This is a genomic window from Aquabacterium sp. (assembly GCF_050725395.1).
Classification (GTDB): Bacteria; Pseudomonadota; Gammaproteobacteria; order Burkholderiales; family Burkholderiaceae_C; genus Aquabacterium.
The window spans coordinates 1-49,471 of the sequence record NZ_JBOHHL010000035.1 but is presented as its reverse complement, the minus strand read 5'-3'; the positions used below and the strand labels follow the sequence as shown (position 1 = coordinate 49,471).

General features: G+C 64.9%; 43 protein-coding genes. 14 read left to right on the top strand and 29 right to left on the bottom strand.

What is annotated here, in order from left to right:
* The 4 genes from ACREB4_RS17715 to ACREB4_RS17700 form a co-directional block, all read right to left on the bottom strand.
* Nucleotides 1-1,490: CusA/CzcA family heavy metal efflux RND transporter (locus ACREB4_RS17715; protein ID WP_431589565.1), on the bottom strand; the 1,490-nt coding region annotated here is incomplete at its 3' end.
* Nucleotides 1,480-2,970 (bottom strand): efflux RND transporter periplasmic adaptor subunit, encoded by a 1,491-nt coding sequence (locus tag ACREB4_RS17710; protein ID WP_431589564.1) that lies wholly within the window; start codon nt 2,968-2,970, stop codon nt 1,480-1,482. The genes ACREB4_RS17715 and ACREB4_RS17710, both read right to left, overlap by 11 nt.
* An 11-nt stretch (nt 2,971-2,981) precedes the next feature.
* Nucleotides 2,982-4,214 carry a TolC family protein gene (locus ACREB4_RS17705; RefSeq protein ID WP_431589563.1) on the bottom strand — a complete coding sequence of 411 codons (1,233 nt, stop codon included), beginning with the start codon at nt 4,212-4,214 and terminating at the stop codon, nt 2,982-2,984.
* Between the two features lie 138 nt (nt 4,215-4,352).
* Nucleotides 4,353-4,694, bottom strand: a complete 342-nt coding sequence (locus ACREB4_RS17700; RefSeq protein WP_431589562.1) for a DUF2946 family protein — start codon at nt 4,692-4,694, stop codon at nt 4,353-4,355.
* Between ACREB4_RS17700 and ACREB4_RS17695 the strand changes: the two genes are divergently transcribed.
* The 4 genes from ACREB4_RS17695 to ACREB4_RS17680 are packed head-to-tail and all read left to right on the top strand — an operon-like array spanning nt 4,693 to nt 8,450.
* A complete protein-coding gene (locus ACREB4_RS17695) occupies nt 4,693-5,520 on the top strand; it encodes a pilin (protein ID WP_431589561.1) in 828 nt (275 codons plus the stop codon). The genes ACREB4_RS17700 and ACREB4_RS17695 overlap by 2 nt on opposite strands.
* Nucleotides 5,517-6,554, top strand: coding sequence for an amino acid ABC transporter substrate-binding protein (locus ACREB4_RS17690; protein WP_431589560.1), 1,038 nt, complete (start codon nt 5,517-5,519; stop codon nt 6,552-6,554). The genes ACREB4_RS17695 and ACREB4_RS17690 overlap by 4 nt, the downstream gene beginning before the upstream one ends.
* 4 nt (nt 6,555-6,558) lie before the next feature.
* Nucleotides 6,559-7,413 carry an ABC transporter permease subunit gene (locus tag ACREB4_RS17685; protein ID WP_431589559.1) on the top strand — a complete coding sequence of 285 codons (855 nt, stop codon included), beginning with the start codon at nt 6,559-6,561 and terminating at the stop codon, nt 7,411-7,413.
* Nucleotides 7,410-8,450 (top strand): amino acid ABC transporter permease, encoded by a 1,041-nt coding sequence (locus ACREB4_RS17680; protein WP_431589558.1) that lies wholly within the window; start codon nt 7,410-7,412, stop codon nt 8,448-8,450. Before ACREB4_RS17685 ends, ACREB4_RS17680 begins: the two co-directional genes overlap by 4 nt.
* A 7-nt stretch (nt 8,451-8,457) precedes the next feature.
* On the opposite strand, the gene ACREB4_RS17675 is transcribed toward ACREB4_RS17680, so the two are convergent.
* From ACREB4_RS17675 to mltG, 6 genes are all read right to left on the bottom strand, one after another.
* Nucleotides 8,458-8,682: a hypothetical protein gene (locus tag ACREB4_RS17675; RefSeq protein WP_431589557.1), complete on the bottom strand. Its 225-nt coding sequence runs from the start codon at nt 8,680-8,682 to the stop codon at nt 8,458-8,460.
* A 123-nt stretch (nt 8,683-8,805) separates the two neighbouring features.
* Nucleotides 8,806-9,603 (bottom strand): TatD family hydrolase, encoded by a 798-nt coding sequence (locus tag ACREB4_RS17670; protein ID WP_431589556.1) that lies wholly within the window; start codon nt 9,601-9,603, stop codon nt 8,806-8,808.
* Nucleotides 9,604-9,657: 54 nt separating this feature from the next.
* Entirely contained in the window at nt 9,658-10,110 is a 453-nt protein-coding gene (locus ACREB4_RS17665) for a PilZ domain-containing protein (protein ID WP_431589555.1), read from the bottom strand.
* Nucleotides 10,111-10,175: 65 nt separating this feature from the next.
* The gene (gene holB, locus ACREB4_RS17660) at nt 10,176-11,204 is read right to left on the bottom strand and encodes a DNA polymerase III subunit delta' (RefSeq protein WP_431589554.1); all 1,029 of its coding nucleotides are present in this window, start codon (nt 11,202-11,204) and stop codon (nt 10,176-10,178) included.
* Nucleotides 11,201-11,839 (bottom strand): dTMP kinase, encoded by a 639-nt coding sequence (gene tmk, locus ACREB4_RS17655; protein ID WP_431589553.1) that lies wholly within the window; start codon nt 11,837-11,839, stop codon nt 11,201-11,203. Before tmk ends, holB begins: the two co-directional genes overlap by 4 nt.
* Nucleotides 11,836-12,828: an endolytic transglycosylase MltG gene (gene mltG, locus ACREB4_RS17650; protein ID WP_431589552.1), complete on the bottom strand. Its 993-nt coding sequence runs from the start codon at nt 12,826-12,828 to the stop codon at nt 11,836-11,838. The genes tmk and mltG overlap by 4 nt, the downstream gene beginning before the upstream one ends.
* 105 nt (nt 12,829-12,933) lie before the next feature.
* On the opposite strand from mltG, the gene ACREB4_RS17645 reads away from it, so the two are divergent.
* The 3 genes from ACREB4_RS17645 (at nt 12,934) to ACREB4_RS17635 (ending at nt 15,352) form a co-directional block, all read left to right on the top strand.
* Nucleotides 12,934-13,908 carry a YgfZ/GcvT domain-containing protein gene (locus tag ACREB4_RS17645; protein WP_431589551.1) on the top strand — a complete coding sequence of 325 codons (975 nt, stop codon included), beginning with the start codon at nt 12,934-12,936 and terminating at the stop codon, nt 13,906-13,908.
* A gap of 118 nt (nt 13,909-14,026) precedes the next feature.
* A complete protein-coding gene (locus tag ACREB4_RS17640) occupies nt 14,027-14,338 on the top strand; it encodes a DUF4936 family protein (RefSeq protein WP_431589550.1) in 312 nt (103 codons plus the stop codon).
* A 15-nt stretch (nt 14,339-14,353) separates the two neighbouring features.
* Nucleotides 14,354-15,352 carry an NRDE family protein gene (locus tag ACREB4_RS17635; protein ID WP_431589549.1) on the top strand — a complete coding sequence of 333 codons (999 nt, stop codon included), beginning with the start codon at nt 14,354-14,356 and terminating at the stop codon, nt 15,350-15,352.
* Here ACREB4_RS17635 and ACREB4_RS17630 read toward each other — a convergent pair.
* The 6 genes from ACREB4_RS17630 to ACREB4_RS17605 all read right to left on the bottom strand — a co-directional run bounded on the left by ACREB4_RS17630 (nt 15,342) and on the right by ACREB4_RS17605 (nt 22,726).
* The gene (locus ACREB4_RS17630; RefSeq protein WP_431589548.1) at nt 15,342-16,202 is read right to left on the bottom strand and encodes a YbgC/FadM family acyl-CoA thioesterase; all 861 of its coding nucleotides are present in this window, start codon (nt 16,200-16,202) and stop codon (nt 15,342-15,344) included. The two genes, ACREB4_RS17635 and ACREB4_RS17630, sit on opposite strands and share 11 nt — an antisense overlap.
* Before the next feature lie 77 nt (nt 16,203-16,279).
* On the bottom strand, nt 16,280-18,037 hold the full coding sequence (locus ACREB4_RS17625; protein WP_431589547.1) for an AMP-binding protein: 1,758 nt from the start codon (nt 18,035-18,037) through the stop codon (nt 16,280-16,282).
* A gap of 156 nt (nt 18,038-18,193) precedes the next feature.
* Entirely contained in the window at nt 18,194-19,483 is a 1,290-nt protein-coding gene (locus ACREB4_RS17620; RefSeq protein WP_431589546.1) for an acetyl-CoA C-acetyltransferase, read from the bottom strand.
* Between the two features lie 51 nt (nt 19,484-19,534).
* Nucleotides 19,535-20,395, bottom strand: a complete 861-nt coding sequence (locus ACREB4_RS17615; RefSeq protein ID WP_431589545.1) for a MaoC family dehydratase — start codon at nt 20,393-20,395, stop codon at nt 19,535-19,537.
* 12 nt (nt 20,396-20,407) lie between these two features.
* A complete protein-coding gene (locus ACREB4_RS17610) occupies nt 20,408-21,817 on the bottom strand; it encodes a 3-oxoacyl-ACP reductase (protein WP_431589544.1) in 1,410 nt (469 codons plus the stop codon).
* A gap of 135 nt (nt 21,818-21,952) precedes the next feature.
* The gene (locus ACREB4_RS17605; protein ID WP_431589543.1) at nt 21,953-22,726 is read right to left on the bottom strand and encodes a TetR/AcrR family transcriptional regulator; all 774 of its coding nucleotides are present in this window, start codon (nt 22,724-22,726) and stop codon (nt 21,953-21,955) included.
* A gap of 197 nt (nt 22,727-22,923) precedes the next feature.
* On the opposite strand from ACREB4_RS17605, the gene ACREB4_RS17600 reads away from it, so the two are divergent.
* Nucleotides 22,924-24,060 carry an iron-containing alcohol dehydrogenase gene (locus ACREB4_RS17600; protein WP_431589542.1) on the top strand — a complete coding sequence of 379 codons (1,137 nt, stop codon included), beginning with the start codon at nt 22,924-22,926 and terminating at the stop codon, nt 24,058-24,060.
* Here the strand turns inward: ACREB4_RS17600 and ACREB4_RS17595 are convergent.
* The 3 genes from ACREB4_RS17595 to ACREB4_RS17585 are packed head-to-tail and all read right to left on the bottom strand — an operon-like array spanning nt 24,030 to nt 27,279.
* Nucleotides 24,030-25,376, bottom strand: a complete 1,347-nt coding sequence (locus ACREB4_RS17595) for a hemolysin family protein (protein WP_431589541.1) — start codon at nt 25,374-25,376, stop codon at nt 24,030-24,032. The two genes, ACREB4_RS17600 and ACREB4_RS17595, sit on opposite strands and share 31 nt — an antisense overlap.
* A gap of 16 nt (nt 25,377-25,392) precedes the next feature.
* Complete coding sequence (locus ACREB4_RS17590; protein WP_431589540.1) at nt 25,393-26,463, bottom strand: phospholipase; 1,071 nt, start codon at nt 26,461-26,463, stop codon at nt 25,393-25,395.
* Nucleotides 26,464-26,478: 15 nt separating this feature from the next.
* Nucleotides 26,479-27,279 carry a glutathione S-transferase family protein gene (locus ACREB4_RS17585; protein WP_431589539.1) on the bottom strand — a complete coding sequence of 267 codons (801 nt, stop codon included), beginning with the start codon at nt 27,277-27,279 and terminating at the stop codon, nt 26,479-26,481.
* A gap of 103 nt (nt 27,280-27,382) precedes the next feature.
* On the opposite strand from ACREB4_RS17585, the gene ACREB4_RS17580 reads away from it, so the two are divergent.
* Nucleotides 27,383-28,174 carry a PEP-CTERM sorting domain-containing protein gene (locus ACREB4_RS17580; RefSeq protein ID WP_431589538.1) on the top strand — a complete coding sequence of 264 codons (792 nt, stop codon included), beginning with the start codon at nt 27,383-27,385 and terminating at the stop codon, nt 28,172-28,174.
* A gap of 80 nt (nt 28,175-28,254) precedes the next feature.
* On the opposite strand, the gene ACREB4_RS17575 is transcribed toward ACREB4_RS17580, so the two are convergent.
* On the bottom strand, nt 28,255-30,603 hold the full coding sequence (locus tag ACREB4_RS17575; protein ID WP_431589537.1) for a Tex family protein: 2,349 nt from the start codon (nt 30,601-30,603) through the stop codon (nt 28,255-28,257).
* A 154-nt stretch (nt 30,604-30,757) separates the two neighbouring features.
* Here ACREB4_RS17575 and ACREB4_RS17570 point away from each other — a divergent pair, with 154 nt between their 5' ends.
* Nucleotides 30,758-31,792, top strand: coding sequence for a quinone-dependent dihydroorotate dehydrogenase (locus ACREB4_RS17570; RefSeq protein WP_431589536.1), 1,035 nt, complete (start codon nt 30,758-30,760; stop codon nt 31,790-31,792).
* A gap of 24 nt (nt 31,793-31,816) precedes the next feature.
* Here the strand turns inward: ACREB4_RS17570 and ACREB4_RS17565 are convergent, their stop codons facing one another.
* From ACREB4_RS17565 to ACREB4_RS17555, 3 genes are all read right to left on the bottom strand, one after another.
* Nucleotides 31,817-33,580 carry a serine/threonine protein kinase gene (locus ACREB4_RS17565; RefSeq protein ID WP_431589535.1) on the bottom strand — a complete coding sequence of 588 codons (1,764 nt, stop codon included), beginning with the start codon at nt 33,578-33,580 and terminating at the stop codon, nt 31,817-31,819.
* Between the two features lie 111 nt (nt 33,581-33,691).
* On the bottom strand, nt 33,692-37,000 hold the full coding sequence (locus ACREB4_RS17560; RefSeq protein ID WP_431589534.1) for a UvrD-helicase domain-containing protein: 3,309 nt from the start codon (nt 36,998-37,000) through the stop codon (nt 33,692-33,694).
* Nucleotides 36,997-39,918 (bottom strand): PD-(D/E)XK nuclease family protein, encoded by a 2,922-nt coding sequence (locus ACREB4_RS17555; RefSeq protein WP_431589533.1) that lies wholly within the window; start codon nt 39,916-39,918, stop codon nt 36,997-36,999. Before ACREB4_RS17555 ends, ACREB4_RS17560 begins: the two co-directional genes overlap by 4 nt.
* A gap of 119 nt (nt 39,919-40,037) precedes the next feature.
* Here ACREB4_RS17555 and trxA point away from each other — a divergent pair, with 119 nt between their 5' ends.
* From trxA to ACREB4_RS17535, 4 genes are all read left to right on the top strand, one after another.
* Nucleotides 40,038-40,367 (top strand): thioredoxin family protein, encoded by a 330-nt coding sequence (gene trxA, locus ACREB4_RS17550; protein ID WP_431589532.1) that lies wholly within the window; start codon nt 40,038-40,040, stop codon nt 40,365-40,367.
* Between the two features lie 288 nt (nt 40,368-40,655).
* Nucleotides 40,656-41,918 (top strand): transcription termination factor Rho, encoded by a 1,263-nt coding sequence (gene rho / locus ACREB4_RS17545; RefSeq protein ID WP_431589531.1) that lies wholly within the window; start codon nt 40,656-40,658, stop codon nt 41,916-41,918.
* A gap of 91 nt (nt 41,919-42,009) precedes the next feature.
* Nucleotides 42,010-42,264, top strand: coding sequence for a type B 50S ribosomal protein L31 (locus ACREB4_RS17540; RefSeq protein WP_230181053.1), 255 nt, complete (start codon nt 42,010-42,012; stop codon nt 42,262-42,264).
* A 127-nt stretch (nt 42,265-42,391) separates the two neighbouring features.
* On the top strand, nt 42,392-44,086 hold the full coding sequence (locus tag ACREB4_RS17535; protein ID WP_431589530.1) for a hypothetical protein: 1,695 nt from the start codon (nt 42,392-42,394) through the stop codon (nt 44,084-44,086).
* A 2-nt stretch (nt 44,087-44,088) separates the two neighbouring features.
* On the opposite strand, the gene phoR is transcribed toward ACREB4_RS17535, so the two are convergent.
* The 6 genes from phoR to pstC all read right to left on the bottom strand — a co-directional run.
* Nucleotides 44,089-45,435, bottom strand: a complete 1,347-nt coding sequence (gene phoR / locus ACREB4_RS17530) for a phosphate regulon sensor histidine kinase PhoR (RefSeq protein ID WP_431589529.1) — start codon at nt 45,433-45,435, stop codon at nt 44,089-44,091.
* Nucleotides 45,435-46,133, bottom strand: a complete 699-nt coding sequence (gene phoB, locus ACREB4_RS17525; RefSeq protein WP_431589528.1) for a phosphate regulon transcriptional regulator PhoB — start codon at nt 46,131-46,133, stop codon at nt 45,435-45,437. Before phoB ends, phoR begins: the two co-directional genes overlap by 1 nt.
* Nucleotides 46,134-46,151: 18 nt before the next feature.
* On the bottom strand, nt 46,152-46,859 hold the full coding sequence (gene phoU, locus ACREB4_RS17520; RefSeq protein ID WP_431589527.1) for a phosphate signaling complex protein PhoU: 708 nt from the start codon (nt 46,857-46,859) through the stop codon (nt 46,152-46,154).
* Between the two features lie 18 nt (nt 46,860-46,877).
* On the bottom strand, nt 46,878-47,663 hold the full coding sequence (gene pstB / locus ACREB4_RS17515) for a phosphate ABC transporter ATP-binding protein PstB (RefSeq protein WP_431589526.1): 786 nt from the start codon (nt 47,661-47,663) through the stop codon (nt 46,878-46,880).
* 50 nt (nt 47,664-47,713) lie between these two features.
* Complete coding sequence (gene pstA, locus ACREB4_RS17510; protein ID WP_431589525.1) at nt 47,714-48,577, bottom strand: phosphate ABC transporter permease PstA; 864 nt, start codon at nt 48,575-48,577, stop codon at nt 47,714-47,716.
* A partial coding sequence (pstC, locus tag ACREB4_RS17505; RefSeq protein WP_431589524.1) for a phosphate ABC transporter permease subunit PstC occupies nt 48,574-49,471 on the bottom strand: 898 nt, incomplete at its 5' end. The genes pstA and pstC, both read right to left, overlap by 4 nt.

Below are 49,471 nucleotides of genomic sequence, written 5' to 3'. Positions count from 1 at the left end.
CCCAGCAAGGCCGCGACCACGGTGAAAGCCATGGGGTGGAACATCTTCCCTTCCACCCCGGTCAAGGCAAAGATGGGCAGGTAGACCACCATGATGATGAGCTGCCCGAACAGCAACGGTCGGCGCGCTTCCTGGGCCGCGGCGAACACCTCGTGGAAGCGCTCGGCCTGGGTCAAAAGCCGGCCGCGTTGGGCTTGCGCATGGGCCAGGCGACGCACGCAGTTTTCCACGATCACCACGGCGCCATCGATGATGATGCCGAAGTCCAGCGCCCCCAGGCTCATCAGGTTGGCGCTGACCTGCTGGGCCACCATGCCGGTGAAGGTGAAAAGCATGGCCAGTGGAATCACCATGGCCGTGATCAAGGCTGCGCGGACATTGCCCAGGAAGGCGAACAGGATCACGATGACCAGCACCGCGCCTTCCAGCAGGTTTTGCTTGACGGTGGCAATGGCCTTGTCGACCAGCACCGTGCGGTCGTAGACCGTTTTCGCGATCACCCCGGCCGGCAAGCTGGTGTTGACCTGCCTGAGTCGCTCATCCACGGCCCGAGACACTGCACGGCTGTTCTCGCCCACGAGCATGAAGGCGGTGCCCAGCACCACTTCCTGGCCATTCTCGGTGGCCGCGCCGGTTCGCAGATCCTGGCCCAGCAAGACCTCGGCCACGTCCCGGATGCGCAAGGTCGCCCCTTGCGTGTGCCTGACCACGATGCGGCCGATGTCGTCCAGGCCTTGCACCTGCCCTGGTGCCCGGATCAGGTATTGCTCGCCGTGACGCTCGATGTATGCGGCACCCACATTGGCGTTGTTGCGCTTCAGCGCCAAGACGAGGTCTTCCAGGCTCAGGCCATGGGCCACCAGCTTGGCGGGGTCTGGGGCCACCTGGAATTCCTTGGCATGACCGCCGATGGTGTTGATCTCGGTCACGCCGGGCACGTTGCGGAGTTGCGGCTTGATGATCCAGTCCTGGACCTCACGCAAATCCATGGGCGTGTAAGGCTGACCATTGGCTTTGAGCGCGCCGGGCTGGGCCTCCACGGTCCACATGTGAATCTCGCCCAGGCCCGTGGCGATGGGCCCCAGCGAGGGCGCCAGGCCCGTGGGGAGCTTGCCGCGCGCCTCTTGAATCCGCTCGCTGACCAGTTGCCGGGCGAAGTACAAGTCGGTGCCATCCTTGAACACCACGGTCACTTGCGACAGGCCATAGCGTGACAGCGAGCGAACCTCCTGCAGCCCCGGCAACCCGGCCACACTGCCCTCGAGGGGCAAGGACACGCGCTGCTCGGCCTCAAGCGGTGAATAGCCCGACGCCTCGGTGTTGATCTGCACCTGCACATTGGTGATGTCCGGCACGGCGTCGATGGGCAGTTGCTGGTAACTGAACACACCCAGGGCGGCCATGGCCAGCGTGGCCAGCAGCACCAGCCAGCGCTGGTCGATGACCCCTTGCAATGTGCGTTCGAACAGGGATGGGCGTTCAATGGTCATGGCTGGCCCCCGCCTTGCCGAGCTCGGCCTTGATCACGAAGCTGTTGCCAGCCGCGTAATGTTCGCCAGCATTCAGCCCGCTCAGCACTTCGACGAATCGGTCGTCGCGGCGGCCCAGTTCCAGCGGTCGGGCTTCCAGGTGCTGGCTGTAGCGGCCGAACACGACCTGCCAGTCTCGCAAGGTCTGAATCGCATCAAGCCGCACGGCCACCGGCACCTCGGCCTGGCCCGCGGTCACGTCCACCTGCACGGGCAAGCCGGGCCGCCACAGCCCATCCGGGTTCTTCAACACGATCCTGGCCGTGGCCGTGCGGGTCTGCTCGCCCAGCAGAGCGCTCACATGGGTGATGACACCGGCAGCCTGGGCGTCGAAAGCCGAAGCCTTCACCCGCACCGTTTGCCCTGTGCGCACCGCCGCGAGGTCCTGGGCGGCCACGGGCACATCGACCCACACCGTGGACAGGTCCGACACCGTGAACACCGTGTCGGCCTCGCCCAGCGATTGGCCCACCGAAATGCGCTTGTCGGTCACGACACCGTCGATCGGGGATCGAAGTTCAAAGCCTGTCAAGTTGCCGCCCCCGGCCAAGGCGATGCCCAGGTGGGCCAGCTTCTGGCGAAGGCGTTGCTCGGCGATCTCGGCCTCTTGCCAAGCCACGCGCGCCTGCAGGTAGTCCTGTTCGGCCGAGATCTTTTCTTCCCACAATTTTTTCTCGCGCTCGTGCGTGGACCGGGCCAGCGCCAAGCGCCTTTGCGCGGCCAAGCCTTCGGCGCGCAGGTCGGCCAGGGATGGGCTGGACATCACAGCCAGCACCTGCCCCTTGCGCACCAGGTCACCCGCGTTGACCGACACGCTCTCGACCAGACCCGCCAGGCGTGGGACCACCTGCACGGTCCGGTCGCCGTTGTAGTGGACCTGCCCGAGCAAGGCCAGCTGGCTGTCGATGCGCGCTGGCCCGGCCACCGCCAGGCCGATGCCCGCCTCTTTCAATTGCGCATCACTCATGGTGACCCGGGCTTCTATTTGTTCGTACGCGAAGCGGTGGGTTTTGCCGTCGTGCAAGGCTTCGATGGTCACCTTGAAGGAGTGCGGTTCGGACACGGCGGCGTCGCCCAGCAAGTGGTCGCCTTGTGGCTTGAAACGGATCAGTTGGGCAGGCCGGCCCAGGCGCTCCAAGGTGACTTGCACGGTGCTGGCCGTGGGCGGCAGTGGCTTGCCATCCAAGAAGGCATACAGCCTGAATTCGGGAGGGACGCCATCCTCGAAGATCGTGATCTCCAGGCCATAGCTGCCAGCCTTGAACAGCCGACCGCCATGCGGACCTTTGGGCGGGGCGTGTTCCGACGCGGCTTCATGCTCGCCGTGCCCGTGTTCGTCGCGCTCCGCCGCGGGCTTGCCTTTTTGCAGAATGGCCCAGGCCAGGGCCACGCCCAGGATGACCACGGCCAGGATCGCCAGCCAGGAGGGGTGTTTTTTCATGGAAGTCTTCATCATGGTGTGGTGACGACATCGCCCAACAATTCGAGCAGGCGCGCGTCGGCGCGGAACGCTTGTGCGGTGGCAGCCAGGGCCTGTGTTTCGGCATCGAACAAGGTGCGCTGGGCATCGAGCATGTCCATGAACCCGAACTTGCCCATGTCGTAGCCCTTGGTGGCGGCCTCCAAGGCCTGGCGAGCCCCAGGCAGCACTTCCTCGCGCAAAGCTTGGACCAGCGCCAGCGCGGTGCTCAACTGCTCGAAGGCTTCGGTGGCCTGTGCGGTCAACTTGGCTTGCAAGGCGTCTTGCTCGGCGCGGGCTTTGTCTTCCAGGCGGCTGGCTTCCAGCAAGGCACCCTGCCGCCGGTCGAACAGGGGCAAGGCCAGGCTGACACCCAGCAATGGTTGCGTGTGCCCGACTTGCTGGTCGCGCTTGACGCCGAGGCTCACGGTCACATCCGGGGTGCCTTTGGCCCGCTCGACCTCGGTCAGGGCTTCACGGCGCTGGATTTCCTGCCGGGCCCTGGACAAAGCGGGCGATGCCGCGATGCGGGCATCGATCCCCGCCCAGGCCAGCAAAGAGGGGAGTTGTTCAAGGTGGCCATCGATCTTGTCGAACGAGAGGGTGGGATCCCCCAAGGCCATGACCAGTTGTTGCCTGGCCACCCGCCATTCGCCATGAACGCCAGCCAGGGCCGAACGCGACTGTGCTTCGGCGACCTTGGCCTTGACCTCTTCCACCGGCGACACCTTGCCCGATGCCACCCGCTTGGAGACCACCTCCCTGGCCCGCGAGGCCAGGCGGCCCAATTCATCCGCCAACCGGCGTTTTTCCTGCGCCACGGCCAGCCCCCTGAACGCCACCAGCAGCTGGGCCTTGACCTGAGCTTGGCGGGCCAACAGGTCCGACTCCGCCTGTTGCTGAGCCGAGTGAGCCACCCTGGCCCGCGCGGCGCGTTTGCCGCCCAACTCGATGGGTTGGCTCACCTGCCAGGTGGTGGTGCGGGTCTCGCGCCGGGTGTCTTCCAGCAAGGCCGACAACTCGGGGTTGGGCCAGGCGCCCGCCTGACGGGTCGCGCCTTCTGCCGCCTCGCGTTCGAGCGCCGAGGCTCGCAAATCAGGGTGGCTCCGCAAGGCCAGGTCCCAGGCTGACTCGAAGGTCAGGACGGCGTTTGCCTCCTGGGCCCCGACCCATGACCATGAACCCGCCAACCACAAGGCCGCGCAGCATGAACGCGCTGTCGCCATGACATCAATCCGTCGCATCGAACTCTCCAGCAAACCGCAGGGATGAATTCGGCGAACAGGCCTGCTGAAAACCTTTGACGGTTTTCAGCGAGCAAATTGCTCAAACAAAAATGGGCAGTGGCGGCCTGTCTCGCCGGGTCAGAGCGAGCTTGGCCACTGAGGGCGTTCGATGCGCGAGGCCAAGCCACGCGCATAAATGGCCAGTGGCGAGGCCACGAGGTCCGCGGGCGGCAAGGCGCCCATCATGGGTAGGCTGGACGGCAGCAGGCTCAGCGACGCACAGCAATGGTGGTCGTGGTCCTGCCATGGCGAACCCTTGGCAGGATCCTTTGCGCCATCGTCGTCATGGTGATCGTGGACATGGTGGCCCACGTGGTGCGCAGCCGCGCCATGTTCATGCTGGCAATAAGGCTCAGCCGCCGCCCAGATGGCCTGGAGCGGCAAAAGCATCAGCAGGAAAAGGGCGATCCAACGGCGCATGGTGCGCAGTATATCTGCGGCCACCAGACCACGGATTTCGGGCCGTGGCTTCGAGTTCCTGCGGCAGGCGCGAGAGATCCAGCCTCACGTGGTGCGCATGGTTTTGAGTGCCGCGTCCTTCCGGTATCTGGTCAAGCCCTGGACGGAAGAAGACATCGTCGAGCAGATCGGGCATGCGCTGGAGCGCGCCGAGCATGACCGGACCGAACGCGAACTGGCCGACGCATCATGGAAGATGCGCCGAAAGGTCAGCCAGGTAAAGCGTGAGTGCCCCGAGGCTTGGCACAATGGCCGGACCAGCAACGCACGGAACAGCATCCCCACCATGACCCAGGCACAGCGCGGCTTCACCCTGATCGAAGTGTTGGTCGTCATCGCGATCATCGCCATCCTGGCCCTGATCGCCATGCCCAGCTACCAGGGCAAGGTCATCCGTGAGCAAATTGCCGAAGGTGTCGCGCTGGCGGCCGTGGCCAAGCCTCCGGTGGCCAGCGCCTGGGCCACCACTAAGGCGCTCCCCGCCGACAACGCCGCCGCCGGCCTGCCCAGTGCCGACAAGATCGTCAACAACATGGTCAGCGCCATTGCCGTCGCCGATGGCGCCATCCACATCACCTTTGGCAACCGTGTCAACACCACCATCAAGGGCAAGGTGCTGACCCTGCGCCCGGCGGTGATCGAAGACGCACAGATCGTGCCCGTCACCTGGGTGTGCGGGCACGCCGAAGCCCCCGACAAAATGACCCTCAAGGGCTTGGACAAGACCGACATTCCCGAGGCCTTCCTGCCGGTCAACTGCAAGGCGAAGGCGAAGGCGAAGAAATGAGTCTGCTGCGCCACACAAGCCTGCGCCAGCGCGTCATCCTGGCCGCCCTGGGGCTGACCTTGGCCCTGCCCGCCTGGGCGGGCAAGACCCTGGACGCCATCCGAGAACGCGGCAAGGTGCAATGCGGCGTCAGCACCGGCGTGGCCGGGTTCTCAGCGCCTGACAGCCAAGGGCGCTGGACCGGCCTGGACGTGGATGTTTGCCGGGCTTTGGCCGCCGCCGTGCTGGGCGATGGCGACAAGGTCAACTTCGTGCCGCTCAATTCGCAGCAGCGCTTCACCTCGCTGCAATCGGGGCAGGTGGATCTTCTGTCGCGCAACACATCCTGGACCTTGACCCGCGATGCTTCACTGGGGTTCCACTTCGCGGCGGTCACCTACTACGACGGGCAGGGTTTCCTGGTGCCCAAGAAACTCAAGGTCAGCAGCGCCCGGCAGCTGCGCAACGCTCAGGTGTGCATCCAGTCGGGCACCACCACCGAGAAGAACCTCTCGGACTTCTCACGGTCGCAAGGCGTGCCTTTCAAGCCCGTGGTCTACGATTCCTTCGAGGCCGCCTTCAAGGCCTTTTTCTCGGGCCGTTGCCAGGCGTACACCACCGACGCCTCGGGCCTGGCCATCCTGCTGAACAAGGAAGCGTCTCACCCGGAGGACTACATGATCCTGCCCGAGTTGATCTCGAAGGAGCCTCTGGGGCCCCTGGTCAGGCGCGGCGACGACGAATGGTTCGCCATCGTCAAGTGGACCGTGTTCGCCTTGCTTGAGGCGGAGGAGCTGGGCTTGACCCAAGGCAACATCGACAGTTTCCGCACCAGCAACTCGCCGTCGATCCAGCGCTTCGTGGGCACGGGCGAGGACATGGGCAAGCTGCTGGGCCTGGACAAGGCCTGGTCCTACCGCATCGTCAAAACCGTGGGCAACTATGGCGAGGTCTACGAGCGCAACGTCGGCGCCAAGTCGCTGCTGAAGCTGCCGCGCGGACCGAACAGGCTTTGGAGCCAGGGCGGCCTGATGTACGTGCCCCCCATCCGCTGACGGCATGTTCGACTTCCTGAACCAGCCGGCGGGCTTCGGCATTGGCGAGACGGGTTTACTGGCCTATGACGCCAGCCAGCCCCTGTGGCGCGCCCTGGCCGTGGGCTTGGGCAACACCTTGCGCGTGTCTTTGCCGGCCCTGGTGTTCGCGACCCTCCTGGGCACCTTGGTGGCTTTGGCCCGGCGTTCATCGCACCGGGGCTTGAAGACTGCGGGCACCCTTTACATCGACACGGTCCGCAATGTGCCTTTGCTGGTGCAACTGTTGATGTGGTACTTCCTGCTGCTGGACTGGCTGCCGGATTCGACCCTGGCCTTGTCCTGGTTGCCGGGCCTGATGCTGAGCAAAGGCGGTTTCAGCTTTCCGTGGTGGGTGTCGGACCATGGCGCCTGGTCCTGGAGCCTGCCGGCGCAAGATGGCTTCAGCATCAGCGGCGGCGCCACGGTCACCCCCGAATACTTGGCCGTGTTCCTGGCGCTGGTCACCTACGCCGCGGCTTTCATCGCCGAGGTCGTCCGCGCCGGGCTGGAGTCGGTGCCCAGCTCACTGAGCGAGGCCGCGCAAACCCTGGGCGCCCGCCCGTACCAGGTCTTGTGGCGCGTGGTGCTGCCGCAGGCCTTGCGCACCATGGTCCCGGCCATGACCAACCAGTATCTGAACCTGATCAAGAACTCATCCCTGGCGGTGGCAGTGGGCTACCCGGACCTGGTCTCCGTCGGCAACACCGCCGTGAACCAGACCGGCCGCGCGGTTGAATGCATCCTGGTCATGATGGCCGTGTACCTCAGCTTGTCACTGCTGACCGCGGCTTTGATGAACTGGTTCAACGCACGCCAAGCACTCAGGGGCAGCGCATGAAACAGCCGTCGCGCCCAGTCCTGTCGGTGGCCATGTCGGCCGTGTTCTGGCTGGTTTTGGCCTATGTAGCCTGGCGGCTGCTGGACTGGTCGGTGCTGAAGGCGGTGTTCCGTCCAGATGAAGCAGCTTGCCATGCGCTGGAGCGTTCAGGCGCCTGCTGGGGTGTCATCGCCGAAAAGATCCGGCCGCTTTTGTTCGGGCGCTACGTGCACGATGAGCAGTGGCGGCCCTTGTTGGCGATGTTGCTGATGTTGCTCGGCGCGGCGGCTTTGCTGTGGCGCCCCTGGGCTTTGTCCTTGCCATGGCTGGCGGGCGGCAGCGCCCTTCTGACCGTGGCCGTGGGCGTGCTGATGCATGGCGGCTGGGCCGGCTTGGTGGTCGTGCCATCCGATCAGTGGGGCGGTCTGCCCTTGACCCTGATCATCGCCGGCTTGACCATGGCACTGTCCCTGCCATTGGGCATCGCCTTGGCGCTCGGGCGCCAGTCCCGCTGGGCATGGCTGCGGATTTTGTGCACGGTCTTCATTGAGGTCACGCGTGGCGTGCCTCTCGTGATGGTCTTGTTCATGGCGGCCTTCATGCTGCCCGCCCTCATCCCCGACCGTTTCCAGGTGAGTTTGCTTTGGCGTGTGATGGGCGCGCTGACGCTGTTCTCGGCGGCCTACTTGGCCGAGATCGTCCGGGGTGGACTTCAAACCGTGGGATCGGACCAGTTCGACGCCGCCAAGGTGATGGGACTGTCGAATTGGCAAACACAAAGGCTGGTGATACTGCCCCAGGCCTTGCGCGCGGTGCTGCCCGCCTTGGTCAGCCACGCCATCGGCCTGCTCAAGGACACCTCACTGGTGATGGTGGTGAGCCTGCATGAGCTCACTGGTGCCTTGTCGCTCAGCCTGGGAGGTGATCCGCAGTGGCGGCCCTACTACCTCGAAGGCTATTTGTTCGTGGCGGCCATTTACGCCGCCATGTGCTTGAGCCTGTCCCGGGCCGGGCGCCGCGTCGAGCAGCACTGGGTGGCCACGGGCGGCCAGCAGTAGAACTTGCTCAGTCGGCGCCGCTGATGTCGTTTTCGATGTCGGGCGCGCTGTCGACTTCCTGGTCGAAGGCGTTGGTGTCGCCATTGATGTGGGGAATCAGCGGCTTGTCCAGCGGACGGCAGATGCGGCTTTGCAGGTGGTTCAGGCGCTCCGAACGCTCCATGGCTTCGATCACCGCTTGGGGATCCATCATCAGGGCGAAGGGGTTGGCGTAAAGACCTGTGTTTTGCATACTAGCTCCGTGAAGAAGTGCCGTTTCGATGGGTGAACTTTAGGCTTCACGGTCGGGTGGCGGTAGTCGCCGCAAATCCAAACCGTCTGTCAGAAATTGTCTGACAAGGGTTTGAACACAGGGTCAATTCACGGAGGCGGTAGCAGGCGGTATTGCGAACAATTGCTCGAAATTGGTCGTGGTGGCGTGGCCTAAGACTTCGGGTTCAACCCCCTTAAGTTCGGCCAGGAAACGGCCGACCAGGGCCACGTAGGCGGGCGAGTTGGTCTTGCCGCGGTGGGGCATGGGGGCCAGGTAGGGGCTGTCGGTTTCGATCAGGCAGCGGTCCAGGGGCACGAACTTGGCCACCTCACGCAGGTCGGCGGCGTTCTTGAAGGTCAGGATGCCCGAGAACGAGATGTAGAACCCCAGGTCGAGCGCGGCACGTGCCACGGCCTGGCTTTCGGTGAAGCAATGGAACACACCACGGGCGCGATGCTGGCCTGATTCCTTCAGGATGGCGATGGTGTCGTCGCTGGCTTGGCGGGTGTGGATGACCAGGGGCAAAGCAGTGTCCAGGCCAGCCTGGATGTGGGTGCGGAAGCGGTCGCGCTGCCAGGCCATGTCGGCCACGGTGCGCTCACCCAGGCGGTAATAGTCCAGGCCCGTTTCGCCGATGCCGACCACGCGCGGCAAGGCGGCGCGTTCCACCAAATCGCCCAGGGTGGGTTCCTGCACGTCTTCGTTGTCGGGGTGCACGCCCACGGTCGCCCAGAAGTTGTCGAAGCGCGTGGCCAGGGCATGCACCTGCGGGAACTCTTCCAGCGTGGTGCTGATGCACAGGGCCCGCTTCACGCCGGCCTGCGCCATGTCGGCGCGCACCTGGTCCAGCGTGTCAGCGTAGTCGGGGAAATTGAGGTGGCAGTGCGAGTCGACGAACATGGGACAGCGGGCAAAGGGTGGGCGAGTTTGCAGAAAGCAAACCCGAATCTTGCCTCAAAGTGTCTGGGTCGGCTTGTTCGAGGACAGCGAGGTGCCCAGGATCTGTTCGATCTTGATGCGCAGCAGGCGGGTTTTCTCGTCGGACGGGAAACGCACGCCCACGCCCTGCGTGCGGCCACCCGAGGCATTGGCCGGGGTGATCCAGGCGATCTTGCCCGCCACGGGGTAGCGCTGGGCTTCGTCGGGCAAGGACAGCAGCAGGTAGATGTCATCGCCCAGCTTGTAATCGCGGGTGGTCGGCACGAACAGGCCACCATCGGCGAAGGCCGGGATGTAGGCGGCGTAGAGCGCGCCTTTTTCGCGGAAAACGAGCTGGATGACGCTCGGGCGGGCCACACCCGCGCTGGGCACACCAACCGCCGCGGCTGTGGCGGTGTTCGCGCTGGTCTTGCCCGGGCCTGAATTGGCGAAGGCAGACGGCAGGGCTGTGGTGTGGAATTCGCTCATCGTGGGTGAAAGTGTAAGGTCTCCAATCAACGCCAAACGTGTATTTAAGCGCGGAAGAGGGCCCTTTACCTATTGAAACGCAGGGCTTGGCGGGCTTGTTGCAACAATGACTCCACCCGGAGGTTGAGGTTCCAGGGATGTTCCGCATGGCGGCTGGCTTTGCGCAACTCCCCCGCCCAGGCAGTGAGGCGGCTCAGATCACCATCACGGTGCAGGCTTTTCGAGGGAAAGTAACGGGGCTCGGCGCCCGTGGCCATGCAGGCCAGGTCGTGGCACAGCTTCTGAAGCGTTTCCACCACCAGCGGCAGGGGCCAGCCTGCCATGGCCAGGCCCTGTCCCTGGGCGACCTCGCGTGGAATCTGCGGCCAACGGACGGCATCCAGCCCCATGGCATGGCGATCACGCGCCGTCAGTGGCTGGCCGCCAGCGGCTTGCAGCAGGATTTCGGCATCGGCTTCACCAAGACCGTTGATCTGCTCGCGCAGCCAGGCGACCGACGCTGCCTTGTCCGGCAAAGGAAGCCGCCAGGCCTGGCAGCGGCTGCGCACGGTGGGCAACAGGTCGTCCAGCGATCCCGCGCTGACCACGAAGCGCACCATGCCGGGCGGTTCTTCCAGGGTCTTGAGCAAGGTGTTGCTGGACACCATGTTCATGCGTTCGGCCGGGTGCACCACCACGACCTTGGCACGTCCGCGGGAGGCGGTGTTCTGCGAAAACTGCACCACGGCGCGGATGGCCTCGACCTTGATGTCCTGGCTGGGCTTCTTGGCCTTGCCTGATTTTTCGGAGGCGCCTTCGTCGTCGTCACCCGAGCCGCTCCAGCCCAGGGCGGCCTGAAGGGCTTCGGGGATGACCACCACCAGGTCGGGGTGCGAGCGCGATTGGATCAGGCGGCAACTGCCGCAGCTGCCGCAAGCGGGTTGGTAGGCGCTGCCGGTCGGCAGGGCTTCGCACAGCCAGGACTGCGCCAGGGCCATGGAGAACTCGAACTGGCCGACACCCTCGGGGCCATGCACCAGCGTGGCGTGGCCGTTCGCCTGGGCCAGGGCCTGGGTCAACGGCGCATGCAGCCAGGGCAACAAGGCGGTGCTCACAACCAGCCCTTGATCTGCAGGGCCGCGTTCACCTGACGCGCGACGTCGGTCGGGCTGGCACTGGCGTCGATCAGGGCGAAACGTTGGACGTCCGCCTGCTGCCGGGCCTGGTAACCCGCCCTCACCCGCTCGAAGAACGCGGTGTCCTGGGCTTCGAACCGATCGGGTTGGCGGGCGGCCGAGAGGCGCGCCGCCGCGACTTCAGGCGGCAGGTCGAACAGGAAGGTCAGGTCAGGCTGGCGCTGGCCTTGCACCCAGGTTTCCAGGGTGCGCAAGGTGGCCAGGTCGAAGCCCCGACCGGCGCCCTGGTAGGCGAAGGTGGCGTCGGTGAATCGGTCGGAGAGGACCCAGGCGCCACGGGCCAAAGCCGGCTCGATGACCTGGACGAGGTGGTCGCGGCGTGCGGCGAACACCAGCAGGGACTCGGTCAGCGCGTCCATGGGGTCGTGCAGCACGCTCTCGCGGAGCTTCTCGGCCAGCGGCGTGCCACCAGGCTCGCGGGTGCGCACCACGTCATGGCCGGCCTGGCGCAACTGGGTTTCCAGGGCACCCAGGTGGCTGGTCTTGCCGGCCCCGTCGATGCCCTCGAAAGAAATGAACCGACCGGCGGTGGCGGGGTGGATCGGTGGGCTCATGGGCGTTTTCTCTGGTACTGGTTCACCGCGCGATTATGTTCGGCCAAGGTGCTGCTGAAGGCGCTGCTGCCATCGCCGCGCGACACAAAGTACAGGGCATTGGTTTCCGCGGGGTGCACGGCGGCCAGCAAGGCGGCCTTGCCCGGCATGGCGATGGGCGACGGTGGCAGGCCGGTGCGCAGGTAGGTGTTGTAAGGCGTGTCGGTCTGCAGGTGGCTGCGCTTGAGGTTGCCATCGAACAGTTCGCCCATGCCGTAGATGACCGTGGGATCGGTTTGCAAGGGCATGCCCACGCGGAGGCGGTTGCAGAACACACCGGCGATCATCGGGCGGTCAGCCTCCTGGCCGGTTTCCTTTTCCACGATGGAGGCCAGGATCAGCATTTCTTGCGGCGAATTGAGGGGACAGCTGTTGGTGGCGCCGCGCAAGGTCCAGGCATCGCTCAGGTGCTTTTTCATGGCCCGGTGCGCGCGCTGGAGCACGGCCAGATCGGTGCTGCCCTTGGCGTACGAGTAGGTGTCCGGGAAGAACTGGCCCTCTGGCGGCACACCGGGGCTGCCCAATCTGTCCATGAGTTGCGCATCGCTCAGGCCCGTGATCGCCGGTTTCAGGCCATCGGCCTGCGCGAGTTCGGCCCGGAAACGCTTGAAGGTCCAGCCATCGATGAGCTTGACCACGGCCAGCCGCTCATCACCGCGCACCATCATGCGCAACAAGGACAGGGGCGTCGCGCCCGGCTCCAGCATGTAGCTGCCAGCCCGGATCTGGCGGGCTTGTCCCGACCAGCGGAACCACTGGTACAGCATCACCGGTGAAGCGTCCACGCCGGCATCCACCCAGCCACGCGCGATTTCGCGCGGCGTGGTGCCGGACTCGATGGCCAGCTCGATGTCGCTGCCATGCACCCGGAGCGGCTGGTGCAACCACCAGAACACGGCGCCCGCGAAAGCCAGCGCGGCCAGCAGCAACAGCCCGAGCAGAACGCCCATGGCACCGCCATGCTGCGGCCTGGCTTTTGGTGGGTTCGAGGACAGGAATTTCGGGATCATCCGTGGACCAATGAAGGAATTGACGACCGTGATGATAATGACCCCATGCAAGACTTTCATTTTCCCGACCCCAAGGCGCTTGATGGCGCCGCCGTCCTGTCCCATCTGGGCATCATTTCAGCCGAGGGCGCGGACACCGCCAGCTTCCTGCACGGGCAGCTGAGCCAGGACACGAACCAGCAGCCGGCGGACCAAGCCAGGCTGGCCGCCTTCTGCTCGCCCAAGGGCCGCATGCTGGCCAGCTTCATCGTCGCCAGGCCCCAGACCGACACCTTCTGGCTGCTCACGGATGCGCAAGTGCTGCCCACGGTGCTCAAGCGGCTGTCCATGTTCGTGATGCGGGCCAAGGCGCGTTTGAGCGATGCCTCTGGCGCCTTGTCGGCCATCGGTGTGGTCGGCGCGTCGGCCGAGCGTCTGCTGGGTGAGGCGGCGTTGAGCCAGCCGTGGCAGTTGGCGCCGCACGCCGCCAGCGGTGGTCACTTGGTGCGCTTGCCCGATGTGCTGGGCGCGCCGCGCAGCCTGTGGATCGGCCCTGCGGAACAAGCCCAGGCCTTGATCGCGAATCTGCCCGCCCTGCCCCTCGCCACCTGGCAATGGCTGGACGTGATGAGCGGCGTGGTCCGCATCGAGGCCGCCACGGTCGACCAGTTCGTGCCGCAAATGGTGAACTACGAACTGGTGGGGGGCGTGCATTTCCAGAAGGGTTGCTACCCGGGTCAGGAAATCGTGGCGCGCAGCCAGTACCGGGGCACGCTCAAGCGGCGCACCTTCCTGCTGCATGGACAGGCGCCCATTCAAGCCGGGCAAGAGGTGTTTTCAGCCGCCGATCCATCGCAACCCGCTGGCATGGTGGCCAACGCGGCGCCCATCCCGGGCCCCGGTGACATGGCCTTCAGCGCCTTGGTCGAGTTGAAGTGGCAGGCCCTGGACACGGGCTGGCACCTGGGCGCCGCCGACGGTCCGGCCCTGACCCTGGGCACCATGCCCTACGAAGTCCCCCTGGGCACCTCGGACGACTGATTTGGCAATTTCTTAACGGCAATCAGCCTCGGTTTTGGGCGCGTGCTTGCCGCGTGCCGGCTTCTGGGCTCGGTCCGCGGGTTAACCTCCAACACACTTGACCGTCATCAAGGAACTCATGGCCACGGCAAATGCAGCCCCGGCGATGGCGCTGTTCATCTACTACAAGGTGGACCCGGCCCATGCCTCGGTGTTTGAAGAAGCGGTTCGACAGATGCAGGCGGCTTTGCGCCTAGCCCATGAAGACCTGACGGCCAGGTTGTGGATTCGCACCGATGCGCAGGCATCGGCGCAAACCTGGATGGAAACCTATGAGCATCCGAATGGCGTCAGTGCGCTGACCGCCACCTTGATCGAACTGGCGGCGCAAGACCTGCCCGCCGGCCAGATCGGCCAGCGCCATGTCGAGATGTTCAGCAACGCAGATTGAGAAGGACACAGCCCGATGTGCTTGGTGGCCCTGGCGCTGGATCAAAGCAGCCGTTTTCCCTTCGTGATGGCGGGCAACCGCGAGGAGTTCTTCGACCGCCCGGCCGCCCGCCTGGGCTGGTGGGAGCCTGGTGGCGGTGCGCCCGCCATCCTTGGTGGCCGCGACCTGCAGGCCGGAGGCACCTGGCTGGGGCTGACCGCGCATGGCCGGCTGGGCGTGGTCACCAATGTGCGCGACCCCTCTCAAGTGGACCCGACCGCGCCCTCGCGCGGAGAAATCGTGCCCTTGTGGCTGCAGGGTGACATCCCCATGAACCGACTGTGGCCGCGGCTGGCCATGTCGGGTTACAACGGCTTCAACCTGCTGACGGTGGATTTCGCCGAGGGCGAGGCCTATTGGGTGAACAACACCCAGCTTTACCCGCAACGCCTGGAACGGGGCCTGCATGGCGTGTCGAATGCCGGGCTGAACACCCCCTGGCCCAAGGTGCAGACCCTCAAGGCACGCCTGAAAGCCGCCCTGAGCAGCGCCGCCGACGTGGAAGGCCTGGTGGTGCGCTTGTTCGAAGCCCTGACCGATGCCAGCATCGCCCCGGACGACAAGCTGCCCTTCACCGGTGTGCCCCTGGAATGGGAGCGCCTGCTGTCCGCCGCTTTCGTGCGCTCGCCCGACGGGCATTACGGCACACGCTGCTCCACCCTGGTCATCACCGAACGTGTCAACAAGCGCCTGGTGACGCACGTGCTGGAGCGCACCTACTCCAACCAGTCCAGCATGGCCTTGCTGCGCCGCGTGACGCTGAAGAACTGGCCGCCACGCCACACCTCCGCCGCGGCCGAACTGGCCAAGCTGGATGCGACCTTGCCGCCCCCGGCCCTGCGCCTTGACGACACATTTGAAAGCAGCGACGTGTCCGAGAACGACAACCACGCCCTGCCCCCCACGCCCGTGGCCCGCAAGACCCGCGCGCGCAGCCTGATCAAGTCGCCCGGAACGCGCCCGGTCAAAGCCTGAGCGTCATGACGATGTGGGGGATGCCCACCTCGTCGAATTCCGGGCCTTCGGGCTTGAAGCCAGCGCGCTGGTAGAAGGCCTGGGCGCTGACCTGGGCGTGCAGGGTGATGCGCTGAATGCCTCGGGCACGTGCCGCGTCGATCAAGGCTTGCAAAACCTGCTCACCCAGGCCCAGGGCCCGGCTGCCGTTCAGCACGGCCATGCGGCCGATCTTGGCCTCGCCTGTGGGCATTCCCGCGGTGATCAGGCGGCCGGTGGCCACGGGCAAGCCGGCCAGGTTGCCGACCACGACATGCCAGGCCTGGGCATCGTCGTCGTCCCATTCTTCGGACTCCGGGATGCCCTGCTCTTCGATGAACACGGCGGTGCGCACAGTTCGGGCCGGGGCGGCCAGGCTGGCCCAGTCGCCGCTGCGCAGTTCATGCACCGGGGCGCCCTGTTTTTGCCGGTCAAGCTGCAGGCGCAAGGACTCGGGCACCGGCGCCGGTCGGCTGGTCGCCAGGCTGACGAACACGTAGACCGTCTCGCCGGTGACCAGCAGTCGCCCACTGGTCCGGATCTCCCACACGAACACCAGGGACGAAGTGCCAATGCGTTCGCAGCGCACCCCGATGGACAGCCAGTCGCCGAAGCGCGCCGGCGCGTGGTACTGCAGCGCATTGCTGCGCGCGAACACATCGCCTTTCAGATGGCCGAAGCCTTCCGGATAAGGCAAGCCCGAGGCGCGCCAGTATTCGGACATGGCCGTGTCCAGGTAATTCAGGTAGTGGCCATTGAAGACCACCTTCTGGGCGTCGACCTCGGACCAGCGCACGCGCAAATGGTGGTGAAACGAAAATTCAGTCGTCATGAATGAAAAAGCCCGCATGGGTAAGCATGCGGGCCATTGTCTGGCACTTGGGCCAGGTCAGCGAGCAGAGGGCTTACTTACTTCTTGTCGCGCAATTCGCGGCGCAGGATCTTGCCCACGGGCGACTTCGGCAACTCTTCGGTGCGGAACTCGACGATGCGGGGGATCTTGTAGCCGGTCAGGTTCTTGCGGCAGTGTTCGATCACCGATTCCTTGGTCAGGCCCGGGTTGCGCGGCACGATGATGACCTTGACGCGTTCGCCGGCCACGTCGTCCGGCACGCCGATGGCGGCCACTTCCTTGACGTCGGGGTGGCTCGCGACCACGTCCTCGATCTCGTTCGGGTACACGTTGAAGCCTGACACCAGGATCATGTCCTTCTTGCGGTCCACGATCTTGCAGAAGCCCTTGTCATCGATGATGCCGATGTCGCCGGTGGCCAGCCAGCCGTCCTTGTCCAGGACTTCGGCGGTGGCTTCGGGGCGGTTCCAGTAGCCCTTCATGACCTGCGGGCCGCGCACGCACAGCTCGCCCGGCTCGCCGATGTCGGCCCAGGTGCCGTCTTCACGTCGCATGCGCACTTCCGTGGAAGGCACGGGCACGCCGATCGAACCCGTGAAGGTGGGGCCGGGCTTGGAGATGTCGACCGGGGCCTGCGTCACGATGGGCGAGCACTCGGTCAGGCCGTAGCCTTCGACCACGGCGTTGCCGGTGACTTCCTTCCAGCGTTCGGCCACGTTGCGTTGCAGGGCCATGCCGCCAGCGATGGACAGCTTCAGCTTCGAGAAATCCAGCTTGCGGAATGCGGGGTCTTCCAGGAAGGAGGCGAACAGCGTGTTCACGCCGGTGATGCCCGAGAACTTCTCGTTCTTCAGGATCATCATCACGCGTTTGGTGTCGCGCGGGTTGGCGATCAGGATGTTGCGACCACCCAGCGCCATGAAGATCAGGCCGTTCACCGTCAGCGAGAAGATGTGGTACATCGGGATCAGGGTGACCACGGTTTCGGTCTCGCCGGTCAATTGGCCTTCGGCGAACGCCAAAGCCTGCTGGCAGTTGGTCAGCACATTGCGGTGCGTCAGCATGGCGCCCTTGGCCACGCCGGTGGTGCCGCCGGTGTATTGCAAAAAGGCCAGGTCGTCGGGCTTGACGGACACGGGCTTGACCTTCACCTGCGCGCCCTGCTTCAGCGCGTCGCGCATCCAGATGGCGGTGGGCAGGCTGTAGGCCGGCACCATCTTCTGCACCTTGCGCAGGATGAAATTCAGCGCCCAGCCTTTGGGATTGAAGAAGCCGTCGGCCAACAGATCGCCGATCTGCGTCAGCACGATGTTCTTGACCTGGGTGCCGGCTTGCGCGTCTTGCAAAGTCTTGGCGAAGGTTTCCATCACGATGATGGTTTCGGCGCCGGAATCCTTGAGCTGGTGGTTCAGTTCACGCGCCGTGTACAGCGGGTTCACGTTGACCACCACCGCGCCAATGCGCAGCACGGCGAACAGCACGATCGGGTACTGGAAGATGTTGGGCAGCATGATCGCCACGCGATCGCCCTGCTTGATGCCCTTGCTCTGCAGGTAGCCCGCGAACTCCTTGACCAGGCGGTCCAGGCGGTCGTTGCTCATCTCGGTGCCAATGCTGACAAAGCCGGGACGGTCGCGGAACTTGTTGATGCACTCGTCGAAATACTCGGTCAGCGACTGGTATTTGTTGACGTCGATGTCGTGGGCGACACCCTTGACATACGAGGACAACCAGATGCGGTTGGTGCTGCCGTCGGGATTGACGATGGACTGGCCGGGCACGGGTGTGGCGGCCGCGGTGGCGGATTGGCTCATTCGATGTCTCCTCGTATGGCTGCAGCCAAGAACCTGCAGCCAGGGCTTTCGCGAGGCTAGGGTTGCCTCGACTTGCCTGTTTAAGTGACCAAGTGTATCAACCCGCGCGGGTGCTTCAAAGCCTTAAAGCATTTACCGCGCGAATTGCCTCGAGTTTTACCGCTCGAGGATGGCCACGACGCCCTGTCCGCCCGCTGCGCAGATCGAGATCAGGCCGCGGCCCGAACCCTTTTGTGCCAGCATCTTGGCCAGCGTGGCCACGATGCGGCCGCCGGTTGCGGCAAAGGGGTGACCCGCCGCCAGCGAACTGCCGTTGATGTTCAGTTTGCTCATGTCGATCGAGCCCAGGGGCGCATCGCGGCCCAGGCGTTCCTTGCAGTACTGGCCGTCTTCCCAGGCCTTCAGGGTGCACAGCACCTGCGCGGCGAAGGCTTCGTGGATTTCATAGAAATCGAAGTCCTGCAGCTTGATGCCGGCGCGGTCGAGCATGCGGGGCACGGCGTAGGCCGGGGCCATCAGCAGGCCTTCCTTCTTGTTGAAGAAGTCCACGGCGGCCACTTCGCTGAAGGTGATGTAGGCCAGCACCGGCAGGTTGTGGGCCTTGGCCCATTCCTCGCTGCCCAGCAGCACGGCCGAGGCGCCGTCGGTCAGGGGCGTGGAATTGCCGGGGGTCAGCGTGCCTTGGCCGGGGGCGACCTTCTTGTCGAAGCAAGGCTTGAGCGAGCGCAGCTTCTCGATCGTCAAGTCGGCGCGCAGGTTGTTGTCCTTGGTGACGCCCTTGAACGGGGTCATCAGGTCGGCGAAGAAGCCGTCGTTGTAGGCGCGCGCCAGGTTCTTGTGGCTCTTCAGGGTCAGCTGGTCCTGGTCTTCGCGAGCGATGCCCCATTCGCGCGACATCAGTTCGGCGTGCTCGCCCATCGAGAAACCCGTGCGGGGTTCGCCGTTGCGCGGAATGGCCGGCTTGAGCAGCATGCTCGGGCGGATCTTCGAGATGATCTTGAGCTGGGCCATGGTGCCCTTGGCACGGTTGGCTTCCATCAGGATCTTGCGCATCTTTTCGTTGATGCCGATGGGCGCGTCAGACGTGGTGTCCACGCCGCCGCCGATGCCGCACTCGATGTGGCCCAGGGCGATCTTGTTGGCCACCAGCATGATGGCTTCCAGGCCGGTGCCGCAAGCCTGTTGCAGGTCGTAGGCCGGGGTTTCGGGGGCCAGCGTGGTCGACAGCACCGATTCGCGGACCAGGTTGAAGTCCTTCGAGTGCTTCATCACGGCGCCGGCGGCGACCTCACCCAGGCGTTCGCCATGCAGGTTGAAGCGGTCGACCAGGCCTTGCAGCGTGGCGGTCAGCATGTCCTGGTTGGACACGTGCGAATAGACGGTGTTGGAGCGGGCAAACGGGATGCGGTTGCCACCGATGATGGCGACGCGGCGAATGGTGTTCATGGATGGATCCCCAAAGAGCTGAGATGCAGAAAATGGATGAAGCGGGCGGTGTCAGTAGGTGACCCGGCCGCGCAGGTGGGGCTTGTCGCCCTTGGCATTGCGAACCTCGAACAGCGCGCCGTCTTCCTGGCGGGCCGACCACAGCGAAGCGCGGGCAGGCAGGAACAAAGGCGTCTTGAACTCGACCATGGCTTCGGCCTGCTCGACCGCCTCGCGCGGCATGAGCGTGGCCAGGGCGCGTGCCTTGGTCCACATGCCATGCGCGATCGCCTTGCGGAAACCGAACATCTTGGCCGTGATGCCGGACAGGTGGATGGGGTTGATGTCCCCCGACACCCGGCCGTAGCGGCGTCCGATGCCACCGGCCGCGAAGAAGTCGGCCTGGTGCGACAGCGGCGTCGGGTCGATCAAGGCCGAGGCAAAAGCCACGCCCTTGGGCTGGCGGATGCCGAGGCGCAGCAGGTATTGCGTGCCTTCCCAGACCAACTGGCCGTTGCGGATCGCGCGCTGGTCCAAGGTGAAGATCTGCCCTTTTTCGTGGGCGATCAGCGGCCCGGTGCTGACCTCGATGCGCAGTTCATCCCCGATGTTGATGCGCTGCAACTGCTTGACACTGTTGGCCAGGTGCACGGTGCCCATGGCAGGCCAGGGGTAGTACTTCGAACCGAAGAACGCCATGGTCAGCGGAAAGGCCAGCATCTGCGGGAAGGTGATGGGCACACCGTGCGCGCGGCTGAAGCCGCACACCCGCGAGTAACTGGCCACGTTGGCCTCTTCGACCCGCACGCGTGGCCGCGCGTAGGTCACTTCCGGTAAAGACTCGATGACGCCCGGCCGTTTGGTACTGGACTGCATGGCCCGCACGTACATCGTGACGGGATTGACCAACTTGTTGACTTCGATGAGCTTCATGACGGATCTCGGTCAGGCGCCAATCAGGCTTTGGCCGCAAACGCGGATCACGTTGGCGGTGACACCGCTGGACGCCGGGCTGGCGTACCAGGCGATGGCTTCGGCCACGTCCTCGGGCTGACCACCCTGGCTCATGGAGTTCATGCGGCGACCGGCTTCGCGGATCGCGAAGGGGATGGCGGCCGTCATGGCGGTTTCGATGAAACCTGGCGCCACGGCGTTGATGGTGATGCCGCGCTCGGCGAAGATCGGGGCGGTGCCCTGCACCATGCCGACCACACCGGCCTTGGACACCGCGTAGTTGGTCTGGCCCATGTTGCCGGCCAGGCCCGAAATCGACGACACGCAGATGATGCGGCCACCGGCATTGATCGCGCCCGACTCTACCAGCGCGTCATTGATGCGCTCTTGCGTCGACAGGTTCACATTGACCACCAACTGCCAGAGGTGTTCCTTCATGTTGGCGATGGTCTTGTCGCGGGTGATGCCGGCGTTGTGCACCACGACGTCCCAGCCGCCCTGGGCCTTGGCGGCCTCGACCAGCTTCTGTGGCGCATCGGCCGCGCCGATGTCCAGCGCGATGGCGGTGCCGCCCAGCTTCTTGGCGACCTCGTCCAGGCCAGCTTGCGCTTGCGGCACATCCAGGCAGATCACGTCGGCGCCGTCACGGGCGACGATTTCGGCGATGGCCGCGCCAATGCCGCGCGAAGCGCCGGTGACCAGCACCTTCTTGCCGGCCAGCGGCTTGTTCCAGTCGGCGGGGATGGTTTGCGGGCCCACCACGGCACCGATGCGGATCACCTGGGCCGACACATAGGCCGACTTGGGCGACAGCAGGAAGCGCAGGGTCGATTCCATGTTGCCTTCGGCGCCTTCAGCGACGTAGACCAACTGGGCATTGATGCCCTTCTTCAATTCCTTGCCCAGCGAACGGCTCAGGCCTTCCAGCGAGCGCTGGATGGCGGCCTTGCGCGGGCTCTTGCACAGCTCGGGCGGGCGGCCCAGGATGACCACGCGGCCGCAAGGCAGCACCGAGCGTGCCGCATCGTGGAAGAACCAGTAGAGCGCGTCGGATTGGGTGCTGTCGTCCAGGCCGGTGGCGTCGAACACCAGGGCCTTGACCTTCTCGCCTGCCGTGCCTTCGGTGCCCCAACGGCCGGTGGTCAGCCCGACCTTGTTGGCCACCGACACCCATTGGGGCAGCTTGGCGTGGGCCAGCGTCTGTGCCGAAATCGATTTGAAGAATGTGGCCAATGCGTCCAGCACGGGCGTTTCGCCAGAACCACCGATCAGCACGCTGCCTTTGACAACGGGCTCGCCCGCTTTGTAACGCTCCAGCGGCAAGGGCTTGGGCAGCCCCAGCGCATTGATGAGCTTGGCGCCCATGGGCGAATTGGCGAAGTCTAGGTAACCGTCTTTCATACTGATCGCTTCAAGGAAAACAGCCGGGACAACGTGCACAGCCGACACGGCTTGGTTGGGATCAAGAGGTGGCAACCACGCCACCTCACCGTTGGCCGGTGCGTCGATCGCACACCGGACCGCCATCGGCCTTTTTCAGGCCGACGAGTTCACCGCCTCATCAGGCTGCGTGTTTTTCTGGATGGGGAACAAACCCTGGCTGGGAAAGCCGGGGATCTTGAGGATGTGTCCGAACAGGGTGTCGTGTTCCGCGTCGGGCAAGGGGGCCCTCAGGGCCGCCACCATCAGCGAGGCCAGGCGCGACAGGATCAGCGATTCGTCGTCACCCTCGCCGCGCGTGAAATCGCGGATCAGGCGCTGGGTGTTGCCGCCGGCCAGGATGCCCGACAAGGCGCCCATGGCGAAATGCAGGCGGAAGCCCAGTTCGCTGCGCTTCAGGTCGGGCAGGGTGCGCTGGAAGGCCATGAAGAAGCGGCCCAGCGTTTCCACATAGTGGTTGTTGATGAAGTCTCGCACCACGGGCGATGGGTCGGTGTAGGCCCGCCCCAGGAAGTGCAGGTAGCGCTCGGCCGCAGGCGTGTCACTGCGGAAGATGCGCACGGCGGGCAGGAACATGGCCACGAGCACGTGCTCGCAGGTCAGGTCGCCGCTCAAGGTTTTTTCGAACCAGTCGAGCATGGCCACCCGCTGGTCGTTCAGCTGATCGAGCTGGCGTGCCAACACCGCCTGGATCAGCGCATCCTTGCTGCCGAAGTGGTAGTTGACCGCTGCCAGGTTGACGCCGGCCGCCGTGGTGATCTGCCGCATTGACATCGATTCGAAACCGCCGGAGACGAACAAGGCCTCCGCCGCATCCAGGATGCGGGATTTGGTGTCCGTGGGTGACAAGCGGGGCGAAGCCGTCGGCATGGTCTGCGAAATCTCCGGGGGATACGGACGTTTCAAACGGCCGTTTCATCTCAATGGGTGCGTATGGTATTGCACCTTTGGGCTGGCGTGAACATTCTTTTTCAACAAAATTTGAGGCGCCCCCTCAGTGCGGGGGCCTGGGCGCCCTGCCGTTGTAAAGTGCGCCTGTCCCGCGTTTGACCACCCCTCAAAAAGCCATGTCTACCATCCTCTACCTCACCCAGATCCAATTTGAATTCGGCGCCATCCAGCTGCTGGCCTCGGAGTGCGAGCGGGTCGGCATCAAGCGCCCCTTGATCGTGACCGACGCGGGGGTGCGCGCGGCCGGCGTGCTGCGAAAGGCGCTGGACGCGCTGAAGGACTGGCCTGTCACCATCTTCGACCAGACGCCGCCCAACCCGACCGAAGCCTCGGTGCGCGCCGCGCACGAGGTGTGGACGAAGGCGAAATGCGACGGCCTGATTGCCGTGGGCGGCGGCTCCAGCATCGACCTGGCCAAGGGCCTGGCCATCATGGCCACGCATCCCGGCCCCCTGAAGACCTACGCCACCATCGAAGGCGGTTCGCCCAAGATCACCCCGCAGGCCGCGCCTTTGATCGCCGTGCCGACCACGGCGGGCACTGGCAGCGAAGTGGCGCGCGGCGCCATCGTGATCGTGGACGATGGCCGCAAGCTGGGTTTCCATTCCTGGAACCTGATGCCCAAGGCCGCCATCTGCGACCCTGAGTTGACCCTGGGCCTGCCCCCTGCCCTGACGGCCGCCACCGGCATGGATGCCATCGCCCACTGCATGGAAACCTTCATGGCGCCCGCATTCAACCCCCCGGCCGATGGCATCGCGTTGGACGGACTGGAGCGCGCCTGGCACCACATCGAGCGCGCCACCAAGGACGGCAGTGACCGCGAAGCGCGCCTGAACATGATGAGCGCCTCGATGCAAGGCGCCATGGCGTTTCAAAAGGGCTTGGGCGCGGTGCACAGCCTGAGCCACAGCCTCGGCGGCGTGAACCCCAAGCTGCACCACGGCACCTTGAACGCCATGTTCCTGCCCGCCGTGATCCAGTTCAACGCGCAGGCCGAGTCGATCAAGAAGGAACGCCGCCTGGAGCGCATGGCGCACGCCATGGGTTTGAGCGCTGCGTCCGACATTCCCCAGGCCATCCGTGATCTGAATGCGCGCCTGGGTTTGGCCAAGGGCCTGGGCGAGCTGGGCGTGCAGCGCGACTGGTTCGACAAGGTCGTCGATGGCGCCATGAAAGACCACTGCCACAAGACCAACCCGCGCATCGCCACGCCGGAAGACTACACCGAGCTCTTGTCCGCCTCGATGTGAGCCTGCTGGGCCGCCTGGGTCGCCGAGGCGGCCTCGCGCGTCACCATCACCTGGTCGATCTTGTAGCTGTCGACGTCCATCACCTCGAAGCGGAAACCGCCCCAGACCACCACGTCGGTGCGTTTGGGGATGCGCCGCAGCATCACCATCATGAAGCCGGCCAGGGTTTCGTAATCTTCCTGCAGGGGCAGTTCGTACAGTTCCAAGGCCTGCATCACGTCCGGGATGGGCGTCATGCCGTCGATCAGCCAGGAATTGGCGTCGCGCTGCACGATCTGCTCTTCGTCCATCGAGATCACCAGGCCACCCATCACCGTGCTCATCACGTCGTTGATGGTGATGATGCCCACGACCAGGCTGTACTCGTTCACGATCACCGCGAAGTCGTCCTGGGCTTGGCGGAACTGGGCCAGCAATTCGGACAAGGTGAGCCGGTCGGGCACGATCAGCACCTTGTTGATCAGGCCTTCATCTTCCAGAGAAATGGGCAGCGAGTTCAGCACCCGGCTGAGCAGGTGCTTGGAATCAACGTAGCCCACCACGTGGTCGATGCTGCCTTTGCACACCAAGTAGGTGGAGTGCGGGTATTGGTCGATGCGGGCGCGGATCAGGATCTCGCTGTCGTCTTGCAGGAAGTGCACGATGCGCTCGCGGCCGGTCATGGCACTGGTCACGGTGCGGGTGTCGAGCTCGAACACGTTCTCGATGACCTGGTGCTCGCGCGCGGCCAGCACGCCGGCTTCGGCGCCGGCCTCGGCCATGGCGCGGATGTCATCTGAGGTGATGCTGTCGTCGCGCCGGGTCGGCAGGCCCAGCAGCTTGAACAAGGCATCGGTCAGGCGGCTGAAGAACCACACCACGGGCCGGAACACGGCCAGGAAGATGCGCATGGGCCCGACCACGCTGACCGCCACCTTCTCGGGCGCGACCATGCCCAGGCGCTTGGGAAACAGGTCGGACAGCAGGATGAACAGGCTGGTGACGATCAGGAAGGACAGCAACAGGCCGACGGTTTCGACCTGGGCGGCGGGGACCTGGAAAGTGCGCAACACCACCTGGATGAACGGCGAGAAAGCGCCCTCGCCCACGATGCCGCCCAGGATGGCCACGCTGTTCTGGCCGATCTGGATGACGGTGAAGTAGTCGCCCGGGTGATCCTGCACGTGCATGACCTCTTGCGCGCGCAGATCGCCGTGCTCCAGCATCTGCCGCAAGCGCACGCGGCGAGAGGCGGCCACGGCCAGTTCGGCGGTCGAGAAGAAAGCGCTGACCGCGATGAGCGCGGCGATCAGCATCAGGCTGACGGTGGAGTCCATGGACCGAGTGTAGCGATCACAAGGCCCGGACTTCGCCGATCGGGCAACCTTGGTCCAGCCAGTCGGCCCAGTCCTGCGCCAGGCGTTCACTTTCCGCCACGGCGCGGCTCCAGTGGCGGACGCGTTGGCCGAAGTCCATGCCGGTGAAATCGTTGCGGTCGGGCAGCTTGCCACCCGGCAGCTTGGCCACCCAGTCCGGGTTGGGTGCCAGCAGGATCAGGTTGCTCAGGCCCGGCGTGGGCACATGGCGGCGCTTGAAGGCCTTGTCGAGCCAGCCCGGCACGATGGACTGCTGGAAGTGCGGGTACAGCACCAGGCCCGTGTCCATGGAGCTGTAGTTCCAGTGGAAGTGGTAGTCGACCAGGCCACCATCCCAGTGCGCGCCTTTGCTGGCGCCCGGGATGTCTCGAACCGCGTCCAGCAGGAAGGGGATGCTGCACGAGGCCTGCAAGGCGGGTCTGAAATTCTCGGCCGTCAATGCCCACCGCGCGGTGGGCAGGTCACGCAGGGTGACCGGCAAAGCCTCGCCTGCGGACGAAAACACATTGCGCTCCAGGAAGGCACCCACGCTTCGGCGTGACAAGGCGTTGCCCATCACCAGGCCCGTGAAACCGATCGGTGTGCGCACGGTGCTGCCGGGGCGCAAGAGGTGCCGCCCCCGGGCCGTCACCACGTGCAGGCGCCAATTGGGGTGGGCCAGGATGCCATCGGTGTGGGCGCCGAAAAATGTGTCCAGCGCTTGGCTGAAGCTGGCGCTGATGCGCTGAGGCGACGGCATTTTGCGGCCAGCCTCGGGCTCGTAGTGCTGGTGGATGTAGTCGTGGGCCAGGCGCGCAAAGGCTTGTTCAGGCGCGGGCATCGTGGCAGCAGCCATGCGCCAGGCGCCAATGGACGCACCGACGAGGTGCAGGGTGTGCCGGGTCGGTGCCAGCCACTGGCCGAACAGCTGGCGATCGAGGTGCGACAGGATCAGCCCCTTGGGGCCACCCGCCGCTGCGGGGATCAGGCGGACATCGTTCGGCTTCAGCCCATGCTGTTCAATGTGCTTGCGTGCAAGCGGGCCTGCGTGGATGTGCAAGGCTTTCATGGTGATCTTCGTCCCTCAAGCAGCGACGGGCGCCTCCTGGGCCAGGTGGATTTCGCGGTGCGTCTGGTACACCCAGCGCACCCAGTCCATGCAAGGGCGTTTGGCCAACCAGGCGGGCGAATGCGCCGGTTCGCGCCGGAACGACTTGGCGCCGTAAACCGGATGTTGGTCAGGGCACGCCAGGGGCGCCAGGATGGACGCGGCCGTGATGTCCGCCACCGAGAACTGGTGGCCCACCAAATAGCGGCGGCCATCGCTCAGGCGGCCGTCGAGCCAGGCGAGGGCTTGCTGGATGCGCAAGGCGGATTGCGCCGTCGCCTGGGGCGTGATGCCCAGGCGCCGCTTGAAAATCCACTTGCTGATGGGGAAAAACAGCTTCACCAGGCGCGCCTGGCGTCGGCTGGCATGCCGGGTCCACATGTCGATCACCTGTTCGTCCTGGTCCAGGGCGGAGAAATACAAGTACCGTGCCACGTCATCGCCAATGGCGTCGAAGCGGGCCTCGATGTCCATGATGTCTTCGCTCAGCGCGATGTGGCGCGGCATCACGGGCAAGGGGCCCAGGCGCCGGTCCAGCCACTGCAGGATCTGGGTGCTGTCCTGGACGTGCTCGACCAGGCCATCCGATTGCCGGCCCTGCAGGATGGGCAAAGTGGTTTCGCCCTGCCCGCCCATGCACAAGGCGGGCACCAGGTGCAGCGTGGGGGTCATCAGTACTTCGTGGTACTTCAATCCCGAGATGTCCAAGGTCCAGCGGATTTTTTCGCTGAAATGGGACATCGCGAAAGTGTAGAGGGTCAGGCTTTCGATGGGCATTTCCGCCAGGATAACCCAGGGCCGCGCTGATGCTGAACGGCCCTGTACAGGGCCCCTGGCGTTTGCCTGCCCCCCATTCGGGCGTTGTCAAGCCACCCAGGACATGCCCGATAATCGGGCATTCAGTTGGTTTCATCAGGGAGATTGCATGTCGTTCCACAAAGTGGCCAGCACCAGCTTGTGCGCCGCACTCATGTCTTTGGTCGCGCCCGCCATGGCCGCGCCGGTTCAATACACCTTCAGCACCACAGTTTTCACGGCGGGCTCGCCCGAACTGCGAGCGCTGCTCACCGGACAATCCGTGTCTGGCAGCTTCATTTTCGATTCGGCGGGCACGTTCTATGCCAAATCGGGCGACCTGGGCTTCGAACCTGGTTACGCCATCTACTCCGGGCCGGCAGGCGTGGTGCAATCGTTCTACGGCTTGTCAGGCAGCGCAGGAGGGCGACAGTTCTCGGACATCGTCGGCTCGGCCAACGTCAACAACAGCACGCAAATTTCCGGAAACGATATCCTTTCGCTGACCTCCGAAACCACCCCGAAGGTGGGCACCAACACGCCGCCAGCGGACTATCCGCGCCAGCTGATCGGGTTCACATTGGGTGACTACACCCTGAGCAATGTGCGCTTGTACTGGATTGGCAATTTCCTGAACGACAGCAGCCTGCCGGCTACGCTCCCCGCGAGCTCAGGCGTTCTGGCGCTGGATTTCGTGCGCACCAACGATCCGACGAACCTGGCCAATGCGCCCTACTACTCGAACACGGTGTTCTTTGGCGGCTTGACCGTTCAGGCCGCAGCAGTTCCAGAAACGGATACCACCTTGATGATGGTGGTTGGGCTCGGCGTGCTGGGCGTGGCTGCACGCCGACGGAAGGCCCGCTCGGCCGCATGATGGTTCAAGATCCTGCCGATCTTTGCCATTGAAAACGGGAGCCAAGGCTCCCGTTTTTCATGCTGCGCGAAATGCCAGGTTCAACGCTTGCCCTGCAACTTGGCGAACGCGGCCGCCATGGCCGATTGCTCCTGCGGCTGCGCGTTGGACGAGCCACCCCGCGGCGCACTGAAGCGCTCATTGCGCGCCGCCGGCCGGTAATTGTTGTCGCCCTTGCCTGCCGCGCCCCTGGCCGGCATGGCCGTGTCCAGCTTCATCGTCAACGAAATGCGCTTGCGGGCCAGGTCAACTTCCAGCACCTTGACCTTGACGATGTCGCCGGTCTTGACCACTTCACGCGCGTCGGTCACGAACTTGTTCGACAACTGACTGACGTGGATCAGGCCGTCCTGGTGCACGCCCAGGTCGACGAAGGCGCCGAACTGCGCCACGTTGCTGACCGTGCCTTCCAGGACCATGCCCTCTTGCAGGTCCTTGATGTCGTCCACGCCATCGTTGAAGCGCGCCACCTTGAAGTCGGGTCGCGGGTCGCGGCCGGGCTTTTCCAGCTCGGCCAAGATGTCCTTGACGGTGACGATGCCGAACTTCTCGTCGGCGAAGGCCTCGGGCTTCAGCGATCGGATCACGTCGGCGCGGCCCACCATCTCGGTGATGGGCTTGCCGGCCGCCGCGATCATCTTCTCGATGACTGGGTAGGTCTCGGGGTGCACGCCCGACATGTCCAAGGGGTTGTCGCCATCGCGGATGCGCAGAAAGCCTGCCGCCTGCTCGAAGGTCTTGGCGCCCAGGCCGGCCACGTCCATCAACTGCTTGCGGTTGCGGAAAGCGCCGTTGGCATCGCGCCAGCGCACGATGCTGTTGGCCACCGTGGTGCTCAGGCCCGACACGCGCGACAGCAGGGGCGCCGAGGCCGTGTTCAGGTCCACGCCCACCGAGTTCACGCAGTCTTCGACCACGGCGCTCAGGGTGCGCGCCATTTCGCTCTGGTTGACGTCGTGCTGGTACTGGCCCACGCCGATGCTTTTCGGGTCGATCTTGACCAGCTCGGCCAGCGGGTCTTGCAAACGGCGGGCGATGGACACGGCACCGCGCAGGCTCACGTCCAGGTCGGGCAGTTCCTTGCTGGCGAACTCGGAAGCCGAGTAGACGGACGCACCCGCTTCCGACACCACCACCTTCTCGATCACCGTGCCAGGCGCCAATTGCTGGATGCGCTTGATCAAGTCCGAGGCCAGCTTGTCGGTCTCGCGGCTGGCGGTGCCGTTGCCGATGGCGATCAGGTTGACGCCATGCGTGGCGCACAGGCGGCCCAGGGTGTGGATCGAACCTTCCCAGTCCTTGCGCGGCTCGTGCGGGTACACGGTGCTGGTGTCGAGCACCTTGCCGGTGTCGCTGACCACGGCCACCTTCACGCCGGTGCGGATGCCGGGGTCCAGGCCCATGACGACACGCTTGCCAGCCGGGGCGGCCAGCAGCAGGTCGCGCAGATTTTCAGCGAAGACCTTGATGGCCGTCTTTTCGGCGTCTTCGCGCAGGCGCGAGAACAAATCGCGCTCCATGCTCAGGCTGAGCTTGACCTTCCAGGTCCAGCCGATGGTCTTGCGGATCAGGTCGTCGCTCGGACGCTTGGCGTGGCTCCAGCCCAGGTGGCGGGCGATGCGGCCTTCGGCGATGGTGGGCTGGCCGGGGACGATCTCTTCGTCCAGCACCAGCTTGGCATCGAGGAATTCGAGCGTGCGGCCACGGAACACGGCCAGCGCGCGGTGCGAGGGCACGGTGCGGATGGGCTCGTCGTAGTCGAAGTAATCGCGGAACTTGGACACGTCGGGGTTCTGCTCGTCCTTGCCGTCCATCAGCTTGGATTTGAAGAGGCCCTCTTCCCACAACCAGTCGCGCATCTTGCCGATCAGCGTGGCGTCTTCGGCCCAGCGCTCGGAGAGGATGTCGCGCACGCCATCGAGCACGGCGAAGGTGTCGGCGAAACCACCCTCGGCGTTGACGAAGGCGGCGGCCTCGGCCTGCGGATCCAGCGACGGGTCGGCGAACAGCTTGTCGGCCAAGGGTTCAATGCCGGCCTCGCGGGCGATCATGGCCTTGGTGCGGCGCTTCTGCTTGTAGGGCAGGTACAGGTCTTCAAGTTCCTGCTTGGTGGGCGCGGCCTCGATGGCGGCGCGCAGCTCGGGCGTCAGCTTGCCCTGCTCGTCGATGCTCTTGATGACGGCTTCGCGGCGGTCTTCCAGCTCGCGCAGGTAGGTCAGGCGCGATTCGAGGTCGCGCAGCTGCGTGTCGTCCAGGCCATCGGTGGCTTCCTTGCGGTAACGGGCGATGAAGGGCACGGTCGCGCCCCCATCCAGCAGCTCGACGGCCGCGTTGACTTGGGCAGGACGAACTTTCAGTTCGGCCGCGATTTGCATCAGGATCTTGTTCAAGCGGGAGCCCTAGGGAGAAACCACGAAAAAATGCGAGCGCATCGCATCGATCAGGGGGCGCAGTTTGCCATAGGCGGCGGGCCGATTTCCGCCCCGCCAATCTGGGACAATGCACGACCTGCGCCCCTGCGGCGCCCTGCTTTTTTGACCGTCCATGCCCTTGATTCCCTACGCCCTGTCCCGCGCCGTCCTGTTCAACATGGACCCGGAAGCCGCCCATGAACTGACCATGGGCGCCCTGGCGCGGTTTCAGAACACCCCGTTGTCCTGCGCCTGGGGCGCCAGCCGGGTCAGCGACCCGGTCGAGATCGCGGGGCTGAAGTTCCCCAACCGCATCGGCATGGCCGCCGGCCTGGACAAGAACGGCCGCTGCATCGACGGCCTGGGCGCCATGGGTTTTGGCTTCGTGGAAGTGGGCACGGTCACGCCCAAGCCGCAGCCGGGCAACCCCAAGCCGCGCATGTTCCGCCTGCCCGAGGCCAATGCGCTGATCAACCGCCTGGGTTTCAACAACGATGGGCTCGATGCCTTCGTGGCCAACGTGCGCCGCGCGCGCTTCCGCCAGCAAGGCGGCATCCTGGGCCTGAACATCGGCAAGAACGCCAGCACCGCCATCGAGAACGCGGTCGACGACTACCTGATCGGGCTGGAGGGTGTCTACCCCTGGGCCGACTACGTGACGGTGAACATCTCGTCGCCCAACACGCAGAACCTGCGCAGCCTGCAAAGCGACGAAGCGCTCGACAAGCTCCTGGGCGCGCTGCAAGAGCGTCGACAGGCCCTGATGGCGCGCGACAAGCGCCACGTGCCCATGTTCGTGAAGATCGCGCCGGACCTGGATGAAACGCAGGTGGGCGTGATCGCCGCCACCTTGCAGAACAACGGCATCGATGGCGTGATCGCCACCAACACCACCATCGGCCGTGACGCGGTCAAGGGCCTCCAGCATGCGAACGAAACGGGCGGCCTCAGTGGCGCCCCGGTGTTCGAGGCCAGCAACCAGGTGATCCGCCAGTTGCGCGCCGCCCTGGGCCCGCGCTTTCCCATCATCGGCGTGGGTGGCGTGATGAGCGGCTTGGATGCCCGCGCCAAGCGTGACGCAGGTGCCGACCTGGTCCAGATCTACACCGGGCTGATCTACCAGGGACCGGCGCTGGTGGGCGATTGCGCCCTGGCGCTCAAGGGCTGAGCTCGCGCAAGGCCGCTGACGGGGTCATTGGCCTGTTTTTGCCGGGGAGGACGCTGGCGCATCCACCAGCCGAACCGCCGTTTCCAGCGCTTCCTGGCAATCCTTGAAGGTCAGGCCCAACGACCGCGCATAGCGGGTGAAGCAATGGTTGACCAACGCCTGCTGGCGCACGGACTCCGCGCCCACCGCGGCGGTGAGTTCGTTGGCCAGGCTGGCCACGGCGCGCAACATTTCATGCGCATCGTCGGGACGGCGCACCGGCGCGGACTTGTTCAAGGCGCGCGCGGCCTGCTGCTGACGATCGTCCATGCCCCAGTGGCGCATCACGGCGATCGACAGCTCTTCCATTTCCACGCCCAGCACCGCGCTGGCGGCAGCCTCCAGGTTCATGCCTGGCGTGGGCGGGCTGGTGGCGTCTGGCGGAGGCCCCGGCTGCATCAGGCGATCGATCTGGGCGGCTTCGTCCGGGAAGTGGTAGCGCACCAGCAAATGCCCGAGGCGTTGGGAAATCGCGGCCACCAGCGCCTCTTCGTCGCTGATGGAAAAAGGCGCCAGCAAGCGGGCGATGTGCCCGGCAATGCAGGTGCGCCGCAGCTCTCTTTCCAGGGCGACCTGGGCTGGCGGAACGGGCGCGTTCTGGTCTTTCGATTCAGCCACCGCCAATACGCCGGGCCAGGGGCGCAGCGCGGAGCCCACGTTGCGCAAACCCAGTTGCCCCATCAACACCACCGCGCGGGTCACGGTGGTCACGCGGTCGTCGCTGATGCCGGTCTGAAAGCGCGCGGTGTTGACGTTGCGCAGCAGTTCCCACACCAGGGCGGGATCTTTGGCGATGACGTCGACCATGTCGTCCACACGCAGGTTGTCCTTGCCCAACGACTGGCTGAAAACACGGCCCATGCGCGGCCGGCTGGGCAGGCTGCCCACGGTGTTCAGGCGATCGATCAGCAGGGCCAGCGGACCGCCGGACTCCTGTTCATTGGCCTTGATCCAGCCTTGCAGGGCGGCCAGCAAGGTGCGGGCATTCAGGTAGCGCTGGCGTTGCTGGCGGTCGGTCGAGCGGTTGACGATGGCGCGCAGGGTGTCGGGCACCGGCTTGCTGGCGGACCAGGGCAGGCGCACGATTTCGCGGCCCACGCGCTCGGCGGCGCTGCACAGGTCCGGGTCGTCCAGGGCTGGGCTGCCGGCCAGCAAGCGGTACATCAGCAAGCCAGCCATGAGCACGTCGTGCTCGGTGGCGGCCCGTTGTTGCTGCACGCCCGCCCGGCTGACCTTGGGCTTGCCTGGCACCTCCGCCACAAAGCCCACTCCCAGGCCTGCCACATTGGCCCGGCCGTTGCTGTCGATCAAGACATTGTGCAGGCCCAAATCACGGTGGGCGACGCCGGCTTCGTGGGCATAGGCCAGGCCGTCCAGCACGTCCACCATCCACCCGACCACTTCGGTCAACGTGGGTTCGGGCCCCGCAGCCAGGCGCTCAACCAGCGACACACTGCTGCCCCGCTGCGCGCTGACAAAGGGCCAGCCATCCTGGATGCTGATCTCCAGCACATCGACCAGCCGAGGGTGTTTCAGCCGGGAAGCGGCCTGCACGTCCTGGTGCCAGTTCTCCAAGTCCTGGGGCGGACGTGGTTGCGCGCGCGGCACGCAAAGGACGACCTCGTGCTGCAGACGCGGATCAAATGCTCGCCAAGTGGTCGCCTCCAGGCTGCGGCTGAGCAACTGGCGCAACTCGAAGCGGCCAAAATGCGGAACCGGCGGTGACGTGGGTGGCGTGATGACGGCCATGGGCAAGGCAAAGGCTCTTATTTCATGAGGTGATAGATCACCCCGGTTGTCCGATTGGACCGCAGATGGGACGCTCTGAAACTGTTTCAAAAGCCGGGAAGACGGCCTTTTTCAAAGCGCCTCGACCAGGTGCCCCTCTCCGGTGATGAAGGCCGCCCGCACCACCTCTCCTGGCTGCAGGGCCGACACCGCCTCGACATACTGCCGCATTTGCGATTGGTAGGCCGGCAAGTCCTGTGGACGGTGCTGGAGTTTGTAGTCCAGCACCCACCAATGTCGCCCCGACCCGGTGTCGAGGGCCACCAGGCGATCGATGCGCAGCACCTTGCCGCCATGGATCAAGCCGACCTCGTTGCCGGCCCAGGCCACCCGCGCGGGGTCGAGCCAGGCCGCCAGTTCTTCGCTGCCCAGGATCTTGCGCACCAAGGGCTCAGCGCGTTCTGTCCAGGCCGCGGGCGCGCCCACTGCCCGGCAAGCGGCTTGAAGGGCTTGTTCGACCTTGGCCGGTGCCCGCTGAGCGAGCGCCAGTGGTGTCAGCCACTCCAGGGCCTTGTGTACCACTTGACCGAGCAAAGCGGCCTCTTCGGCCACGGCGGGCGGATTGAAGGGCGCCGGGTTGGCAGGCAAGGCCTCCAGCTTCGGCAGGACGGCGAGCTGGGCGCTGGCCACGGTCGTTTCGCCTTCCACCAAAGCCGGCGCCATGGCTTGTGGAATCCAGACTGGCGCGTCGCCGATGGCATTCGACTGCTTCAGCCGCTCCCACCAGCTGCCGTGCTTGTTGCTGGCCCGCGGCTCGGTGCGGCTGAACACCAGCTGTTCGCGGGCGCGGGTCAAGGCCACGTACAGGGCATTGAGCTCTTCACGGCGCTGGGCGGCGCGCTCTTGCGCCATGGCCTGCATCAGGCTGGGGGGAGGATTGGCTTCCGAGCGGATGAACGCACAACTCAGCGGCCGCGATTCGTTTTCAGGCCAATCGACCATCACGGTGAAGTGATTGGGGCGCCCTTCTTGTGCATCCGCGTCCACGATGAAGACCACCCTCGCCTCCAGCCCCTTGGCGCCATGGATGGTCAGCAACTGGACCGCACCGGGATGAACCCGCGCGGGCAAGGCCACCGGCAGGCGCTTGAGGGCCCTGACCCAGCGGTAAGGTGTGGCGTCGCGACCGCCATCCATGTCCAGGCTTTGCGCCAGCAAGGCATTGATGTGGGCCATGGCCTGCCCGCGCATCGACTCGGGCACGCAAGCCACCCAGCGTTCTCGCACCTTGCCTTCGGTCAGCACGGCCTCCATCAGGTCGTGCGGCGGCGCATGCCGTGCCAGGGCCTGCCATCGAGGCAACAAGTTGGCGGCGTGCAGCACGGCCGGGCTGGCATCTTTCCAGTCCATGAGGGCGCGCCACCAAGTGCCACCAGCGGTGCGCGCTTTCGCCGCCAGCCCCATCAATTCGTCGTCGGACAGGCCGAACACCGGGCTGCGCAGGGCACGGGCCAGGGCCAGGTCGTGCTGGGGCGACACCAGTGCCTCCACCAGTGCGACCAGGTCCTGCACTTCGGGGGTGTCGATGAGGCGGGTGTCTTCCGGGGCGACGAAAGGCACGCCGTGCGCTTGCAGTGCCTGCCCCACCCAGGCCAAGGTCGCGCGCTTGCGACTGAGCACGAAGATGTCCTCGGGCTTCACACCCTGTTCGCGAATCAGTTCGCCAATGGCCCGGGCCACGTGCTCGGCTTCGAGTTGCTTGAGCGAGGTGTCGGGCTCTTCACGCGGTTCGACCAGGGTGTCCCGCCAGGCGGGCGCCAACGCCTGGTCGCGGGCTTCGCTGGGCGGACGGGGCACGTCGGGCAAGACGCTGACCCGCGACGCGTCTTGCGATTCCGTGGTGTGCGGCCTGAAGCCCTGGAAAGCGCCCTCTTCCACCGCCTGCCCCATGACCAGGTTCAAGGCCGAGATCACGCCGGGGGCGTTTCGCCTTGTGTGGTCGCACGAAAGCAATTCGCCCTGCAAGCCGTCCAGCACGAAGTGCTTGGCCGCCTCGAACACTCGGGGATCGGCGCGTCGAAAGCGGTAGATGCTCTGCTTGGGATCGCCCACCAGGAACACCCGGATCGACTGCTGCCCCCCACCGGCCCCCGCATACCCGCCCAGCCAGGACTTCATGGTCTGCCACTGCAAGGGACTGGTGTCCTGGAACTCGTCCATCAACAGCTGCCTCACCTGGGTGTCCAGTCGCTCCTGAATCCAGCCCGCCACCGAGGAGTCGCCCAGCAGGTGCGCGGCCGCGAGCTCCAGGTCCACCATGTCGACCTGGCCGCGCTGGGCTTTCAGGCTGGCGTATTCCTCGAACAGGGCGCGGGCCAGGAGGCACATCCGTTGGTGCACGGCATGGGCCTGGGTTTGTTCCACCGCCAGGCCAAGTTCTGCCAGCCAGGCTTGCGCCCAAGCCAGTTCATCGGATTCACCCAATTGCTTGCGCGGCCCCTTGTCGGTGAACAAAGCGCACCGCAACCCTTCGTACCGGGCACCGAGGTCGTTCAAGCCCAAGGCTTGTTCGATGCCGCGTCCCGCCGCTTGCGCCTTGACCCCCTTGGCCTGGCTCAACAGCTTGGCCAAGGCCCAGAACTGCTGCTGGACCGAGGCCTGCCACAAGGCTTCGCGTGGATCGTTCATGCCGGCCCAGGTCGCGGACCATTGCCCCACCGATTCAACGCTGCCGACCAGGTGCCCCGCCTGGTCGGCCAAGGTGATTTCCAAACGATTGGAAAGGGCCGATTGCAACCAGGCTTCCAGGTTGAAGCGCCCCACCTCGCGCACCATGCCCAGGAAGGCATCCAGCTCGACCGAACCCTCGGGATCGGCGGTGGATTCGCGCAACGATTGCTGCGCATCCATGCGCTTCAGGAATCGCCCCCACAACTCGGGCCACAACTCGCTGCTGTCCTCCACCAGGTTCAGCTCGGGTGGCAAACCCAGTTCGGCCAGCGCATCCAGGGGTGCTGCCCGCACCAGGCGAGAAAACCACCCGTGGATGGTGTGGATCTCGACGCCACGGCCGTCCTCCAGCCATTGCCGGTACAGGTCGGCCAAAGCATTGGACGATTGAGCGGCCTGGGCTGGCAGCATGCCCCGCATCACCAGTTGTTGCTGGCGCTCGGCGTCGTCAGCCTTGGCAAACTCGCGCAGCCATTCGTGCAGGCGTTCGCGCATTTCGCCCGCGGCCTTGCGCGTGAAGGTGATGGCCAATATCTGCGATGGCGCCACGCCATCCAGCAAGGCACGCAGGATGCGGGAGACCAGCATCCAGGTCTTGCCGGCCCCGGCACAGGCTTCGACCACCACGCTGCGTTGCGGGTCGCAGGCCACCTGGTAAAAGCGCTCGCGCGGCACCGAGGCATCGTTGATCTGGTAGGCGGCCTGGCTCATGGCTTGGCCTCCGGCACCGTCCAGTGATCGCGCCGGCACAGGCCGCGCACCTCACAGTAGTCGCAGGCGGTGCCTTCACCCAGGGCCGGCATGGCCGCGCCCGCCAGCAAACGGGTCAAGTCGGTGCGCACCCCCTCCACCAAAGCCTGGGCCGATTCGATCACGTGCGGGTGCTCCACCGGGTTGACGCCTTTTTCATCCATCTGCAAATACAGGCCGCTCACCGCTTGGGTCACCCGATGCGGGTCGCTTGGGTCAACGGTGGCGGGCGCGTGCTGGGCCAGGGCCGCGTAAAAGGCCAGTTGCGTGTCCTCCAGCGGCTGCCTGACCTTCTGCTTGAGCTTGTCGAGCGAACCCGTCTTGTAGTCGATCACGGTCCAGGCCTTGTCATCGCCGCCGCTCCGCTCAGCGCGGTCAAGCCGGTCCAATTGGCCATGCAAGGTCACGGTCACGTCGCCACCCAGGTCGCTGGGCAAGGCCATGGGCCACTGCACCACCTCTTCGGCCTTGGCGAAACGCCAACCCTCGCCCTCGTGGCCATGAAGCCAGGCCACGTAGTTCTCTGCCAAGCGTTCCAGGGTCGCGGCAAATGGCAGGAAAAAAGGCCGGCGGCCATCGCGGTCCAAGCCCTGCTCACGCGTCACTTCGTGCGCGGCCTGGATCCAGCGGAGCACGTCCTCACTGGAGGCCGCGGTATCGTCGCGCTGGGCATGGAACCGCTGCAGCACCGCGTGCAGCCACACGCCGAAATCCGAACGGTCAACGCCTTCTTCCAACTCGTCCAGCGCTCGCAGGTTCAACACATGCCTGGCGAAGAATCGGTAGGGGCATTGGCGCATGGCCTCGTACGAGGTGGCTGTGATCTGCGCCGGCAAAGGCAACTGCAATGCCTTGGCCATCGAGCCGGAGGCGTCCACCTGCCGCAGGCTCGGCAGCGGCCTGCGCACGGGCGTGGCGGGCAAGGTCCGCAGGGGCCGTTCATCCGCTTGATCACGCAAGGGCAGACCCGTGTGCAGCGACCAGCGTTCGAACCACGGGCTGGGCTCCAGCGGCTCGCGCCCATTGGCTTCGCGGCACAGGCAGGACATGTGGGGCTGCGCCATTAACAGGGCGAACGATGCCCACTGCGCATCGCGCATGGTGGCTTTGCCGGGCAGGCCCATCTGCTCCGCCAAGGCCCCATGCAACCAGCCTGGCACGCCATTCATGGCCCCCAGCTGTCCTTCGTCCGCGCCCGGCATCACCACGGCGCTGAAGGGCCGGAGCACGGCGCGGGTCAAGGGCGTCACCACCACATCGACCTTGGCATCGCCCGCTGCCGCTGACGCCAATCGGAAGCTCGACTCTTCCAGCACCTGGTCCACCCAGCGGCTGAGGCCCTGGCCGTCCATCCTCAGGTCGCTGGCCACCAAGGGCCAGGCCACGGCATCGGCGCCCTCTTCCGGACTCATGCGCAACGCTTGCAGCACGGAGGCCCCGGCCACGTCGTCCGCCAAGGTTTGCCAGGCCCCACAATCCTGCAAGGCTTGCGCGACCAGAGCCAGCAACTGCGACAAAGGCGCGCGCCGGCCGCCAGACCACAAAGGCGCCAGCAACTGCACCGTCTGCCTGGCCCTGGACCACAGCAGGCGCGCCGACTCCGGCATGGCTTGCCGCCCTTCAGGCAAGAGGTCCGTGGAGAGTCCCGGTTCCAGCCCCAGTCCCCAGGCGGCCAACAGGCCATGCTTTCGGCACCAGGTTTCCAAGGCGGCCACCGCCCCATCCAAGTCGCCCCCCAAGTCCTGGTCGGGCCAACGGACCCAGCCTGACTTGAGCCAATCCAGCAGGTCATCGGTGGACGCACGTGGCTGCGACGCCGCGAGCAAGCGCGTCACGGCGGCCCCCGCTCGCGTGGTCGACAGCTTCCAGCCGGTCTCGTCCGACGAGGTCGCGCCAGCACCTTCCAGCAAAGCCCGCACACGCCTGACCAAGCTGCGGTCCAGCGCGATCAAGGCCACGGGATCGCCTCCCGACACCCTGGCCTTTTGAACGGCCTCGAGCACCAACGCCGTCGCCTGCTGCGCTTCGTCTTCGAAGTCGGTGCAGCGGGCAAGCGCGGGCAGAGAGGCGGCATCCTCAGGCCGTGCGGGCGCGGCTTCGGCGTTCATCCACAAGGTGGGCACCCCAGCGAGTGCAGCTTGCTTCAACACGGCCAGCATCACCGACGACTCGCTGCCGGGCACCACCGTTTCGCCGGCCGTCACGCCCACCCAGGCCACGGCCTGGTGCGTGAACAAAACGTCCGTGGGCCAATGGCCATCGTCGCTGCTGACCGCCCACTCCAGCGCCCAGGCCAGCAGCAAGCGTTCACGGGCGCCCGGACTCGCGCTGGCCGCATGGGCTGCACGAAGCGCCTCGCGGCAGGTTTCCCAGTAAGCCACGCGCTGACTTGGCGGACAGGACTGCGCCACGCGCACCCACAGGTGGGCGCATTCCACCACCTGCGCCACGGCATGCTCGAAGGCGCGGCGATCCCGTTGCAGCCACTGCCGCCCCCAAGCCTGCGAACCCAGGGATTGCGTCACCAAGAGGCGGTCCAACACCACGTCCAGCGTAGGCGCCGGCCCCAGATCCTCATTCGTCGCGGTCGATGATGGAGCCTCGCGGGACCAGGCCAAGGACTGCGCCAAGGTGGGCACCGTTTCGATCTGCGGCAGCCAACCACCCACGGCGCGGGCCCAGGCGTGTCGCGCCACGGGCAGCAAAGCACCGACCGGCAGCAGCACCACCACATCCCGCACGTTCACACCGTTGTCAAGGCACCACCGCGCCACGGTCAAGGCCCAATCGTCCCAGCCATCGCGGGCGGGACGGCCCTGAGCCCAAGGCCAGGCGGTGGGCGTCAAAATGGCATTTTCGAGGTTGACTATGACGGTCATAGGGTGATGGTCTCTTGTGGCCCGCTGCAGCGGCCACATCTTCTGTGTCAGAATCTTCTCAACAATTCTGGTGGTTAATTCGCAGTTCACGCACCGCCGGAGTCACCAAGGATAGTTCCATGAGCAGCGACCTGATCAAACACATTTCCGACGCATCTTTCGATTCGGACGTTCTTCAATCGGCCCAACCCGTGCTGGTTGACTACTGGGCCGAATGGTGCGGCCCTTGCAAGATGATCGCCCCCATCCTGGACGAACTGGCCACCGATTACAGCGGTCGCTTGAACGTCACCAAGATGAACGTGGACCAGAACCGCGACGTGCCCGCCAAGTTCGGCATCCGCGGCATCCCCACGCTGATGATCTTCAAGGGTGGTCAACTGGCGGCCACGAAGGTCGGCGCCCTGTCGAAGGCTCAACTGACCGCCTTCGTCGACGCCAATCTTTAATTTCGCGGCGTTTCTTTCCTATAATGCGTCGACCAGCTGATATTCTTGCGGCTGGTTCTCGTCAAGCCGGGCAGTCACCGACCGCCCGGCGGGTGCCACAGGCCCTGCACTGACGCCATCCCAGGCGGCAGGGGTTTGAATCAAGGCCTGTGCCCCCCTGACAAAAGCGTTTGGTCCTCGTTGGCCATTTTGTCTACCCCCTCGAAATCACCCACGATCTGATCCTCAGGTTTCGCAGTTCGCCATCGAGCGCGGCAACTTGAAGGTTTTCGCACAGGGTCTCAATCCATGCACCTTTCAGAACTGAAGGCTTTGCACATCACCGAATTGACGGCGATGGCAGAAGCCCTTGAGCTCGAGAACATCTCCCGCATGCGCAAGCAGGAGTTGATGTTCGCCATCATGAAAAAGCGCGCCAAGGCGGGCGAGCAGGTCTTCGGGGACGGCGTGCTCGAAGTGTTGCCCGACGGCTTCGGCTTCCTCCGCGCTCTGGACATGAGCTTCCTGGCCAGCACGGACGACATCTACCTGTCGCCCAGCCAGGTGCGGCGCTTCAACCTGCACACCGGCGACATGGTCGAAGGCGAAGTGCGCGTGCCCAAGGACGGCGAGCGTTATTTCGCGTTGGTGAAGGTCGACCGGGTCAATGGCCTGTCGCCCGAGGTCAACAAGAACAAGATCATGTTCGAGAACTTGACGCCGCTGTTCCCCGATGAACAGTTCAAGCTCGAACGCGAAATCAAGACCGATGAAAACATCACCAGCCGCATCGTCGACCTGATCGCGCCCCTGGGCAAAGGTCAGCGCGCCCTGCTCGTCGCCCCGCCCAAGAGCGGCAAGACGGTGATGATGAAGAACCTGGCGCACGCCCTGACCAACAATTACCCTGACGTCCACGTCATCGTGCTGCTGGTCGACGAACGCCCCGAAGAAGTGACCGAAATGCAGCGCACCGTGCGCGGCGAGGTCATCAGCTCCACGTTCGATGAGCCCGCCCAGCGCCACGTTCAGGTCGCCGAAATGGTGATCGAGCGCGCCAAGCGCCTGGTCGAGTTGAAAAAAGACGTGATCATCCTGCTGGACTCGATCACCCGTCTGGCCCGCGCCTACAACAACGTCTTGCCCTCTTCTGGCAAGGTGCTGTCGGGTGGTGTCGATTCCAATGCCCTGCAGCGCCCCAAGCGCTTTTTCGGTGCGGCGCGGAACATCGAAGAAGGTGGCTCGCTCACCATCATCGGCACAGCCCTGGTCGACACCGGCAGCCGCATGGACGAAGTCATCTACGAAGAATTCAAGGGCACGGGCAATTGCGAAATCCACCTGGATCGCCGCATGTCCGAAAAGCGCGTCTACCCTTCGATCCTGCTGAACAAGTCGGGCACACGCCGCGAAGAACTGCTGCTCAAGCCCGATATCCTGCAAAAGAGCTGGATTCTGCGCAAGCTGCTGTATCCGATGGACGAAATCGAAGCGATGGAATTCATCCTCGACAAAATGAAGTCCACCAAAAATAACCACGAATTCTTCGATTTGATGCGTCGTGGTGGTTGATATATAATCTCGGGTTTTCCAGCTTCGAGGAAAGTGCGCGTGCATGGTGCCGCGTGGCTTCCGATTCTCAACAGCACAAGAAGGTTAGAAGATGAAAGACGGCATTCACCCCAACTACCGCGACGTTTGCTTCGTGGACCAGTCCAACGGCTTCAAGTTCGTGACTCGTTCGTGCTCGCCCGCGCGTGAAACCATCAAGATGGAAGACGGCCGCGAACTGCCGCTGTTCAAGCTGGAAACCTCGAGCGAATCGCACGCTTTCTACACCGGCACCCAAAAGAGCATCGACTCCCTGGGCGGCCGTGTCGAGAAGTTCCGCAACAAGTTTGCGCACCTCAAGAAGTAATTGTTCTGCCAGGATGTGCGTCCGACTGCGGAACAGCACCCCTGCCGACTCAATCACGGATCAAAGGGCGGCTTCGGCTGCCCTTTTTATTTGGCAAGTCCTTTTGCGCTGACGACGTCCACGCCCCATGAGATCCTCCTCCCCGGCTTCCCAGGCCATCACCCCTGCGCTGGTCACCCAAAAGGCCGTGAAACGGCTGCCACGCTGGGCGCTGCTGCTGTTCTGCGTGGCGTATGTGCTGCCGGGGCTGTTCAGCCGCGATCCCTGGAAGGGCATCGACATCGCCTCGTTCGGCCACATGTGGAGCCTGGCGGACGGTCAGGCCTCGTGGCTGCACCCCAATGTGGGCGGCGTTTTGCCCACGGGTGGCGGCATCCTGCCCTATTGGCTGGGCGGGGCGTTCATCGGCCTGCTGAGCCCCTGGCTGGACCCGGCTTTTGCCGCGCGCATCCCTTTTGGGCTGCTGCTTGCCTCGGTGCTCAGCCTGACCTGGTACGCCACCTACCACCTGGCGCGAACCAAGGCGGCCCAACCTTTGCCATTGGCCTTTGGCGGCGAAGCGCTGCCGCAGGACTATGCGCGTGCGGTGGCCGATGGCTCGGTGCTGGCGCTGATCGCCAGCCTGGGCCTTTTGCAACTGGGCCACGAAACCACCCCCGAGCTGCTTCAACTGGCGGGCGGCACCCTCTTTTTGTACGGCATGGCGGCGGCGGCGTTCCGCCCCTGGCAAAGCCGGCTGGCCACCCTGGTGTGCCTGCCCATCATGGCCGCCAGCGGCAGTCCCACGGTGGCCCTGGAACTGGCCGCCGCCGGCATGCTGATCTGCGCCCTGTCCGACGATGATGAGATGCGCAAGCACATGCGCTGGGTCGCGGCCAGTGGTGTGCTGGCCGCGGCGCTGGCCACCGCCCTGTCCAGCACTGGCCTGCCAGGGTGGGCGTTGCGCATCGATGCGTGGTCCGGCATTGGGCGCACCGTTCGCCTGTTCACCTGGTTCACCTGGCCCGTGCTGCCCCTGGCCGCCTTGACGGTCTGGCACTGGCGGCGCCAAGTCGCACGCCGGCACATCGCGGTGCCGCTGTTCTCCGCCCTGGTGGGCTTTGGCGCCTGCATCGCCATGGACGCCAACGACCGGGCCTTGTTGCAGGCCCTGCCCGCGCTGGCGGTGCTCGCGGCCTTTGCCCTGCCCATCCTGCAACGCAGCCTGGGGTCGGCCATCGACTGGTTTTCGGTGTTTTTCTTCACCACGGCGGCGCTGCTGATCTGGCTGCACTACGGCGCCATGCACACTGGCATGCCGGTCAAGATGGCCAACAACGTGGCCAAGCTGGTCCCGGGTTATGCCAGCGATTTTTCCTGGCCTTTGCTGGTTCTGGGCGCGGTGGCCACTGCCTTGTGGCTGGCACTGGTGCGTTGGCGCACGGCTCGGCAGACGCATGCCTTGTGGAAGAGCCTGGTCCTGCCCGCCGGCGGCGTTGCTTTGTGCTGGCTGCTGGCCATGACGCTGCTGCTGCCGCCGCTTGACCAATCCCTCAGCTACCGCCTGCTGGTCAACCGCGTCAAACGCCATGTGCCCGCGGGCACCTGCATCGCGGCGCCCAATGCCTCCACGGGTTTGCTGACGGGCCTGGAGTACTTTGGCAAATACCGGGTCGACGGCCTCGCGCCGCCAGACCGGGTGCCCAGGAACTGCCCGGTACTGGTCTACAGCTTGCCCGCCCGGCAGGCCGCGCCCAGCTTTCCGGGTTGGCGCCGTGTCGCCCGCGAAAACCAACGAACCCAGAACTCCGAGTCGGTGGCCATTTACCGCCGGGCGCCTTGAATTCAGGCAGGCCGCACGCGCGCCGCAGGCACTGTCAAGCTGAAGGTCGAGCCTTTGCCCGGTTCGCTGGTGACGCGCAACTCGCCCCCATGGCGCTGCACAACGTGCTTGACGATGGACAGGCCCAGGCCAGTTCCGCCCGTCTCGCGTGAACGGCTGCCGTCCACCCGGTAGAAGCGTTCGGTCAGGCGGGGAATGTGCTCCGCTTCAATGCCGATGCCGCTGTCCCGCACGCTGAATTCGCCCCCGCCTTCGGGCAAGGTGATCCAGCGCACATCGATCGGCGCGCCATCGGGGGTGTAGCGCACGGCGTTGGACACAAGGTTCCCCATGGCGCTCAGCCATTCGCTTTCAACGCCCGATATTTCAGCCACCTGGCCCCCGCCATCCGTGGAAAACGACATGGGATGGCGTCCACGCGACAGGCCCAGCCCGTCGTTTTCCAGGCGCTGCATCAAGGCCTCCACCTTGATCCAGCGGTCGGACGAGGGGCGCGGGCTGCCTTCGATCTGCGCCAAGGTCAACAAGTCGGCGACCAGGCTGCGCATGCGCTCGGCCTGTTGCGCCATCAAGGTGATCACGCGGGCACGCTCGACTTCGGTCAAGGGCAGCGACCCCAGGGTTTCGATGAAGCCGTTGAGCACGGTCAGCGGCGTGCGGATCTCGTGGGACACATTGGCCACGAAGTCACGCCGCATGGTGTCGGAGCGCTCGCGCTCGGTGATGTCCTGTGACAGGATGAGCTTGAGGCCTTCGCCATAGCGGCACACCTGCAGCGACAGGAAACCTTGGCCCCCCCGCGGCATCAGGCATTTCACGGGTTCTCGGTAGTCACCGGCCTGCAGATACTGAACGAACGTGGGCTGGCGGATCAGGTTGGTCACGCGCTGGTAAAGGTCGCGCGTGGGATCGAGCCCGAAATGGTCGGCCGCGACCGTGCTGATCCAGGTGATGTGCTCAGTGTCGTCCAGCAGGATCACGCCATTCGGCGAGGCCTGGATGCCCGACAGGAACTGGTCCAGGCGCCGGCGCTCTTCCGCGATGAGCTGGTCGCGCTGCCGCACCACCCTTTGCACACGGTGAGCGACTTCGCCCCACAGGCCGGGCATCTCGGGTGCGTTGGCCTCGGGGGTCCGCAGCCAGTCCAGCACCTGGTAGCCCTTCAAGGTGTCCAGCACGGTGAGGCACAGCACGGCAGCGGCGGCACCCAGCAAAGCCAGCAGGGCCGGGTGCCCCACGCGTTGCCCCAACCACCAACCCAGGGCACCGCCCGCCACGGCGGTGACGACGCGGGCACTGACTCGAGACAGCAGCCAGGAATTGGTTCTCTCGACCCTTGAAGCCAGCATCACGCAGCGTTGGCCACTTGTTGGGTCAGGCGATAACCGGCGCCACGGACGGTTTCGATCAGTTGGGACCGGTCCACCGACGACAACGCTTCGCGCAGGCGCTTCACATGGACATCGACCGTGCGCTCCTCAATGAACACGTGGTCGCCCCAGACGCGGTCCAGCAACTGGGCACGGCTGTGCACCCGTTCAGGGTGGGTCATGAAGAAATGCAGCAACTTGAACTCGGTGGGGCCGATCTTGACTTCCTGCTCGGCACGCGAGACACGGCGCGTGGCCGGGTCCAGGCGCAAACCAGCCACCTCCACCGCCGAATCCAACGCTTGCGGAGCCTTGCGGCGCAAAACGGCACGCACGCGCGCCATCAGTTCATGCGTCGAGAAAGGCTTGGTCAGGTAATCATCCGCACCGGCGTCCAGGCCCGCCACTTTGTCCACCTCTTCGGCGCGCGCCGTGAGCATGATGATGGGCAACTCGCGCGTGCGCGCTTCGGAACGCCAGCGCTTGGCCAGCGACAAGCCGGACTGCCCCGGAAGCATCCAGTCCAGCAGGACCAGATTGGGCAGCACGCGGTCGATCTCGGTTTGCGCGGCATCCGCCGTGGGCGCCACCACCACCTCGAAGCCGGAATGCCTCAGGTTCAACGCGATCAACTCGGCGATCGCGGGCTCGTCCTCAACCACCAGCACTCGGCTCATGTGGGCTCCTGATTCGTTTTACTTGATGATCGACTCAACGGCATCGGGCGTGTTGTGACGCACGTCGGTGCCCTTGACGATGTAGATGACCTGCTCGGCCAGGTTCTTGGCGTGGTCACCCACGCGCTCGATGGCCTTGGCCACGAAGACCAGGTCGATCGAAGCCGAAATGGTGCGCGGGTCTTCCATCATGTAGGTGATGAGCTTGCGCATCAGGCCGTCGAACTCGGCGTCGATCTCGTTGTCGTGCTTGATCACTTCCAGCGCGGTCTGAGTGTCCAGGCGGGCGAAGGCGTCCAAGGCTTTGCGCAGCGAGGCCGTGGCCAGGTCTGCCTCGAAAGACACGTCGTTCACTGGCAGGCGCAGGCGGCTCGACACACCGGTGTTGATCAGGCGTTGCACCGTGCGGGCGATGCGCGCGGCCTCGTCGCCCACGCGCTCCAGGTTGCCGATGGTCTTGCTGATGGCGATCAGCAGGCGCAGGTCACGGGCCGTGGGCTGGCGGCGCGCGATGATGGTCGACAGGTCGGCGTCGATGTCCATTTCCATCTGGTTGACGCGCTCTTCGCCGATCAACACCTGGCTGGCGACCTCGCCATTGAAATGTGTCAGGGCGTAGATGGCCTGCGCCACCTGGGACTCGACCAGGCCGCCCATTTCCAGAACACGGGTCGAGATGCCGCCCAGTTCCATGTCGAACTGGCTGGACAAATGCTTTTCAGTCATGAATTGTTCTCCGTCAGATCAGCCGAAGCGGCCGGTGATGTAGTCCTCGGTCTCTTTCTTCTTGGGCTTCATGAAGATGTCGGACGTGGGGCCGTACTCGATCACTTCGCCCAGGTACATGTAGGCGGTGTTGTCCGAGCAACGCGCGGCCTGCTGCATGTTATGGGTCACGATCAACACGGTGTAGTCATCCTTCAACTCGTGGATCAGTTCTTCGATCTTGCCGGTCGAGATTGGATCGAGTGCCGAGCAAGGCTCGTCCAGCAGCAGCACTTCCGGCTTGATGGCGATGCCACGGGCAATGCACAAGCGTTGCTGCTGGCCACCCGACAAGCCGGAGCCGATCTGGTTGAGCTTGTCCTTGACTTCATTCCACAGGGCGGCCTTCTTCAGGGCCCATTCCACCCGCTCGTCCATCTCGACGCGCGAGAGGGTTTCGAACAGCTTCACGCCAAAAGCGATGTTGTCGTAGATCGACATCGGGAAAGGCGTGGGCTTCTGGAACACCATGCCGACCTTGGCGCGGATCAAGGACACATCGTCCTTGCTGGTCAGGATGTTCTCACCGTCCAGGATGATCTCGCCCTTGGCGGTCTGCTCGGGGTAGAGCTCGAACATGCGGTTGAAGGTGCGCAGCAAGGTCGACTTGCCGCAGCCCGAGGGGCCGATGAAGGCGGTGACTTTCTTCTCGGGCAACTCAAGGTTGATGTTCTTGAGCGCGTGGAACTTGCCGTAATAGAAGTTCAAGTTGCGCACGGCCAGCTTGGATTTCAACGGGGTTTGGTTTTGAACCTTGGCATCCATGGGGATCTCCGGAATTCTTTGCAATCAATCGAATCAGGTCACCGAGCGCCTCAGCGCTGGCGGAACATGGTGCGCGCCACGATGTTGAGCGCCAGCACCCCGATGGTGATGATGAACACGCCCGCCCAGGCCAGCTTCTGCCAGTTCTCGTAAGGGCTCATCGCGAACTTGAAGATCGTGACCGGCAAGCTGGACATCGGCTGGCTCAAGTCGGCTGACCAGAACTGGTTGGACAGCGCCGTGAACAGCAGCGGTGCGGTCTCGCCAGAGATGCGGGCCACGGCCAGGAGGATGCCCGTCACCACGCCAGCACGGGCCGACTTCAAGGTGATCGACGAGATCACACGCCACTTGGGCGTGCCCAGGGCATACGCCGCTTCGCGCAAGGCGCTCGGCACCAGCGACAGCATGTTCTCGGTCGTGCGGATCACCACCGGCACCACGATCAAGGCCAGCGCCAACACCCCTGCCCAGCCCGAGAAGGACTTGGCACGGGCCACCACGGCCGAGTAGATGAACAGGCCCACCACGATCGACGGGGCGGACAAGAGAATGTCGTTGATGAAACGCGTGACGCTGCCCAGCCAACCCTTCTGCCCGTACTCGGCCAGGTAGACCCCCGCCATCACGCCCACGGGCGTGCCGATGAAGGTCGCCAGGCCCACCATCATGAGCGAACCCATGATGGCGTTGGCCAGACCGCCCTCTTCCATCGGCGGTGGCGTCATCTCGGTGAAGGTGGCCAAGGCCAGGCCTCCCATGCCCAGGCGAACGGTTTCCAACAAGATCCACACCAGCCAGACCAGGCCAAAGGCCATGGCCCCCAGCGACAAGGTCAAGGCGATGGCATTGACACGTTTGCGACTGGCGTGCCGCTTGCGACGCATCGCATCCAGGCTAACGGCGGTGCTCATGAACGCGCTCCTTCAGACTTCTTCATGCGGGCCAACAGCACTTTCGAGAACGCCAACACCACGAAGGTGATGAAGAACAAAACAAGGCCCAGGTAGATCAACGAGGCCTGGTGCAGGCCATCGCCGGCTTCGGCAAATTCATTGGCCAGCGCCGAGGTGATGCTGTTCGCGGCCTCGAACACCGACAGGGAGTTGAGCTGGTTCATGTTGCCAATGACGAAGGTCACCGCCATGGTTTCGCCCAAAGCCCGACCCAAGCCCAGCATGACCGCGCCGACCACACCGGTCTTGGTGTAAGGCAGCACCACCTTCGACACCACTTCCCAGGTCGTCGAGCCCAGGCCGTAAGCCGATTCCTTCAGCATGGGCGGTGTCACGTCGAACACGTCACGCATCACCGAAGCGATGAAGGGAATGATCATGATGGCCAGGATGATGCCGGCCGACAGGATGCCGATGCCCACTGGCGGCCCCGAGAAGAAAGCACCCAGGTAGGGAATGCCATTCGTCAGGCTTTGCAGCGGCTGCTGCACGTAGGTGGCCAGGATGGGCCCGAACACCAGCAGGCCCCACATGCCGTACACGATGGACGGCACAGCCGCCAACAACTCGACCGCGATCCCCAGGGGCCGCTTGAGCCAGCTGGGCGACAACTCGGTCAGGAACAGCGCGATGCCGAAGCTCACGGGCACGGCAATCAGCAAGGCGATGATCGAGGTGGCCAAGGTGCCATAGATCATCACCAGACCACCGTATTGGTCCTGGACAGGATCCCACTCGGTGCGCCACAGGAAACTGAACCCGTATTCGCGGATGGCAGGCCAGGCGCCCACGATCAGCGAACCGATGATCGCCAGCAACAGCGTCAGGGTGAGCAAAGCGGCACCACGTGCC

Excerpts from the sequence above, each read along its gene's own strand:
- ACREB4_RS17710 (WP_431589564.1), bottom strand. The coding sequence starts at position 2,970 with ATGAAAAAACACCCCTCCTGGCTGGCGATCCTGGCCGTGGTCATCCTG.
- ACREB4_RS17705 (WP_431589563.1), bottom strand. The coding sequence starts at position 4,214 with ATGGCGACAGCGCGTTCATGCTGCGCGGCCTTGTGGTTGGCGGGTTCA.
- ACREB4_RS17695 (WP_431589561.1), top strand. The coding sequence starts at position 4,693 with ATGGTGCGCAGTATATCTGCGGCCACCAGACCACGGATTTCGGGCCGT.
- ACREB4_RS17700 (WP_431589562.1), bottom strand. The coding sequence starts at position 4,694 with ATGCGCCGTTGGATCGCCCTTTTCCTGCTGATGCTTTTGCCGCTCCAG.
- ACREB4_RS17690 (WP_431589560.1), top strand. The coding sequence starts at position 5,517 with ATGAGTCTGCTGCGCCACACAAGCCTGCGCCAGCGCGTCATCCTGGCC.
- ACREB4_RS17685 (WP_431589559.1), top strand. The coding sequence starts at position 6,559 with ATGTTCGACTTCCTGAACCAGCCGGCGGGCTTCGGCATTGGCGAGACG.
- ACREB4_RS17680 (WP_431589558.1), top strand. The coding sequence starts at position 7,410 with ATGAAACAGCCGTCGCGCCCAGTCCTGTCGGTGGCCATGTCGGCCGTG.
- ACREB4_RS17675 (WP_431589557.1), bottom strand. The coding sequence starts at position 8,682 with ATGCAAAACACAGGTCTTTACGCCAACCCCTTCGCCCTGATGATGGAT.
- ACREB4_RS17670 (WP_431589556.1), bottom strand. The coding sequence starts at position 9,603 with ATGTTCGTCGACTCGCACTGCCACCTCAATTTCCCCGACTACGCTGAC.
- ACREB4_RS17665 (WP_431589555.1), bottom strand. The coding sequence starts at position 10,110 with ATGAGCGAATTCCACACCACAGCCCTGCCGTCTGCCTTCGCCAATTCA.
- tmk (WP_431589553.1), bottom strand. The coding sequence starts at position 11,839 with ATGAGCCCACCGATCCACCCCGCCACCGCCGGTCGGTTCATTTCTTTC.
- mltG (WP_431589552.1), bottom strand. The coding sequence starts at position 12,828 with ATGGGCGTTCTGCTCGGGCTGTTGCTGCTGGCCGCGCTGGCTTTCGCG.
- ACREB4_RS17645 (WP_431589551.1), top strand. The coding sequence starts at position 12,934 with ATGCAAGACTTTCATTTTCCCGACCCCAAGGCGCTTGATGGCGCCGCC.
- ACREB4_RS17640 (WP_431589550.1), top strand. The coding sequence starts at position 14,027 with ATGGCCACGGCAAATGCAGCCCCGGCGATGGCGCTGTTCATCTACTAC.
- ACREB4_RS17635 (WP_431589549.1), top strand. The coding sequence starts at position 14,354 with ATGTGCTTGGTGGCCCTGGCGCTGGATCAAAGCAGCCGTTTTCCCTTC.
- ACREB4_RS17630 (WP_431589548.1), bottom strand. The coding sequence starts at position 16,202 with ATGACGACTGAATTTTCGTTTCACCACCATTTGCGCGTGCGCTGGTCC.
- ACREB4_RS17625 (WP_431589547.1), bottom strand. The coding sequence starts at position 18,037 with ATGAGCCAATCCGCCACCGCGGCCGCCACACCCGTGCCCGGCCAGTCC.
- ACREB4_RS17620 (WP_431589546.1), bottom strand. The coding sequence starts at position 19,483 with ATGAACACCATTCGCCGCGTCGCCATCATCGGTGGCAACCGCATCCCG.
- ACREB4_RS17615 (WP_431589545.1), bottom strand. The coding sequence starts at position 20,395 with ATGAAGCTCATCGAAGTCAACAAGTTGGTCAATCCCGTCACGATGTAC.
- ACREB4_RS17610 (WP_431589544.1), bottom strand. The coding sequence starts at position 21,817 with ATGAAAGACGGTTACCTAGACTTCGCCAATTCGCCCATGGGCGCCAAG.
- ACREB4_RS17605 (WP_431589543.1), bottom strand. The coding sequence starts at position 22,726 with ATGCCGACGGCTTCGCCCCGCTTGTCACCCACGGACACCAAATCCCGC.
- ACREB4_RS17600 (WP_431589542.1), top strand. The coding sequence starts at position 22,924 with ATGTCTACCATCCTCTACCTCACCCAGATCCAATTTGAATTCGGCGCC.
- ACREB4_RS17595 (WP_431589541.1), bottom strand. The coding sequence starts at position 25,376 with ATGGACTCCACCGTCAGCCTGATGCTGATCGCCGCGCTCATCGCGGTC.
- ACREB4_RS17590 (WP_431589540.1), bottom strand. The coding sequence starts at position 26,463 with ATGAAAGCCTTGCACATCCACGCAGGCCCGCTTGCACGCAAGCACATT.
- ACREB4_RS17585 (WP_431589539.1), bottom strand. The coding sequence starts at position 27,279 with ATGCCCATCGAAAGCCTGACCCTCTACACTTTCGCGATGTCCCATTTC.
- ACREB4_RS17580 (WP_431589538.1), top strand. The coding sequence starts at position 27,383 with ATGCCCGATAATCGGGCATTCAGTTGGTTTCATCAGGGAGATTGCATG.
- ACREB4_RS17570 (WP_431589536.1), top strand. The coding sequence starts at position 30,758 with ATGCCCTTGATTCCCTACGCCCTGTCCCGCGCCGTCCTGTTCAACATG.
- ACREB4_RS17565 (WP_431589535.1), bottom strand. The coding sequence starts at position 33,580 with ATGGCCGTCATCACGCCACCCACGTCACCGCCGGTTCCGCATTTTGGC.
- ACREB4_RS17560 (WP_431589534.1), bottom strand. The coding sequence starts at position 37,000 with ATGAGCCAGGCCGCCTACCAGATCAACGATGCCTCGGTGCCGCGCGAG.
- ACREB4_RS17555 (WP_431589533.1), bottom strand. The coding sequence starts at position 39,918 with ATGACCGTCATAGTCAACCTCGAAAATGCCATTTTGACGCCCACCGCC.
- trxA (WP_431589532.1), top strand. The coding sequence starts at position 40,038 with ATGAGCAGCGACCTGATCAAACACATTTCCGACGCATCTTTCGATTCG.
- rho (WP_431589531.1), top strand. The coding sequence starts at position 40,656 with ATGCACCTTTCAGAACTGAAGGCTTTGCACATCACCGAATTGACGGCG.
- ACREB4_RS17540 (WP_230181053.1), top strand. The coding sequence starts at position 42,010 with ATGAAAGACGGCATTCACCCCAACTACCGCGACGTTTGCTTCGTGGAC.
- ACREB4_RS17535 (WP_431589530.1), top strand. The coding sequence starts at position 42,392 with ATGAGATCCTCCTCCCCGGCTTCCCAGGCCATCACCCCTGCGCTGGTC.
- phoR (WP_431589529.1), bottom strand. The coding sequence starts at position 45,435 with ATGCTGGCTTCAAGGGTCGAGAGAACCAATTCCTGGCTGCTGTCTCGA.
- phoB (WP_431589528.1), bottom strand. The coding sequence starts at position 46,133 with ATGAGCCGAGTGCTGGTGGTTGAGGACGAGCCCGCGATCGCCGAGTTG.
- phoU (WP_431589527.1), bottom strand. The coding sequence starts at position 46,859 with ATGACTGAAAAGCATTTGTCCAGCCAGTTCGACATGGAACTGGGCGGC.
- pstB (WP_431589526.1), bottom strand. The coding sequence starts at position 47,663 with ATGGATGCCAAGGTTCAAAACCAAACCCCGTTGAAATCCAAGCTGGCC.
- pstA (WP_431589525.1), bottom strand. The coding sequence starts at position 48,577 with ATGAGCACCGCCGTTAGCCTGGATGCGATGCGTCGCAAGCGGCACGCC.